Origin of the sequence: Streptomyces sp. NPDC093261 (assembly GCF_044753645.1) — a bacterium.
In the GTDB taxonomy this organism is placed as follows: Bacteria; Actinomycetota; Actinomycetes; order Streptomycetales; family Streptomycetaceae; genus Streptomyces.
Window position 1 is genome coordinate 1 of sequence record NZ_JBIVNO010000025.1, and the last position, 57,671, is coordinate 57,671.

At 72.5% G+C, this 57,671-nt stretch carries 14 protein-coding genes and 2 pseudogenes (1 of these 16 running past the window's edge); 5 read left to right on the forward strand and 11 right to left on the reverse strand.

Annotated elements, in window-relative coordinates:
* Positions 1–509 precede the first annotated feature (509 nt).
* The 9 genes and pseudogenes from ACIP94_RS33915 to ACIP94_RS33955 all read right to left on the reverse strand — a co-directional run bounded on the left by ACIP94_RS33915 (position 510) and on the right by ACIP94_RS33955 (position 46,744).
* Positions 510–713, reverse strand: coding sequence for an MbtH family NRPS accessory protein (locus ACIP94_RS33915; RefSeq protein ID WP_301971175.1), 204 nt, complete (start codon positions 711–713; stop codon positions 510–512).
* A gap of 110 nt (positions 714–823) precedes the next feature.
* Positions 824–20,809, reverse strand: a complete 19,986-nt coding sequence (locus ACIP94_RS33920; RefSeq protein WP_402434440.1) for a non-ribosomal peptide synthase/polyketide synthase — start codon at positions 20,807–20,809, stop codon at positions 824–826.
* 13 nt (positions 20,810–20,822) lie between these two features.
* Positions 20,823–39,470, reverse strand: coding sequence for a non-ribosomal peptide synthase/polyketide synthase (locus ACIP94_RS33925; RefSeq protein ID WP_402434442.1), 18,648 nt, complete (start codon positions 39,468–39,470; stop codon positions 20,823–20,825).
* 123 nt (positions 39,471–39,593) lie between these two features.
* Positions 39,594–40,943 (reverse strand): serine hydrolase domain-containing protein, encoded by a 1,350-nt coding sequence (locus ACIP94_RS33930; protein ID WP_402434445.1) that lies wholly within the window; start codon positions 40,941–40,943, stop codon positions 39,594–39,596.
* 235 nt (positions 40,944–41,178) lie between these two features.
* Positions 41,179–42,387 (reverse strand): cytochrome P450, encoded by a 1,209-nt coding sequence (locus ACIP94_RS33935; RefSeq protein ID WP_402434448.1) that lies wholly within the window; start codon positions 42,385–42,387, stop codon positions 41,179–41,181.
* Between the two features lie 999 nt (positions 42,388–43,386).
* Entirely contained in the window at positions 43,387–44,166 is a 780-nt protein-coding gene (locus tag ACIP94_RS33940; RefSeq protein WP_402434451.1) for a thioesterase II family protein, read from the reverse strand.
* A gap of 602 nt (positions 44,167–44,768) precedes the next feature.
* Positions 44,769–45,302: pseudogene (locus ACIP94_RS33945) on the reverse strand (transposase family protein); the annotation flags it as partial.
* 369 nt (positions 45,303–45,671) lie between these two features.
* Positions 45,672–46,067: a hypothetical protein gene (locus tag ACIP94_RS33950; RefSeq protein WP_402434454.1), complete on the reverse strand. Its 396-nt coding sequence runs from the start codon at positions 46,065–46,067 to the stop codon at positions 45,672–45,674.
* Complete coding sequence (locus tag ACIP94_RS33955) at positions 46,064–46,744, reverse strand: polymorphic toxin-type HINT domain-containing protein (protein WP_402434456.1); 681 nt, start codon at positions 46,742–46,744, stop codon at positions 46,064–46,066. The genes ACIP94_RS33950 and ACIP94_RS33955 overlap by 4 nt, the downstream gene beginning before the upstream one ends.
* Before the next feature lie 813 nt (positions 46,745–47,557).
* On the opposite strand from ACIP94_RS33955, the gene ACIP94_RS33960 reads away from it, so the two are divergent.
* The 5 genes and pseudogenes from ACIP94_RS33960 to ACIP94_RS33980 form a co-directional block, all read left to right on the forward strand.
* Positions 47,558–47,929, forward strand: coding sequence for a hypothetical protein (locus tag ACIP94_RS33960; protein ID WP_402434459.1), 372 nt, complete (start codon positions 47,558–47,560; stop codon positions 47,927–47,929).
* Between the two features lie 629 nt (positions 47,930–48,558).
* Positions 48,559–52,422, forward strand: coding sequence for a DUF6531 domain-containing protein (locus ACIP94_RS33965; protein WP_402434461.1), 3,864 nt, complete (start codon positions 48,559–48,561; stop codon positions 52,420–52,422).
* 33 nt (positions 52,423–52,455) lie between these two features.
* Positions 52,456–53,199, forward strand: coding sequence for a hypothetical protein (locus ACIP94_RS33970; RefSeq protein WP_402434464.1), 744 nt, complete (start codon positions 52,456–52,458; stop codon positions 53,197–53,199).
* Positions 53,200–53,283: 84 nt separating this feature from the next.
* The gene (locus ACIP94_RS33975) at positions 53,284–54,012 is read left to right on the forward strand and encodes a hypothetical protein (protein WP_402434467.1); all 729 of its coding nucleotides are present in this window, start codon (positions 53,284–53,286) and stop codon (positions 54,010–54,012) included.
* A 150-nt stretch (positions 54,013–54,162) separates the two neighbouring features.
* A pseudogene (locus ACIP94_RS33980) lies at positions 54,163–54,519 on the forward strand (transposase); the annotation flags it as partial.
* 757 nt (positions 54,520–55,276) lie between these two features.
* Here the strand turns inward: ACIP94_RS33980 and ACIP94_RS33985 are convergent.
* The gene (locus tag ACIP94_RS33985; RefSeq protein WP_402434470.1) at positions 55,277–56,044 is read right to left on the reverse strand and encodes an SDR family NAD(P)-dependent oxidoreductase; all 768 of its coding nucleotides are present in this window, start codon (positions 56,042–56,044) and stop codon (positions 55,277–55,279) included.
* Positions 56,045–56,681: 637 nt separating this feature from the next.
* Positions 56,682–57,671, reverse strand: partial view of a helix-turn-helix domain-containing protein gene (locus ACIP94_RS33990; protein ID WP_402434472.1) — the 3' end only. Its footprint extends 2,220 nt past the window's final position; only the last 990 of its 3,210 coding nucleotides appear in the window; the start codon falls outside the window, past its right edge — the gene reads right to left on this strand; its stop codon occupies positions 56,682–56,684.

Sequence of the window (57,671 nt, forward strand, 5' to 3'; positions counted from 1 at the left end):
CGCGGGGGGGTCCGCCCTCACCTGCAGCCGATGGGTGGGCAGGACGGGTGTCATGACGACCGCCGCGCGTCGACCGGGCCGGCCGGCCCGGGGGGGGGGGGGGGGGGGGCGGCGCGGGGGGGGCCGCCCGGGGCGTCGCCCCGCGGTCGGGGCCGCGGGCCGACGTCCCGGCGCGCCGGTAGGAGCCGGTGTCCGGCGGGCAGGGTGGCCCGTCAAGGAGCGCGTGCCGGCCGGAAGTCCTCGCACCGGATGTGTGTGCTTGAACTTCCGACCGGTGCGGCAAGCGGGCGTGCCTGTGTCGCCACGCGGGAAGGGTGCCTGATGGGGGCAGCAGATCCGTTGTCACTTCCCGTCGTCCGTCGGAGGACGGCCCCTGTGGCGTCAGGTGCGTGCTCTCGGCGTTGCGGGCGCAGACCGTCGTACGGCAGGTACTCGGATCTGCGCCCGGTGCGGTGAGCGTGCCTGAGGGGCGTGTCGTCGCGGGGCAGGCGGGAGGTCGACGACCGGACTCAGGCCCCGGCGTTCTCCATGCGCTCGCGCAGGCTGCGCGGGCGCATGTCGGTCCACACCTCGTCGACGTAGGCGGAGCACTCGGCCTCGGTGCCCTCCTTGCCGACGGGCTGCCAGCCGGCCGGCACCTCGACATCGACCGGCCACAGCGAGTACTGCTCCTCGTCGTTGCGCAGCACCTGGTAGCGGGTGTTCTCGTCCATGTCGTTCTCTCCTGTCTCGGCTGTTTTCTGGGTGCGTCGATACGGTGGTCCGGGCCGTCCCGTCGAGCGGCGCGCGGGGAGCGGCGGCCCGCGGGCGGTGCCGTTCGCCGTCACACGTTGTCCCGGGCGTGGCGGGCGATGTGCCGCAGTGCCGTGGCGAACTCCTCCGCGACGGCCCGTACGGCCGGCGTGTCGTGGACGGCGGCCCGGTGGTGCCAGGTGAAGGCCAGGCGCCCGTTCTGGACCGCCCCCACCACTTCCAGCGGGTGCGATCCGCTGTCCCTGGGGTCGTGGTCCTGGCCCAGAGAGCCCTGTTCGGCGCGCACCAGGCCGCCGCCGGAGTCAGCCGAGCGGGCGTCCCACTGGCCCAGGTAGTTGAACACCACCTGCCCGTGTACGGCCCGTCCGAGACGCTCGCGCACCTCGGGCGACCCGTAGGTGCGCAGGGCGCCGAAGCCGAGTCCGTTGCCGGGCACGGCCCGCAGCTGACGGCGCACCGACTTCACCAGGGCCCGCCAGTCTCGGGCCGGGCTCATATCGTCGCGTTCGCTCACCTCCAGGGCGACCGGGTGGATGGTGGTGAACCAGCCGACGGTCCGGGAGAGGTCGACCCCCGCCAGCAGGTCCTCGCGGCCGTGTCCTTCCAGGTCGAGACGGATGCGGTCGCGTCCGGTCCAGCGGGCCAGGGCCAGGGCCAGGGCGGCCAACAGGACGTCGTTGACCCGGGTGCGGTAGGCGGTGGGTGCGGCGCGCAGCAAGGCCGCCGTGTCCTCCTCGCCGAGCTCCACGGCGAGCGTGCGGGCGGGCTCCGCGTCGGGTCCGGGGGCCTCGTCGGCGGGCAGCGGCTCGGCGGCCACCGCCTTTTCCCAGTAGGGCAGTTCGTGGTCCAGGCCACCGGCGGCGACATGAGCGGCGAGCTTCCTGGACCAGTCGCGGAAAGAGGTGGTGCGCTCCCCCAGGCCGACGGGCTCACCGTGGGCGGCCTGCCGGTAGGCGGTCTCCAGGTCGTCGCACAGGATGCGCCAGGAGACCGCGTCAACGACCAGGTGATGGGCGACGAGGAGGAGGTGGCAGGGCCGTCCCGCGTTGCCGGTGAAGAGGGCCGCCCGCAGCAACGGACCCCGCCCGATGTCGAAACCGGTGTGGAGGTCGTCGGCGGCCTTCTCCATGGCCGCGTCCGCCTCCGTGTCCGACAGGCCCCTCAGGTCGTGGTGGACGAGGACGCCCTCGTCGCCGGCCGGCGGCGGGTTGAACTGGTGCCATCCGTCCTGCTGCCTGGTGAAGCGCATCCGCAGGGCGTCATGGTGTTCCAGCAGGGCGTCCAGGGCCGTGCGCAGGGCGGCCGGATGGGGCATGCCGTCGAGTTCCAGCAGCACCGACTGGTTGAAGTGGTGGTGGCTGGCGCGGGATGTGCCCAGGAACCACTCCTGGATCGGGGTGAGCGGCACCTCACCGGTCACCGGGCCGTCGGCGGAGCCCTGCGGGGCGGCGCGGACGGCGGTCGCCAGCTCGGCCACCGTCTGATGGGCGAACAGGTCGCGGGTGACCACGTGCAGGCCGTCGCGCCGCAGCCGGGAGACCACCTGCATGCTCAGGATGGAGTCACCGCCGAGCTGGAAGAAGTTGTCGTCCGCGCCGACCTCCGCCACCCCGAGGACATCGGCCCAGATCCTGGCGATCCGGCGTTCGGTATCGGTGCGCGGTGCCGTGCGCGGCGCGCCTCCTGTGGCCGTCGGCCCGGGGTCGGGCAGGGCACGCCGGTCGATCTTGCCGTTCGGGGTGATCGGCAGCCGCTCCAGCAGGACGAACACCGACGGGACCATGTGCGGGGGCAGCAGCCCGGCCAGGTGCTCGCGCAGCTCCGCCGGGACCGGTTCGCCGGGGATGCCCTCGGCGGGGACGACGTACGCCACCAGCCGTGCCGTGCCGCTCGTGCCGTCTGCCCGTACGACGACCACCGCGTCCTTGACCCGGCAGTCGCGGCGCAAGGCGCTCTCGATCTCCCCGGGTTCGATGCGGAAGCCGCGCAGCTTGACCTGGTCGTCGGCGCGTCCGGCGAAGACCAGCTCACCGTCGGTGCTCCAGCGCACGAGATCGCCGGTGCGGTACATACGCTCCCCCGGAGCGCCGAACGGGTCGGCCGGGAAGCGGGACGCGGTCAGGCCGGGGCGGTTCAGGTAGCCGCGGGCGAGTTGCGGCCCTGCGACATAGAGCTCCCCGGTGACGCCCGGCGGGACCGGCCGCAGGGCGGCGTCGAGGACGTGGACGCGGGTGGCGCCGGCCGGACGGCCGATCGGCGGTGCGCCCGTGCCCGGAGTCAGCGGGTCGGTCCAGGTGGCGACCACCGTGGCCTCGGTGGGACCGTATGAGTTGATCATCCGGCGTCCCGGGGCCCACCGCTCCACCAGGTCGGCCGGGCATGCCTCGGCGCCCACGATCAGGGTGCGCAGATGCGGCAGGGCGTCGGCCGTGCCCGGTGGCACGGTGGCCAGGGCCGCCGGTGGGATCAGCGCGTGGCTGATGCGCCGTTCGGTGAGGACCTCGGCCAGCCGCTCACCGATCAGCGGGCCCTCCTCGCCGGTGACCAGGGTGGCGCCGGTGAGCAGGGAGACGCACAGCTCCAGTACGGAGGCGTCGAAGCTGGGCGAGGCGAACTGCAGCACCCGATCCCCGGGGCCCGCCGCGTAGCGGTCCGCGGCGGCCGCGGCGAAGGGGGCCAGGCCGCGGTGCGTCACCACCACGCCCTTGGGCGTACCGGTGGACCCGGAGGTGTAGATGACGTAGGCCGGGTGGTCGGGGGTGAGCGGGGCGACGCGGTCGGCGTCCGTCGGGGCGGTGTCCGGCCCGTCACCCTTCAGGACGTCCGCGGCGTCGTCGAGGACCAAGCGGGCGCCGGCGTCGCGCACCATGAACTGCCGCCGCCGCGGCGGATAGGCGGGGTCCACGGGGAGGAAGGCGCCGCCGGCCTTGGTCACGGCGAGCTGCGCCACCACCGTCTCCGCGGCGCGCGGCAGGGCCAGGGCGACGACGGACTCGGGCCCGACGCCGCGGCGGATGAGCCGGTGGGCGAGCCGGTTGGCTGCGCGGTCCATCTCCGCGTACGTCATCTGCCGTGAGCCGTCCGCCAGCGCGACCGCCTCCGGTGTGCGGGCCGCCTGACGCTCGAACAGCTCCGCCAGCGTCGCCGTGGGTACCGGTGGGGCGGCGGTCCGGCCGCGCTCCAGAAAGGCCCTCAGCTCCTCGTCGGAGGTCAGCGGCAGCGCGCCCAGCGGCCGGTGCGGGTCATCGGCGACGGCGGTCAGCAGCGTGGCGAGCTGGTCGGCCATCCGCTCGGCCGTGGCCGCGTCGAACAGGTCGGTGTTGTACGTGAGCAGCCCGTCCAGAGCTCCGGAGTCGGTCTCGGCGAACTCCAGGGTCAGGTCGAACGCGGCGTGCCGCAGGTCCGTCTCGATGTCGGTGACGTCGAGCCCGGGCAGGTCGAGGTCGGCCCTCGGGGTGTTCTGCAGCACCACCATGACCTGGAAGAGCGGGGTGCGGCTGGTGTCGCGGACCGGCTGCACCTCGTCCACCACGCGCTCGAACGGCGCCTCCTGGTGGGCGAGGGCGTCGAGCACCGTCTCGCGCACCTCGGCGAGGAACTCGGGGAACGGCCGGTCCGCGTCGACCCGGGAGCGCAGGACCAGGGTGTTGACGAAGAACCCGACCAGGTTCTGGATCTCGGCACGGTCTCGGCCGGAGGTGACCGTGCCCACGGCGATGTCCCGCTGGCCGGACAGTCGTGCGAGGAATGTCTGCGCCACGGCGACGAGCGTCGTGAACAGGGTGGCTCCGCGCTCCCGGCCGACCCGGCCCAGCCGGCGGGCCGACCGCGGCGGCAGCTGGAACCGTGCGGTCGCCCCGGCGCGGGTGCGCACCACCGGACGCGGCCGGTCGGTGGGCAGCTCCAGCGGTTCGGCGTCGGCCAGTTGCTTCTTCCAGTAGGCGAGGTGTCCGTCGGTGCCGGCGGTGCCCGTGGTGCGCTGCCAGTGGGCGTAGTCGGCGTACTGCACCGGCAGCGGCGGCAACTGCGCGGACCCGACGACGAGTTCGGCCCGGTAGAGGTGGGCCAGGTCCCCGGTGAGTACGGCGGTCGACCAGCCGTCGGTGACGATGTGGTGCAGGGTCAGGGTCAGTACGTGGTGGTCGTCGGCCAGCCGGATGAGGCCGGCACGCATCAGCGGACCGGTGCGGAGGTCGAACGGACGGGCGCGCTCGTCCGCGAGGTGCTGCTCCAGGCGGGCCTGGCGGTCCTCCTCGGGCTGCCGGGACAGGTCGTACAGCGGCAGCGGTACGTCCTGCGGCGGATGGACGATCTGGACGCCCTGGCCGTCCACCGTGTCGAAGGTGGTGCGCAGCGACTCGTGCCGGGCCACCAGGGCGCGCAGGGCCGCGACGAGGGCGCCGGTGTCGAGCGCACCCCGCAGGCGCAGGGCGAGCGCGGTCACGTACTCGGCGCCGCCGGGCGCGAACTCTTCCAGGAACCAGAGGCGTTGCTGGGCCCAGGACATCGGCACCATCGCGTCGCGGGCGACCGGGACGATCGCGGGACGCCGCCTCTCGTCCTGTTCGCCCTGGTCGCGCTCGACGAGCAGCGCGGCGAGGGCCGCGGGGGTGGGATGGGTGAACACGGCGCGAGGAGACAGCCGCGTGCCGAACTCCTCGGCGAGCCGGGAGGCGAGGCGGATGCTGAGGATCGAGTCACCGCCCAGCCGGAAGAAGTCGTCCTCCATGCCGGGCCGCTCGATGCCCAGCACCTCGGCGAAGATCCGGGCCGTGCGGTGTTCGTGCGCGGTGCGCGGCTCGGACCGCGTGCGCGGTGCGTCCCCATCGGGGTCCGGGTCCGGGAGCGCCGCACGGTCGACCTTGCCGTTTTCGCTGAGCGGGAGAGCCGCCAGCGGGACGAACGCCGACGGGACGAGGTAGTCGGGCAGCGTCCGCTGGGCGAACTCCCGCAGGCCGTCCGGGCCCTGGTCGGCCGGGCCGACCACGTAGGCCACCAGCCGGCGGGCGCCCGGCCGGTCCTCCCGGGCCACCACCGCCACATCGGTCACGCCGGGATGCGCCGCGAGGGCCGCCTCCGCCTCGCCGGGCTCCACCCGGAAGCCGCGGATCTTCACCTGGTCGTCCGCGCGGCCGAGGAACTCGATCGTGCCGTCCGTGCGACGCCGCGCCAGGTCGCCGGTGCGGTACATCCGGGCGCCGGGCGGCCCGAACGGATCGGCGAGGAAGCGGGCGGCGGTGTCACCGGGACGGCCCAGGTAGCCACGCGCCACGCCTTCCCCGGCCGCGTACAGCTCTCCGGTGCAGCCGGGCGGTACGGGCTTCAGACGGGCGTCGAGAAGGTGCACCTGCATGTCGTCCATCGGGTGGCCGATGGGCACGGTGTCGGGAACCCGGGCCGCGTCGGTCAGCGCGTGGGACGTGGTGAAGGTGGTGGCCTCCGTGGGCCCGTAGCCGTCGACGACGGTCAGGCCGGGGCAGGCGGCCAGGACCCGGCGCACGGCCGCCGCGGGAACCACGTCGCCTCCGGTCCACACCTGGCGCAGCCCCGCCAGGCAGTCCGGCGCGTCCTGGGACAGCAGCCGGAACAGACCCGCGGTCAGCCACAGCGCCGTCAGCCCGCCCTCCGCGATCAGCCGCCGCAGCAGTGCCGCGTCCACCGGGCCTTCGGGGGCGACCACCACACAGCCGCCGTTGAGCAGCGGCGCCCACACCTCGAAGGTGGCGGCGTCGAACGCGACCGGCGAGTGCAGCAGCACCCGGGCGCTCATGCCGTCGGCGAAACGGCTGTCGGTGGCCAGCGACGCCACGTCACGGTGCCGTACCGCGACCGCCTTGGGCCGGCCGGTGGATCCGGAGGTGAACATGACGTAGGCCAGCCGGTCCGGGTCGCCGGCGGGAAGGGACAGCGGGCCGGCCGCGACGGTGCGGGCGGCGGCGACCTCCTCGGCGGTGAGCCGGGCCGTGGCGCCCGCCTGGGCCCGCAGGGCGCGGCGGCGTTCCTCCGGGGCCCGGGTGTCCACCGGGAGATAGGCACCGCCCGCCTTCAGGACCGCGAGCTGGGCGACGACGAGTTCGGCGGAGCGGTCCATGAGCAGGGCCACGCGTTCCTCCGGCGCCAGCCCGTCGGCCACCAGGCGCTCCGCCAAGCGGTCGGACCACTCGTCGAGTTCACGGTAGCCGACCCGCCGGGTCCCGTCGCTCACCGCGACCGCGTCCGGAGTGCGGCGTACCTGCTCGGCGAACAGGTCCACCGGGCTGCGGGGCGCCACACCGCGCGCGGTCGTGTTCCAGCCGTCCAGCACCTCGCGGTCGGCCGGGGTGAGAAGCTCCAGATCGTCCGCGTCACCCTCCATGTGCTCGGCGAGGGCGGTGAGCAGAACGGCCAGGCGGGCCGCGGCGCGTTCGACCGTCGCGCGGTCGAACAGCGCAGCGTCGTAGGCGAGGTCGAAACCGAGGCGGCCGGCCAGGTGGGCGCGCAGGCACAGCGGGAAGGTGGTGGCGTCGTCGGTGCGCACCTCCTCCACCCGCACGCCGGTGCGGGCCGCGGCCGACTCGTCGACGGGGTAGTTCTCGAACACCACCATGCTGTCGAACAGCGCCTCGCCCGCCGGGACGCCGCTGAGCGCCTGGATCCGGGGCAGCGCGAGGAAGTCGAAGCGCCGGGCGTCGCTCTGCTGCTCCTGCAGTTCCCGCAGCCAGGTGAGGACCCTTGTCGCGGGGACGCGGACCCGGGTCGGCACGGTGTTGATGAACATGCCGATGATGGAGTCCACGCCCGGGAGTTCGGCCGGACGGCCGGAGACGGTGGTGCCGAACACCACGTCACGGCGCCCGCTGTAGCGGGACAGGAGCAGCGCCCAGGCGCCCTGGACCACGGTGTTGACGGTCAGTCCACCCCGGGCGGCGGTTTCCCTCAGCCGCTCCGAGGTCCGCACGTCCAGCTCGTGGTGCACGGCGTCGGCGGAGCGGGTCCGGTGCGCCTCGGTGGGGGTGCGGTCGTACGGCAGTGGGGTGCGCGCGGTGAAGCCGGCGAGAGTGTCGGCCCAGTACCGTTCGGCCGCGTCCTCGTCCTGGTCCCGCAACCACCGCAGGAAGTCCGCGAACGGGCGCCGGGCGGGCGGGGCGGTGTCCGGGCCGCCGGTGAGCGCGGCGTAGCGCTCGCACACCTCGGTGAGCAGGTGCGCGGTGCTCCAGCCGTCCAGGATGAGATGGTGGGTGGACCACAGCAGCAGCACCTCGTCGCCGGGCAGGGCGGCAAGGGTGAGGCGGGTCAGTGGCGCGTCTGTCAGCTCCATGCTCGCCGCGCGGTCCTCGGCAAGCAAGGAGTCGACTGACGCAGCTAGTTGACGGCTCGTCAGTTCACGCCAGTCGACGTGCTTCACGGGCAGCTTCACTCGCTGGTGGACCACCTGGACCGGGTGGGTCAGCCCCTGCCAGTGGACGCTGGTGCGCAGGGCCGGTGTGCGGTCGGCGACCTGCTGCCATGCTTCGGCGAAGGCCCGCGGCTCGGCGACGCCCGACAGCCGTACCGCCGTCCGGTCGAAGTAGGCGCCCGCGGTGTCCACGAGCCCGTGGAAGAGCATGCCGGACTGCAGCGGTGTCAGCGGCAGGACGTCCGCCACGTGCCGCCCGTCGCCCACCAGCCGGTCCAGCTGGTCCTGGGTGAGTCCGGCCAGCGGGAAGTCGGACGGGGTCCGGCCGCCCGCCTCCGGAAGCGAGCAGTGCGCCACGATCTCACGCAGCGCCGTGGCCATCTCCTCGGCCAGCTCGCGCACCAGGGACTCGTCATATACGGCGGTGGGGTAGGTCCAGCCCAGTTCGAGCCGGCCGTCCTGCACCACGCCCGTGACGTCGAGCAGGTAGGGGCGGGGTTCCTCGGGGTCAGTGTCGCGGCCGGCCGGCGGCAGGGCGCCGCGGTACAGGCCGCCGGGCTCCGCGGCGGCGCCCGCGTCCCACTGGCCGTGGTAGTTGAACCCGACCTGGGGTGCCGCGTCGGCCAGCGGGCTGTCCGGCAGCAGTTGCCGGAGCGCGCCGTGGCTCAGACCGTGCAGGGGTACGGCGCGCAGTTGCTCCTTGACCAAGCGCAGGTTCTCGCGCCAGCCCGCGTCACGGGCCACGGTCAGAGCGAGCGGGAACTCCGCGGTGAACCAGCCCACGGTGCGTGACAGGTCCGCGTCCTCGAAGAGGTCCTCGCGACCGTGGCCCTCCACGCCGACCAGGACGGTGTCGCGTCCGCACCAGCGGGCCAGGGTACGGCCGAGCGCGCTCAGCAGCACGTCGTTCACCTGGGTGCGGTAGACGTCGGGGACCTGACGCAGCAGCGCGTTGGTCTGCTCGCGATCCAGCGTCACGGTGACGGTGGCGGCGGTGCCGTGGGTGTTGGGCCCGGGCCTGCCGGCCGGCAGGGCGGCCGGGGCGGCGCCGGTACGCCTCCAGTGCTCCAGGTCGGCGTCGAAGCCTCCGGAGCGGGTGTGCCGCTCCAGCCGGTGCGTCCAGTGGCCGTACGCGGTGCCCACCTGCGGCAGGGCGACGGGCCGACCGGAGACGGAGGCACCGTACGCCTTCTCCAGGTCGGCCAGCAGGATGCGCCAGGAGACACCGTCCACGACCAGGTGGTGGACGGTGAGGAGCAACTGCGCCGGGCGGCGCGGGCCGCGGTCGAAGTGCAGCACCCGAACGACCCGGCCCTCGGTGGGGTCGAGCGATGCCTGCGCCGCCTCCGCCGCGTGCTGTACCTCCGCTTCCAGCGCAGCGGCGTCCAGGGCCGCCACGTCGTGGTGGCTGAGAATGCCGCCCGGCGCCTCGGGCAGGACCTCCTGGTGCCAGTCGGTGCCGGTGAAGCGGAACCGGGTGCGCAGAGCCGCATGATGGTATGTCAGGGCCTCGACCGCCTGCCGCAGGGCCAAGGCGTCGACATCCGGGGCGAGTTCAAGACGCTGGGTCATGGTGAACCGGAGCGGGTCGCCCGGGCGGCGGCCGTGCAGGTACCACCGCTGGATCGGGGCGAGCGGTGCCTCGGCGGGTGGGGCCGCCTCGGCTGCGACCGAACGGGGGGCCCTCTCGGTGACGCGCAGGGCGAGTTCGGCGACGGTCTGGTGGCGGAAGACGTCCTTGGTCGTCAGGGCGAGTCCGGCCTGGCGGGCACGGGAGACGATCTGGATGCTGAGGATCGAATCACCGCCCAGCGTGAAGAAGTTGTCCTGTGCGCCCACCCGCTCGACGCCGAGGACATCCGCCCAGATGGCGGCCAGGCGCTCCTCGGTGCCGGGGCGGGGAGCGACGTAGCGCGTCGCGCTGTCCGGCTGCGCCGGCGGGGCGGGCAGGGCGCGTCGGTCGGTCTTTCCGCTGGTGGTGCGCGGAATCCGGTCCAGCGGGACGAACGCGGCGGGCACCATGTGGTCGGGCAGCGTCCGCCGCAGATGCACCCGCAGTTGATGGGCCGTCGGGACGCGGTCCCCGGCAGGCACCAGGTAGGCGGCGAGCAACAGCCGACCTGCGTGTTCGCGGGCGGTGACCACGGCCTGGGCGATGTCCTCGTGGCCGAGGAGCGCGGCTTCGACCTCACCGGGTTCGATGCGGAAGCCTCGGATCTTCACCTGCTCGTCGACGCGTCCGAGGAACTCCAGCAGCCCTTGCGCGTCCCAGCGGGCGCGGTCGCCCGTTCGGTACATGCGCTCTCCCGGCGCGCCGAACGGATCGGCGAGGAAGCGGGAGGCGGTCAGGCCGGGACGGTTCAGGTAGCCGCGGGCCACCTGGGCACCCGCCAGGTACAGTTCGCCCGGCGTGCCGGGCGGCACCGGGCGCAGGGCCCCGTCCAGGACGTAGGCGCGCAGGTTGCGGCCGGGGCGGCCGATGACCGGGCGGTCGGGCCGGTCGGCGCAGCGGCCGTAGACGGCGTCGACGGTGCACTCGGTGGGCCCGTACATGTTGTACACGGTGACGCCGAGGTCGTTCCCGGCCGCGCACAACTCCCGCCAGGCGGCGGCTCCGACCGCCTCGCCGCCCACCAGCAGCAGGCGCGGGTGGTGGCGGCCGGGCGCGAGGAGCCCGGCAGAGGTCAGTTCGCGCAGGAAGGACGGGGTGACGTTCACCAGGTCCAGCCGCCGCTCGGCCACCTGGGCGCAGAACGCCTCCGGGTCCAGGCGGACGTCCTCGTCGACCAGATGGACCTCCTGGCCGAGGGCGAGCAACAGAGCGCCCTCCCAGGAGGTGTCGAAGGAGAACGAGGCGCTGAGCGCGGCACGCAGGCGGCTTCCGTCCGTGGTGTGCGGGGCGACGAGTCCTTCCCGGTGGTCGTGGCAGAGGTTGGCCAGCTGGCGGTGTTCCACGACGACCCCCTTGGGGCGGCCGGTGGATCCGGAGGTGTAGACGATGTAGGCGGTGTTCTCGGGGCGCAGCGGCTCGAGCCGGTCGGCGTCGACGGGGTCGTGGGCCGGCAGCCGGTCCCAGGGCACTTCGCGCAGCGCGTCGGGCGTCAGGACGGTGTGCGGCGCGGCATCCCGGAGGAGGAACGCGGTCCGCTGCTCGGGCAGGTCGGGGTCCAGGCAGAGCAGGGTGCCGCCCGCCTTGAGCACGGCGAACAGCGTCACCAGCAGCTCGGAGGTGCGGGGCAGGCGGACGGCGACGACCCGTTCGGCTCCGACGCCCAGGCCGATGAGGTGGTGGGCCAGCCGGTTGGCGCGCTCGTTGAGGGCGGCGAAGTCCAAGGTGGCGTCCCGGGCGACCAGGGCGGTGGCGTCGGGGGTGCGGGCGGCCTGTGCCTCGAACAGGGCGGGGAGGACGGCGTCCGGCACCGGCAGCCGGTCTCCCTGCCACTCCCCCAGCACCCGATGCCGCTCGGCGGCGGTCATCAACGGCAGTGCGCCGACAAGCCGGTCCGGGTCCTCGGCGGCGGCCTCCAGGAGGAGCCGTAGCCGGGCCGCCAGGTGTTCGGCCGTGTCCGCGTCGAAGAGGTCGGTGTTGTACTCCAGGTAGCCGGTCACGCCGTCGTCGCCCTCGACGAAGTCGAAGGCGAGATCGAAGGTGGCGTGCCGCACCGGCGGGGAAACGGGCTCCACCTCGAGTCCCGGCAGGCGGGGTGCCTCGGCGCCCAGGTTGTGCAGGGCCACCATGACCTGGAAGAGGGGGGTGCGGCTGGTGTCCCGTTCGGGCTGGAGGGCGTCCACGAGCCGCTCGAAGGGCACTTCCTGGTGGGCGAACGCCTCCAGGACGGTGGTGCGGACCTCGGCCAGCAGTTCGCGGAAGGTGAGACCGGGACGTATCCGGCCGCGCAAGACCAGTGTGTTGACGAACATGCCGACCACGTCGTCGAGTTCGGCACGTTCGCGACCGGCGGTCACCGTGCCGACGGCCACGTCGTCCTGACCGGTCCAACGAGCCAGCAGGAGCTGACACCCTGTCAGCAACATCATGAAGAGAGTGGCGTCGGCGTCGCGGCCCCTCTCGCGGAGCCGGTTGGTCAGCGCGGCGGGCAGGGCGAAGGCGACCAGGGCCCCCTCACGGGTGCGGACGGCCGGGCGAGGGCGGTCGGTGGGCAACTCCAGGGGGATCAGCCCGTCCAGCGCCCGTCGCCAGTAGGCGAGGTCCTGCTCGGCACGGTCGGTGCGGCCCCGCTGCCAGGCGGCGAAGTCGGTGTACCTCACGGGCAGTTCGGGTAGCACGGCGGATCGGGCCTGCTGTGCCGCCGCGTACAGCTCGCCCAGGTCCCGGCCGAGGACACCGATGGACCAGCCGTCCACGACGATATGGTGGACGGCCAGGACGAGCACGTGCTCGTCCGTGCTGACGCGGGCGAGCCGGGCGCGCAGCAGGGGCCCGGCGGCAAGATCGAAGGGGCGGCCCGCCTCGCGTTCCAGGAGCGCGTCAAGGGCCGCCGACGCGTCCCTGGCTCCGGTGAGGTCGTCGAGGGGCACCTCGACCGGGTACGGCGGGTGCACAAGCTGCCGGGCATGGCCGTCCTGCTCGGCGAACGTGGTGCGCAGCGCCTCGTGCCGGGCGACCAGGCCGTCCAGGGCGGCGCGCAGGGCCCTGTCGTCGAGGGCACCGCGCAGCCGCAGCACGGACAGGGTCGTGTACTCGGTGCTTCCGGGGTCGAAGCGGTCGAGGAACCACAGGCGCTGCTGGGCGTACGACAGCGGCGGCGGGGTTGCGGGGTCCGCGGCCGGGATGGTGTCGGCCGGGAGGCTCGTCGCGGCGGGCGGCTCTCCGAGGGCGGCGGCCAGCGCGGCGACCGTCGGGTGGGTGAACAGCAGTCGGGGCGACACGTCAGCGCCGAAGGCCGCACGCAGGCGGGCGGTGACGCGGACCGCGAGGAGGGAGTCGCCGCCCAGGGCGAAGAAGTCGTCGCCCGCGGCCACCTCGTCGGTGTCCAGGACATCCGCCCAGGAGGCAGCGACCAGGCGTTCGGCAGGAGTGCGCGGCGCGATACGGTCGGCCCCGGTGGCGAAGCCGTCCGGTCCGGGGGCGGGCAGGGCACGCCGGTCGAGTTTGCCGTTGACGGTGAGCGGCAGCGCCGCCATCGGTACGTAGGCGGCGGGCACCATGTGTGCGGGCAGCAGGCGCTCCAGGTGGGCGCGCAACTCGGCGGCGGACGGTGGGCCGGTGTGCTCACCGCCGAGGGTGCCGACGACATGCGCGACCAGCCGTCGGGTTCCGGAGGCGTCCTCGTACACACCGACCGCGGCGGCACCGACGCCCGGGTGGGTGTGCAGGGCGGCCTCGATCTCGCCGGGCTCGATGCGGTAGCCGCGTATCTTCACCTGCTGGTCGGCGCGGCCCAGGTATTCCAGCGTGCCGTCGGACCGCCACCGGGCCCGGTCGCCCGTGCGGTACATACGGCTGCCGGGTGGGCCGAAGGGGTCGGCGACGAAGCGGGTCGCGGTCAGCCCAGGCCGGCCCAGATAGCCGCGCGCGAGGCCCTCCCCCGCCACGTACATCTCGCCCAGGGCTCCGGGCGGTACGAGAGCGAGGTCGCCGTCGAGGACGTGGATCCGCAGGTCGGGGATGCCCGATCCGATGGGGCTCGCGGTGCCCGCGAGGGCCGTCGCCCGGTCGAGCGGCGCATAGGTGACGTGCACCGTCGTCTCGGTGATGCCGTACATGTTGACGAGTCGCGGCGCGGTGTCGGGATGGCGGGCGTACCAGTCCGCCAGCCTCCCGACGTCCAGGGCCTCCCCTCCGAGGATCACCGTGCGCAGGGTCAAGCGTGCGCTGACGTCGCGGTGTTCGGCGTCGGCGCGCACCAGGGGATGGAAGGCCGACGGCGTCTGGTTGAGGACCGTGACGCGTTCGTCCGCCAGCAGACGCAGGAACTCCTCCGGGGAGCGTGCCACGTCGTCGGGGACGACGACGAGCCGGCCGCCGTGCAGCAGGGCGCCCCACAGCTCCCACACGGAGAAGTCGAAGGCGTAGGAGTGGAACAGCGTCCACACGTCGTGCTCGTCGAATCCGAACCAGGGTCGGGTGCGCGTGAACAGCCGGACGACATTGGCGTGGGGGATGACGACGCCCTTGGGGCGGCCGGTGGATCCCGAGGTGTAGATGGCGTAGGCGGGTGATTCCGGAGCGGGGCGCAGGGCCCGGTCCGGGCCGGTGGCTGGACGCGTCTCCACGTCGGCCCGCACCGACGGGTCGTCCAGGAACAGGGCGGGCACCGGCGTGCCCCCGGCCAGTTCGGCGGACTCCGTGGTGGTCACCAGGATCACCGGGGCGGCGTCCCGGAGCAGATGGGCGACGCGTTCGGCGGGTGAGCGGGGGTCGATCGGCAGGTAGGCCGCGCCCGTCTTGAGCGCGGCGAGGATCGCCACGACCAGGTCGGTGGAGCGGGGCAGGGCAAGGGCCACGTAGCGCTCGGGCCCGGCGCCCGACTCCGCGAGCCGGTGGGCGAGCCGGGCGGCGCGGGCCTCGAGGGTGGCGTAGTCGAGACGATCGTCCCCGCAGGTGACGGCGATCGCGTCGGGGACCCGGGCGGCCTGGGCCTCGAACAGGTCCACCAGGCTCTCCCCGGGGCGCCCTTGCTCCGCACCGTTCCACTCCACGAGCATCCGGTGCCGTTCCTCGGCCGTCGTCCAGGCGAGGGTGCGCAGCGGCCGCTCGGGACCGGCGGCGATCTCGGCGAGGAGCAGGCACAACCGGTCGGCGAGTGCCCGTACGGTCGGGGGGTCGAACAGGCCGGGGTCGTAGGCCAGGTCGAAGCCGAGCCGTTCGCCCTGGTAGGCGCGCAGGACGAGGGGGTAGTTGGTGGCGTCCCGCGAGGCGACGTCCACGAGGCGCACGCCCGAGCCGGCCGTGCGGGCCTCGTCGAAGGGGTAGTTCTCGAAGGCGACCATGCTGTGGAACAGAGGGGTGCCGGCCGGCACGTCGCTCAGCGAGGTCAGCTCCGCCAGGGAGACGGCGGCGAAGCGCCGCGACTCCGCCTGGGCGTCCTGGAGTTCGCGCAGCCAGGCGGCGGCCGGGCGGCGGCCGTCCACCTGGACGCGGGTGGGCAGGGTGTTGATGAACATGCCCACCATCGACTCGACGCCGTGGAGGTCGTCGGGGCGTCCGGAGACCGTGGTGCCGAAGACCACATCGGACTCCGCGCTGTAGCGGGCCAGGAGCAGCGCCCAGGCCCCCTGCACCACCGTGCTCAGGGTGAGCCCTGCCATCCGGGCGGTACGCGCCAGCTGTCGTGACACGGCGTCAGGCAGTTCGGCGGTGTGGACGTCCGCCGACCGCGCCTGGTGGGCCTCGTGCAAAGGGCGGTCGACGGGCAGCGGCGTCGGGGTGGCGAAGCCGCCGAGGACACCCCGCCAGTGGGCGCGCACGGCGTCGGCGTCCTGGTCGGCCAGCCAGCGCACGTAATCACCGAACGGGCGGCGCACGGGTGGCCGCGGCTCGCTTCCGGCGGTGAGCGCCGCGTACTCCTCGCACACCTCGGTGAGCACCTGGGCGAGGCTCCAGCCGTCAAGGATCAGATGGTGGGAGGTCCACAGCAGGTGCAGCCGCGTATCGGGCAGCCGGACCAGGGTGAGCCGCATCAACGGCGCCGCACCGAGCTCCAGACCGCTCGCGAGGTCGTCGGAGCGCAGCCGGGCGAACCGCTCGGCGCGCTCCTCCTCGCTCATGTCCCGCCAGTCCAGGTGGACCACCGGCACACTGACGGCCCGGTGGACGACCTGCAGCGGCACGGGCACGTCCTCCCACACCACGCAGGTCCGCAGCGCGGGCGTGCGGTCGGTCACCCGCTGCCAGGCCAGGGCGAAGACGTGCGGGTCCGCCACCCCCTCCAGGAGCAGGGCCGCCTGGTCGACGTAGATGTCGTCCGGGCCACCGACGAGGCGGTGGAACAGCATGCCCTCCTGCAGCGGCGTCAGCGGCAGCAGGTCTTCGACGTCGCGGCCGTCGCCGACGAGCCGGTCCACACCGGCCTGGTCGAGGCGGGCCAGGGGGAAGTCGGAGGGACTGCGGCCGCCGGCGTCCGGCCCGGCGCAGTGTTCGGTGATCGAGACCAGCGCCCGGACCATGCCGTCCGCCAGCCCCCACACGGTCTCGGCGTGGTGCACCTGGTCGCTGTAGTGCCAGGTGATCTCCAGCTCGCCGCCGGAGACCACGGCCGAGATGTCCAGCAGGTGGTCCAGGGGCGCATCGGCCGCCGTGTCGCGGCCGGGCACCTCGGCGGCGGGCGCGAAGTCCCCCCCATCGGACGCCTCCCACTGTCCGTGGTAGGTGAAGCAGACCTGCGGCAGCGGCAGTTCGCGCAGGGCGCGGGCAGCGGGGTCGGGTGAGCCTAGACGCGCCAGAGCCTCGTAGCTCAGACCGCGGCGGGGCACCGCCCGCAGCCGCTCCTTCACCGCCTTCAGCGTGGCACCCCAGTCCGGCGCGCGCGAGGGTCCGGCAGGGGCGAGGGTAACGGGGTACCGGGTGGTGAACCAGCCCACCGTCCGCGACACGTCGATCGCCTCGTCGGCCCCCCGACCGCCGAGGTCTTCGCGGCCGTGCCCCTCCAGGGCGACCGTGACCCGCTCGGTGCCCGCCCAGTCGGCGAGCACCCGGCCGAGCGCGCTGAGCAGCACGTCGTTGACCTGGGTGCGGTAGACGCCGGGCACCCGGCGCAGCAGCGCCTCGGTCGTGGCGCGGTCCACCCGGGTCCGCACGGTGCGCACCGATCCCGCGAGGGGAATTCCGGTGCGGTCGACGGGCAGAAGGGTGCGCGGGGTGGCGGCCTCTCGCCTCCAGTACGGCAGGTCGTCGTCCAGGTCTCCGGCGCGCACCCGCCCGGACAGATGGGCGGCCCAGTGGGTGAACGGTGTGGTGGCGGACTCCAGTCGGGCCTGGTCGCCCGCCGCTACCTGCCGGTAGGCCCGCTCCAGGTCCGCGAGCAGGATGCGCCAGGAGACGCTGTCCACGGCCAGGTGGTGGGCCGTCAGGAACAGCTGGGGGCGTTCGCCTGCCGGGGGCAGCAGCAGGGCCGCGCGCAGCAAGGAGCCGGTGGCGGGGTCCAGGGCCGCGCGGGCTGTGTCGGCGGCCTCGGCGCGGGCGGCGGCCAGGTCGGCCGCGGGCAGGACGCACAGGTCGTGGCGGGTCAGCAGCCCGCTGGTGGGGCCGACGCCCGGCTGCTGTTCCCAGGTGTCTCCGGAGCGGGTGAACCGGGTACGCAGGGCCGGGTGATGGGCGGCCACCGCCTCCAGGGAGCGTTCCAGGGCCTGCTCGTCGAGGTCGTACGGCAGGTCGAGAAGCATCGACATGCTGAAGTGCCGCAACGGGCCGTGGGCGGCGAAGAACCAGTCCTGGACGGGGGTCAGCGGTGCGGGCCCGTGGTCGTGGGGCCGCCGGGGCGCGGGTATCGCGGTGGTCCGGCGGGCCGCTGCGGCGACGAGGTCTGCGACGGTCTGGTGGCGGAAGACGTCGCGCGAGCTGAGGTGGAGGCCGGCGGCGCGGGCCCGGGAGACGGCCTGGATGCTGAGGATGGAATCGCCGCCCAGCTCGAAGAAGTTGTCGGTGACGCCGACTCTCGCGACTCCCAGCACCTCGGACCAGATGGCGGCGAGCGTCCCCTCCTCCGGGGTGCGCGGGGCGACGAACTCCCCTGCGCGCGGTGCGGCGTCGAGGTCGGGGGCGGGCAGCGCCCGGCGGTCGAGCTTGCCGCTGGTGGTCAGCGGCAGGGAGTCGAGCACGGTGAACGACGACGGCACCATGTGGTCGGGCAGGACGCGCCGGCAGGCGGCCCGCAGCCCGGCGGCCTCGGGCCGCGGGGCGCCCGCGGCGGGCACGAGGTAGGCGGCCAGTCGCAGATGGCCGTGCGGGTCGGGGACCGCGACGACCGCGGCGGCGGTGACGTCCGGCAGGGCCAGCAGGGCCGCCTCGATCTCCCCGGGCTCGATGCGGTGGCCGCGCACTTTGACCTGGTCGTCGGCGCGGCCCAGGTACTCCAGCCGGCCGTCGGCGGTCCAGCGGGCCAGGTCGCCGGTCCGGTACATCCGGCGGCCGGGCGGCCCGAACGGGTCGGCCACGAAACGGGCCGCGGTCAGGCCGGGGCGTCCCGTGTAGCCGCGGGCCACCTGCTCGCCCGCCAGGTACAACTCGCCGCCGACGCCGGGCGGCACGGGCTGGAGCCGGTCGTCGAGGACGTAGGCCCGCACATTGCGCAGCGGCCGGCCCACCAGCGGGCGGCCGTCGCCCTGGATGCGGCAGGCCAGCGCGTCGACCGTGCACTCGGTGGGGCCGTAGAAGTTGTACGCGGCCACGTCCCGGCGCCCGGCCAGCTCCCGCCACAGGCCGGGGCCGACCGCCTCGCCACCGAGCATCAGCACCCTCGGCTGGTGGCGCGGGTCGCCGAGCAGCCCGGCGGGCAGCAGCTGCCGCAGGTAGGAGGGGGTGAGGTCGAGGAAGTCGATGCGGTGCTCGACGACGTACTCCACCAGGGCGGCCGCGTCCAGCCGGGTGGTCTCGTCGACCAGGTGCAGCGGGTGGCCGTCGGCCATCAGCAGCACACCCTCCAGCGAGGTGTCGAAGGAGAACGACGCCGTCAGCGCCACGCGCAGCGGACCGCCGCCGGCCTCGGCGACGAATCCCTCACGGTGCCCGGCGAGCAGGTTCGCCAGGGACCGGTGCGAGACGGCGACGCCTTTGGGCCGGCCGGTGGAGCCGGAGGTGTAGACGACGTAGGCGGTGTTCTCCGGGTCCAGCCGGGCGAGCCGGTCGGTGCCGGCCGGGTCGGTGTCCGGGGCGGTGGCGGGCACCGCCCGCAGCGCGGCCTCGTCGAGGACCAGCTCCGGTCCTGCGTCGTCCAGCAGGAATCGGACGCGCTCCTCGGGGAGGGCCGGATCGAGCGGCAGATAGCCGGCGCCGGACTTCCAGACGGCGAGGATCGCCGTGATCATGTCGGCGGTGCGCGGCAGCCGCAGCGCCACCAGCCGCTCCGGGCCCGCGCCGAGGGAGACGAGGTGGTGGGCGAGCCGGTTGGCGCGGGCGTCGAGCGTCGCGTAGTCCAGCCGCTGGTCGCCGGCGACCAGCGCCGTGGCCTGCGGGGTGTGGGCGACCTGCTCGGTGAAGAGAGCCGGAACGGTCGTGTCGGGGACCGGACGCGCGGTGGCGTTCCACTCCTCGGTGACCTGCCGTACGTCACGCGCGGAGAGCAGGGGCAGCGCGCCGAGCGGCCGGTCCGGTTCGGCGGCGACGCCCCCCAGCATCCGCAGCAGCTGGTGCGCCATCCGGGTCGCGGTGGGCGGGTCGAACAGGTCGGTGCGGTACTCCAGCAAGCCGGTCAGCCCCTCCCCGTCGGGTACGAACTCCACGCTCAGGTCGAAGGTGGCCGCCTGCCGGGGCACGGTGACCGGGGAGGTGGCCAGGCCGTCCGGGGCGGGTGCGGCGGGTGGGGCCGGGTGCAGCAGGACCATCACGTCGAAGAGGGGGTTGCGGCCCGCCTCGCGGCGCGTGCCGACGGCCTCCACCAGCCGCTCGAACGGCGTGTCGCCGTGCGCGAAGGCGTCGTTGACGGTGTCGGCCGTGGCCGCCAGCAGGTCGCGGAAGGTGCCGGCCGTGTCGACCTGGGTGCGCAGGACGACGGTGTTGGCGTAGAAGCCGACAGCCCGCTCGAGGTCGGTGCGGGAGCGGCCGGGCGTGAGGGAGCCCACCGTGATGTCGTCCTGCCCCGACCAGCGGGCCAGCAGGGCCTGGCAGGCGGCGGTCAGCGAGGCGAACAGGGTGGTGTGCTGCTCGGCGGCGAGCTGCCGCAGCCGGTCGGTGGTGTCCGCGGGCACGGTGAAGGTGTGGACCGCACCCGCTCCCGACTCCTCACCGCGGCGCGGGCGGTCCAGGGGCAGCTCCGGCGGCACGGCACCGGACAACGTCCGACACCAGTGGGCGAGTTCACGCTCCAGCCGGGCGCCGGACAGGTGCTCGCGCTGCCAGACGGCGTAGTCCGGGTACTGTGTCGCCACCGGAGCGAGCTGCGGCTGCGCGCCGCGGGCCAGGGCGTCGTAGGCCGTGCACAGCTCCTCGAGGAGCACGCCCATGGACCAGCCGTCGGTGACGATGTGATGTGCCGTCAGGAGCAGGACGTGTGAGGCGTCCGTCTCGCGCAGCAGCAGGGCGCGCAGCAGTGGACCGGTACGCAGGTCGAACGGACGCGTGTACTCGTCGAGCAGCGCCGTCCGGACAGCGACGGCCGCCTGGTGCTCCGGCGCGTCGATGACCCGTAACGGCAGCGGGACCCGGCCGGCCGGGTGCACCGTCTGCACCGGCCGGCCGCCCCTCTCGTCGAAGGTGGTGCGCAGCGCCTCGTGGCGCTCCACCACCGTCTCGAGTGCGCGGCAGAGAGCCTCACGGTCCAGCGGGCCGGTCAGCCGCAGGGCGACGGCGCTGTTGTAGCGGGCGTCGCCGGGGCGCAGCCGGTCCAGGAACCACAGCCGCTGCTGGGCGAAGGACAGGGGCAGCGGCCGGGTGCGATCGGCGCGCGGGATACCCTGCCGAGCCGCCGTATCCGGTGTGCCGGCCCGCCCGGCCAGCCGGCGCCGCAGCGCCTCCCGCAGGTCGGCGGGCAGGGCCTCGGCGCGGTTTCGCTTCGAAGACGTCATGGTCGTCGGGTCCTCACCGTTCGTCGGGGTCGCGGTCGCCGCGTGCGGCCTGTTCGAGTTCGCTCAGTACCTGCTCCTCCACCACGTCCGCCAGGGCGGCGACGGTGCGGGAGACCAGGACGTCGCGCGGCGTGAGGGTCACGCCGAACGCGTCGTTGGCCCGGGAGGCGATGAGCAGGGCGCGCAAGGAGTCGCCACCCAGCGAGAAGAAGTCGTCCTCCACGCCCACGGCAGCATGCAGGGCCTCCTCCCACAGGGCGGCCAGGGCCTCCTCGGTGGGGGTGCGCGGGGCGACGCGGCCGGTCGTGTCGTCCTCGGCCGGTGCCGGCGCGGGCAGTGCGGCCCGGTCGGTCTTTCCGTTCTCGGTGAGAGGAAAGCGGTCCAACACCACGAATGCCGAGGGGACCATGTGACCGGGCAGGGTGGCGGCGGCCAGGGCCCTGAGTTCCGTGGCGGCGGGCCGCTCGGCGCCCGGCTCGGCGAGCAGGTACGCCACCAGGCGTGGCAGGCCCGGCTCGTCCTCCCGTACGCTCACCACCGCGTCCAGCACGGCCGGGTGGCGCGTCAGAGTGGCCTCGACCTCGCCCGCCTCGATGCGGTGGCCGCGCAGCTTGAGCTGGTGGTCGCTACGGCCCAGGTAGTGCAGTTCGCCGCGCGCGTCGCGCCGCACCAGGTCGCCGCTGCGGTACATGCGGGCGCCGGGCGGGCCGAATGGATCGGCGACGAAGCGGGTGGCGGTGAGGCCGGGGCGGTTGAGGTAGCCGCGCGCCAACGACGGTCCGCTCAGCCAGAGTTCGCCCGGTACTCCCTCCGGGACCGGCCTGAGGCGGGCGTCGAGGACATAGGCGCCCGTGGCGGGCAGCGGGCGGCCGATGGGCGGCGCCGCGCCGTCGGGTTGCAGCGGGCCGGACCAGGTGGCGACCACGGTCGCCTCGGTCGGTCCGTAGGAGTTGACCATACGGTGGTGGAGGGCCCAGCGGGCAACCAGCTCCGGTCCGCACGCATCGGCGCCGACCACCAGGGTCCTGAGGTCCGGCAGCGTGCCAGGGGCGTCCGGAGGCAGAGTGGCGAGCGCGGCCGGCGGCAGCAGCGTGTGGGTGATGCGCTCGACGCGCAGCACCTCGGCCAGCTCAGCGCCGAGAAGGGGCCCGGGCGGTGGTACGACCAGGCGTGCACCGTGCGGCAGGGACATGCACAGCTCCAGCACCGAGGCGTCGAAGCTGGGCGTGGCGAAGGCCAGGACGCGGTCGCCGGGCGCCACCTGGTAGTGCTCGGCCTCCGCGGCGGAGAACGGCGCCAGGCCACGGTGGGTGACCACCACGCCCTTGGGGGTTCCGGTGGAACCGGAGGTGTAGATGACGTAGGCCGGGTCGTCGACGTCGAGCGTCCGGACCCGGTCGGCGTCGGTGGGGCGGTGCTCGGGCCCACCGTCCGCGGGCGCCGCGAGCAGGTCCGCGACCTCCGCGGCGTCGAGGGTCACGGCGGGGGCCGCGTCGCGCAGCATCCGGGCGACCCGCTCGGCGGGGTAACCGGGGTCCACGGGCAGGAACGCGGCGCCCGCCTTCGCGACCGCGAGCTGGGCGATCAGCATGTCCGCGGAGCGCGGCAGGACCAGGGCGACGATGTCGCCGGGGCCCGCGCCACGGGCGATGAGCCGGTGTGCCAGACGGTTGGCGTGTGCCTCCACCTCCGCGAAGGACAGCGTGAGGCCCGGTGCGCTGAGCGCCGGGGCCCTGGGCGTCCGGTCCACCGCGGCCTCCACGAGGGAGGCCAGGCCGGCCGGGGCGGCCGGTGGGGCGACCGGGCGCACGGGACCGCGCAGCAGCCGTGCCCGCTCCTCGGGCGGCAGCACGTCCACCGCGTCCAGGCGGGCGGTGCCCTCCGAGGCGGCCAGCACGTGCAGGGTGTGCAGCAGCTGGGCGGCCAGGGAACGGGCCGTGGCCTCCTCGAAGTAGCGGGGGTCGTAGCCCAGTTCGACGGCGAGCCGGTCACCGGGCGAGATCACCACGGTGAGCGGGTAGTTGGTGGCCTCCCGCGCATCCAGATCCCGTACGCGTACACCCTGCGCGCCGGCCGTCGTCTCGCCCACCGGGTAGTTCTCGAAGACGAGCAGACTGTCGAACATGGCTGTTCCCGGGGGCAGTTCGGTAAAGCCGTGCAGGTCCGTCAGCGGCACGTGGTCGAAGCGACGGTCCTCCGCCCGCGCCGTCTGCACCTGACGCAGCCACGCGTCCTGCCGTGCGTCGCCGTCCACGGTGATCCGTGCGGGCAGGGTGGTGATGAACAGCCCGGTGATGGTGTCGGCGCCGGGCAGGTCGGCGGGCCGCCCGGAGACAGTAGTGCCGAAGCACACCTCTCGCTCGCCGCTCCAGCGGGACAGCAGCAGCGCCCAGGCGCCCTGCACCACGGTGTTGAGGGTGAGGCGGTGGCGGCGCGCGAAGTCGGTGAGCCGGGCCGTCTCGTCCTCCCCGAGCCGCTTGGACAGCCAGGTGCCGGAGCGGGCCGCGGCGCCATGGGCGGGCCTGCGGTCATAGGGCAGCGACGTGGGGGCGGCGAGACCGGCGAGGACCTGCTTCCAGTGTTCCTCGGCCCGGCCGGCGTCGCGGCCCGCGAGCCAGGCGGCGTAGTCCGCGAACGGCCGGCGCTCCGGCAGGCGCGGCTCCTGTCCCCGGGCGAGTGCGGTGTGGGAGGCCGCGACGTCCGAGAGCACGTGGAAGACGCTCCACCCGTCGAGCAGCACGTGGTGGAAGGTCCACACGACCCGTACCTCCTCGGGGCCCAGCCGGACGAGGGCCAGCCGCAGCAGGGGCGCCCGGTCGAGAGCCAGGCCACGGGCCCGGTCCTCGGCGAGCAGCCGCTCCAGCTCCGTGGCGCGCTCAGGCGGCGTCAGGGCGCTCCAGTCGTGCTCGGCGACGGGCACGGTGGCGGTGCGCCGCACGATCTGGAGGGGGACGGGCACTGCGTCCAGCACCACGGCCGTGCGCAGGACGGGCGTGCGGTCGACCACATGCTGCCAGGCGGCCGCCAGCAGTCGGCTGTCGCGCACCCCGTCCATCACGAAGGTGATCTGCTCGACGTACAGGCCCTGTCCGGGCTCGTCCAGGCCGTGGACGACCATGCCCGTCTGGGTGGGGGTGAGCGGATAGACGTCCACCACCTCGCGTCCCGTGCCCACCAGCCGGTCGACGGCTGCCTGGTCCAGCGGGGCCAGCGGGAAGTCGGACGGGGTACGGCCGCCCGCGCCCGGCTCGGCGCAATGGCGCACGATCCGGCGCAGTTCGTCGGCCAGTTCGGCCGCGAGCCGGGCGATGGTGTCGCGCCGGTGCACCCGGCGGGAGTACGACCAGGCGAACTCCAGCCGTTCGTCGGCGACCCGGCCGACCACGTCGACGAGGTGGGGCCTTGTCCCCGCCCGGTCCATGCCGCCCGCGAGGGAGCCGTACCGCGTGTGCAGCAGACCGCCGGGCGCCGCCTGCCGGTCCTGCCGGCCGAGGTAGTTGAAGGCGATCTGCGGCAGGTCCGGCAGCCGCGGACCGGCCGTGGGGTGCAGGTGGCGCAGCGCCCCGTAGCCGATTCCGCCCCGTGGCACGGCACGCAGGCCCTCCTTGACGGACTTCAGGGCCGTGCCCGTGTCCGCGCCGCCGGGAACGTGGAGGGCGACGGGGTACATGGTGGTGAACCAGCCGACCGTACGGGACAGATCGACGTCGCCGAAGACGTCCTGCCGGCCGTGTCCTTCCAGGGCCACCGTCACCCGGTCCCGTCCCGTCCAGCGGGTCAGGACCCGGCCCAGGGCGCACAGCAGGACGTCGTTGATCCGGGTGCGGTAGACGTCCGGCACGTCCTGGAGCAGCCGGCGGGTCTCATCGTCGTCCAGGGTCACCGTGAGGGTGTCCTCATCCGCCGCGGTGTTGCCGCCGTCGGCGATATCGGCCGGAAGTCCGGGGTCCCCTTCCAGGCCCTGCCAGTGGGCCAGTTCGTCGTCGAAGGCGCCGGCCACGGTGTGCGCGGCGAGCCGGGTGGCCCATGCGCGGAAGGACGTCGTCTTCGGACCGAGGTCCACCGCGTTCCCGGCCCTCAGAGCCCGGTAGGCGCCGTCCAGGTCCTCCAGGATCACCCGCCAGGACACCGCGTCCACCACCAGGTGGTGAGCGGCCAGCAGCAGCACCGGGCGCCGGCCGCCGCCCGGGCGGCACAGGGCCGCCTTGAGCAGCGGGCCTCGGGCCAGGTCGAAGCCGGCGGCCAGCCGGTGCAGTTCCCTGTCGACGTCCTCGAAGGTGGCGCCCGGCAGTTCGCGCACCTCCAGGTGCGGTGCGTCACCGGGCGCGGTGCCGCGCTGGAGCCATCGCCCGTCGCCGGACCGCTCGAACCGCAGACGCAGCGCGTCGTGCTGCTCCAGCACCGCCGCCAGGGCGGCCTTCAGCAGCGCCCTGTCGGTGTCGTCGGCCAGGTGGAAGGAGATCGCCTGGGTGAAGGCCGCCGGGTCGCCGGTGAGCGTGTCGAACAGCCAGTGCTGTACGGGGGTGAGCGGCACCTCCCCCACGACCGCGCCCTGTTCGGCCTCGGTGGCCGGGACCGGCAGGTCATCGGCCGCCGCGGCCAGTTCGGCGAGGGTCTGGTGCCGGAAGAGGTGCCGGGGGCTCAGCGCGAGACCGGCGCGGCGGGCGGCGGAAACGATCTGGATACCGAGGATCGAGTCGCCGCCGAGCGCGAAGTAGTTGTCGTCCGTGCCGACTTCGGGCACGCCCAGGACATCGGACCAGATGGCGGCGAGCGTCCTCTCGGCGTCCGTGCGCGGAGACCGGTCACCACCGGCGGTCGGGGCGGACGCCCACACTGGTTCGGGCAGGGCACGCCGGTCCAGCTTGCCGGTGGCTCCGAGCGGCAGCCGCTCCAGGGGCATCACCAGCGAGGGGACCAGGTGGTCGGGGAGCGTGCGGGCCAGGAAGGCGCGCAGCGCGGCGGGGTCCGGGGCCTCGGGAGCCCGGGGCACCGCGTAGGCCACCAGCCGCCGGTGGCCGTCGTGCTCGACCACGCGGACCGCCGCCGCCGACACCTGCGGATGCCGGGCCAGCGCGGCCTCCACCTCGCCCGGTTCGATGCGGAAGCCGCGCACCTTGACCTGGTCGTCGGTGCGGCCGAGGTAGACGAGGTCCCCGTCCGCGGTCCAGCGCACCAGGTCTCCGGTGCGGTACATGCGAGTGCCGGGCGGGCCGAAGGGGTCGGCGAGGAACCGGGACGCGGTCAGGCCGGGCCTGCCGAGGTAGCCACGGGCCACGCCGGTCCCGGCGAGAAACAGCTCGCCCGGCGCTCCAGGGGGCACGGGACGCAGCCGGGGGTCGAGGACGTAGGCGCGGGCGCCGCCGACGGGGCGGCCGATGGGCGGGACACGGTCGGGTTCCGCCGGGTCGCAGGTGAAGGCGGTGGCGTAGACGGTGGCCTCGGTGGGGCCGTAGATGTTCATCACCCGGCAGCCGGGGACCGCCGCGCGCACGTGGTGGACGGTCCGCGCGGGCAGGCCCTCGCCGGCCAGGACGACAGTGTCCGCGGTGACCCGGACAGTGCCCTCCGCGAGCAGCCGGCCGAGGGCGGACGGCACGGCACTGAGCAGTCCCGCGCTCCATGGCCCGGGGCGCTCGGCCAGGGCCAGCAGGTCCCGGACCAACTCGACCCTGCCGCCGGACAGCAGCGGGGAGAGGATCTCGAAGACCGACACGTCGAAGTTGAGCGAGGTGGACGCAACCACATGGCCGAGCCCCCGGTCCGCGAACCGGGCTGCGGCCCAGTCGGTGAGCGCCACCACCGACTCGTGGGCGACCACGACTCCCTTGGGGCGGCCTGTCGAGCCGGAGGTGTGGATGACATAGGCGGGGTGGCCGGGCAGGAGGGTTCCGTGCCGCTCGTCGTCGCGTATGCCGACGGGGGACGCGGCGGCCAGGCGCTCGGCCCACACGGGGTCGTCCAGCACGATCCGCTGGAACGGTCCCTCCGGCAGCCGGCCTGCCGTCTCGGTGGTCGTCAGGACCGCGCCGGGCCGGACGTCGTCAAAGAGGAACGCGATGCGCTCGGCCGGATAACCGGGGTCCACCGGCAGGTAGGCGGCGCCGCTCTTCAGGATCGCCAGCATCGCCACGATCAGCTCGGTGGTGCGGGGCAGTGCCAGGGCGACGAACCGCTCGGGCCCGGCCCCGGCGTCGGTCAGCAGCCGCGCCAGCCGGTTGGAGCGCTCATCGAGCTCCCGGTAGGTCAGTCGCTCGGCACCCGCGCTCAGGGCCGGGGCGTCGGGCGTGCGTGCGGCCTGCTCCTCGAACACTTCGGGCAGGGTCCGCCGCGGTGCCCGCGCGACCGGCCCGCCGAAACGGTCGACGAGGCGTCGGCCCTCGGCCGCGTCGAGCAGCGCCAGGTCGGCCAGCCGACGAGCCGGATCGGTGGCCATCTCCGCCAGCAGCGTCCTCAGGCTCGCGCCGAGCCCCTCGACGGTGGCCGCGTCGAAGGCGGCCGGGTCGTAGTCCAGCGCGACGGCCAGGGTGTCGCCTGGCGCCACGACCACGCCGAGCGGGTAGTTGGTGGGCTCGAGGTCACGTTCCTCCTCCAGGGCCAGCCCGTGCCGGGCCGGGGTCTCGCGGTCGAACGGGTAGTTCTCGAAGACCACGATGCTGTCGAAGAGGTTCGTCCCGCCCGGCACCTCGCTCCAGGTCTGGAGCTGGGCGAGGGAGACGAAGTCGTGGCGGCGCGACTCCGACTGGGCGGCCTGCAGGTCGCGCAGCCACTCCAGCAGCTCGCGCCGCTCGTCGATCCGCACCCGCGTGGGCAGGGTGTTGATGAACACCCCGACCATCGATGTCACTCCGGAGAGCTCGGCCGGGCGCCCGGAGACGGTCGTGCCGAAGACCACGTCGTCTCCGCCGCCGTAGCGGGACAGCAGCAGCGCCCAGGCGCCCTGGATCACGGTGTTCAGGGTCAGTCCCGCCCGCGCCGCCGTCTCCCGCAGCAACGCCGACACACCGGCGTCGAGCGTCACGCGCACCGAACCCGACGACGAGCTGCGGTGTGCCTCGGCGGGCCGCCGGTCGCGGGGCAGCGCGGTGGGGGCGGAGAATCCCGCGAGCGTGCCGCGCCAGTACTGTTCGGCCTTCGCGGCGTCCTGCCGGGCCAGCCACCGCAGATACTCCGCGAAGGGCGCCCGGCCAAAAATCTCCGCGCGGCGGCCGGACGTCAGGGCCGCGTACCGTTCGCACACCTCGTCGAACACCTGGGCGGCGCTCCATCCGTCGAGCAGGATGTGGTGGAACGTCCACACCATCCGCACCCGATCCGGTGACAGGCGGATCAGGGCGAGTCGCGTCAGCGGCGCCGCGGTCAGGTCGACGCCGGCCTGCCGGTCCTCGGCCAGCAGCGCGGCAAGTTCGCGCTCACACCGCTCGGCCGGCCACGTTGACCAGTCGTGGTGGGTGACGGGCAGGAGGGCCCGGTGCTGCACGACCTGCAGCGGTTCGGCGGTCTCCTGCCACACCAGCCGCGTGCGCAGGATCGCGTTGGCGTCCGCCGTCCGCTGCCACGCCTCGGCGAGCGCGTGCGGGTCGGTGACGCCGGACAGCACCAGCTGCACCTGGTTGACGTAGGTGCGGCCGTCCGGGTCCATCAGGCTGTGGAAGAGCATGCCCGCCTGCATCGGTGTCAGCGGGTACAGGTCGGCGACCGCGCGGCCGTCCCCGACGACCCGGTCCAGGGCCGCCTGGTCCAGCCGGGCCAGCGGGAAGTCGGACGGGGTGCGGCCCCCCGCCTCGGGGAGCGTGCAGTGGGCGACGATCTCCTCCAGCGCCCGCAGCATGCCGTCCGCGAGGGCGGCGACCGTCTCCCTGCGGTGCCGACCGATGCTGTAGTGCCAGGTGATCTCCAACTGCTCGCCCTCGACGCGGGCCACCACGTCCAGCAGGTGCGGGCGCTGCGACTGAGGTGCCTCCTCACCGCCCAGGCCGCCGGGCACCCCGGCGACCAGGGCGCCGCGCTCGGGGGACCAGTCGAAACGGCCGAGGTAGTTGAAGCTGATCCCGGGCGCCGGCGCTCCGATGAGCCGTTCGTCACCGGCCAGGTGGCGCAGGGCGCCGTAGCCGAGTCCGCGGTCCGGTACGGCCCGCAGCTGTTCCTTGACGGACTTCAGAGCGGTGCCCCACTCCCCTTCGGGAACCTCCAGGGCGACCGGGAAGAGGGTGGTGAACCAGCCGACGGTACGGGACAGGTCGATGTCGTCGAAGAGCTGGTCCTCGCGGCCGTGCCCCTCCAGGCCGACGGCGACGGTGCGCCGTCCGGTCCACGCGGCAAGGACCCGGCCGAGCGCGGTCAGCAGGACGTCGTCGATGCGGGTCTGGTAGGCACCCGGCACCTTCCGCAGCAGGTCGTCGGTACGCCGCCGGTCCAGACGGACGGTCACCGCCCTTACGTCCGCCACGGTGTTGCCGCCGTCCAGGTCCACCGGAAGCGGTGCCGCGCTGTGCCGGGCCACCGCCTCCCAGTGCTCACGCCGCGCCGCGAAGCCGCCGTCAGCGGTGTACGCGCGCAGCCGTCGCGCCCACTCCTGGACGGAGGTGGTGCGCTTCGGCAGCCGGATCGGCTCCCCCTCCTGTGCCTGCCGGTAGGCGGTCTCCAGGTCCTCCAGCAGGATCCGCCAGGAGACGCCGTCGACCACCAGGTGGTGGACGGCGAGCAGCAGCCGGGCGTGCCGGGTACCACCGCCCGTGAACAGCCGTGCGGTCAGCAGCGGGCCGGTGTCCAGCCGGAACCCGGCGTGCGCCTCCCGGGTGAGGCGGGCCTCGGTCGCCTCGGCCGCCGCCGCGTCGAGCCCGGTGAGGTCACACACCACCAGCAGCTCCGGCGGTGCGGCGTCGGCGGCGAGGCAGTACTGGCGCCAGGACCCGTCCTGCTGCGCTGAGAAACGGGAGCGCAAGGCGTCGTGGTGGGCCCACAGGGCGGTCAGGGCGAGGCGCAGGGTGTCCGGATCCGGGACCCCGGCCGTCTCCACGACCACGCACTGGTCGAAGAACTCCGGGCGTGGCGGCGCCGCGTCGAGGAACCAGTGCTGGATGGGGAGGAGAGCCACCTCCCCGGTCACCCGCGCGGTGCCCGCGACGGGGGCGGCGGTGCCGGTCGCGGCGGCCAGGGCGGCGACCGTCGGGTGCCGGAACAGGTCCCGGGGGGTGAGCGCGAGACCGGCGGTGCGGGCGCGGGAGACGACCTGGATGCTGAGGATCGAGTCGCCGCCCAGCATGAAGAAGTTGTCGTCGGCGCCGACTCGTTCGATGCCGAGAAGGTCCGCCCAGATACCGGCGAGGACCCGCTCGGCCTCGGTGCGCGGGGCACGGTAGGGCGTGTCGCCGGCCGAGGACCAGTCGGGTGCCGGCAGCCGGCGCCTGTCGACCTTGCCGTTTGCGGTCAGGGGCAGTTCCGCCACCATCACGAACGCGGCCGGCAGCATATAGTCGGGCAGGTCGGCCGACAGATGGGCACGCAGGTCGGCCGGGCCCGGCAGGGCGGCGCCCCGGGCCGGGACGAGGTGGGCCGCCAGGCGCTTGCGTCCGGAGTGCTCGTACACCGACACGACCGCCTCGGCGACGGCCGGCTGTGCGGTGAGCCGGGCCTCGATCTCGGCCGGCTCGACACGGAACCCGCGGATCTTGATCTGGTCGTCGGCCCGGCCGACGAAGTGCAGTTCGCCCTCCGCGCTCCACCGCACGATGTCGCCGGTGCGGTACATCCTCCCGCCGGGCGGCCCGAACGGGTCGGCCACATAGCGCGCGGCCGTCGCACCGGGCCGCCCGGCGTAGCCGCGGGCCACTCCGGCTCCGGCAATGTACAACTCGCCGGGTATACCGGGCGGTTGGGGCTGCAGCGCTTCGTCCAACACGTACACCCGGGTGTCGTCCAGCGGACGGCCGATGGGCAGCGCCGCGGGAAGCGGGTCGCCCGCGCGGAAGGCGCGGCGGGTGGCGAAGGTGGTGGTCTCGGTGGGGCCGTAGCCGTCGACGACGGTCAGGCCCGGGCAGGCGTCCAGGACCCGGCGCACCACGGCACCGGGCACGGCCTCGCCGCCGGTCCACACCTCCCGCGCACCGCGCAGGCAGGCGGGGTCCTCCTGGGCCAGAAGGCGGAACAGGCCGGCGGTCAGCCACAGGCAGCGCACGCCCTGCGCGGTGATCGCGTGCCGCACGGCTGCCGCGTCCAGGTCCGACGGCGTCGCCAGGACGGCCGTGCCGCCGCGCAGCAGCGGCACCCACATCTCGTAGGTGGCGGCGTCGAAGGCGTGCGGCGAGTGCACGAGGACGCGATCGTGGCCGGCGAAGGCACGGTCGAGGGCGAGGGCGGCGACGTCCCGCTGGCGCACCGCGACGGCCTTCGGCGTGCCGGTGGAGCCGGAGGTGAACATCAGGTACTGGACGTTGTCCGGGTCCACCGGAGGAAGGGCCGGGCACACCGGCACGGGGGCGGTGTCGTCGCGGTCCGGCCGCAGGATCGGTCCGCCGGGGAGCACGGCGTGTGCCGTCTCCTCCCACGAGGCGTCGGTGAGCAGCAGGTGCGCGCCCGCCTCGGTCACCATCCGCCGCAGCCGCTCGCGCGGCGCCCTGCCGTCCAGGGGGACGTACACCCCGCCCGTGCGGGCGAGCGCGAGCTGGGCGACGACCAGCGTGACCGAACGGTCCATCAGCACGCCCACCGGGCGTTCCGCCGCCACGCCGAGCGCGGCGAGGCGGGCGGCCAGCGTTTCGGCCCGCCCCTGAAGTTCCCGGTAGGTGAGGCGTTCGTCCCCGGACTCCAGGGCGATGGCGCCGGGTGTGGCGGCCACCTGCGCGGCGAAGAGGTCCGCCACCGTCGTCCCGGGCGTGCCGGTGGCCGTGTCGTTCCACTCGTGGACGACCTGTGCGCGACGCTCGGCCGTCAGCAGCGGCAGCCGGGCGGGCGGGCGTGCCGCGCCGGTGGCCATGCCCTCCAGCAGTACGGTCAGGTACTCGGCCATGCGGGCGACGGTGGCCGCGTCGAACAGCCGGGGATCGTAGCCGAGGCGCAGGGCCAGTTCCGTGCCGGGGTAGGCCACCAGACTGAGCGGGTAGTTGGTGGTCTCGATGCCCTCGAGGTCGCTCAGGCGCAGTCCGTGCGCGGCGGCGAGCGCGTCGTCGACGGGGTAGTTCTCGAAGACGACGATGCTGTCGAACAGGGGTACCCGTTCGGGCAGTTCGGTGAGCGCCTTCATCCGCGTGAGCGGCACGTGGTCGAAGCGCCGGTCCTCGCTCTGGTCCTGCTGCAGCCGCTCCAGCCAGGAGAGCAGGGTCCCGGTGCGCGGCACGATGACCCGGGTGGGCAGGGTGGCGATGAACAGACCGGTCATGGCCTCGGCCCCCAGCAGCTCGGGAGGGCGTCCGGAGACGGTGGTGCCGAAGATCACCTCGTCGCGGCCCGCGTACCGGCCCAGGAGCAGCGCCCACGCGCCCTGCACCAGCGTGTTCAGGGTCAGGCCCGCCGTCCTGGCCAGCCCCTCCAGGGCGCGGGTGGTGCCTGGGGGCACCGTCACGCGGACCGCGCGTGTGGACTCCGCGCGGTGGGTCTCGCGTGGCTCGCGGTCGTAGGGCAGCGGAGTGGGATCGGTCAGGCCGGTCAGGCGGTCCTGCCAGTGCCGTTCGGCCTCCGCGTGGTCACGGTCACCCAGCCACGCGACGTAGTCGCCAAACGGTCGCCGGGCGGGCAGGATGTCGTCCGCCGAGGTGCCGCCGTCCCCCGTGGTGGCGGACAGCGCACTGTGGCACGCGAAGACGTCGGACAGCACGTGGAACAGGCTCCAGCCGTCGAGGACCAGATGGTGGAAGGACCACACCACCCGCAGGCGCCCGTCGGGGAGTTGGGCGAGCACCAGCCGCTGGAGCGGGGCCTTCGCCAGGTCGATGCCGAGCTCGCGGTCCCGGTCGAGCAGTTCCCTCAGCCGGCTCTCCCGCTCGGGCCCGGACAGGCCGCGCCAGTCCAGGTGAGTGACCGGCACGGGTGCGTGGCGCTGCACCACCAGCACCGGCTCGGGCACGTCCCGCCAAACCACCCGCCCGCGCAGGACCGGCGTGCGGTCCGTGACCCGCTGCCAGGCCGCCGCGAGGGTGTCCGGTTCGGCCACGCCGTCCAGGACGAAGGTCAGCTGCTGAAAGTAGACGCCGAGGTCGTCCTGGGACAGTCCGTGGAAGAGCATGCCGGCCTGGGTGGGCGTGAGCGCGTGGACGTCCTCCACCGCGCCGGGGTCCCCGTCCGCGATCCGGTCCACTGCGGCCTGGTCGAGCCGGGCGAGGGGGAAGTCCGACGGGGTGTGCCCGCCGGCGCCGGGTCGCGTGGCGTGCCCGGCGAGGGACGACAGCGCCTCGGCGAACCGGTGGGCGAGCGAGGCGACGGTGGTCTCCTTGTGCAGCTGCGCCGAGTAGAACCAGGTGAACTCCAGCGCGTCGCCGTCCAGCCGTCCCACGACCTCCAGGGCGTGCGGGCGTACGGCCAGCGGGTCGGCGTCCAGCTCCAGCGGGCAAAACGGGCGCTGGTACAGGCTGTCCGGCGCGGTGGGCAGGGAGAACCGTCCCAGATAGTTGAAGCTGATCTGCGCGGCCCGGGTGGGGGCCGGTGCGGAGGGGCGGGCCAGGTAACGCAGGGCGTCGTGGCCGATGCCGTGCCGGGGCACCGCACGCAACTGCTCCTTGACCTGCTTGATGACGGCGTCCCAGTCGGCGTCCGGCGCGGCGCCGAGCGCGACGGGGTGGCGGGTGGTGAACCAGCCGACGGTGCGGCTCGTGTCGATGTCGGTGAAGAGCTCCTCGCGGCCGTGTCCCTCGACGTCCACCACCACCCGGTCGTGTCCGGTCCAGGCGCACAGCACCCGCCCGAGCGCACTCAGGAGCACGTCGTTGGCCTGGGTCCGGTAGGTCTCCGCCAGCGTGCGCAGAAGAGCGGAGGTGTCCTGCGGGGTGAGGCGCACGGTGACTTCGCGGGCCGAGTCGTAGGTGTTGGGGCCGGCCATGTCCGTGGGAAGCGCCGTCTCGGCACCGGCGAGGGCCTCGGACCAGTACGCCCGTTCGTCGTCGAACCCGCCCTTGGCCGCGTGCGCGGCCAGACTCCGGGCCCAGTGCCGTAGCGCCGAGGTCTTCCTTGGCAGCGCCGCCGCCCCGTCGCGGCCACTACGGCGGGCGCGGTAGGCCCGGTCCAGGTCCTCCAACAGGACGCGCCAGGAGACACCGTCGACCACGAGGTGGTGGACGGCCAGGTGCAGGACCGGGGCCCTGCCGTCTCCCCGGTCGTGCAGGACGGCTCGCAGGAGCGGGCCATGGCACAGGTCGAACGGGCCCAGGTGCGGGGCGTCGGTGTCCGGGCCGGTGTGGTGCCGCAGGTGGAGGCGGGAGGTGTGGGGGTCGATGTGCCACCGGACGTCCGCCTCACCCTCACCGGTGAGGAAGCGCGAGCGCAGGGCGTCATGGTGGTCGGCCACGTCGTTCAGGGCGTTCTCCAGCGCCACCCTCTCGACACCGTGGGTGAGTTCCACCGACAGCGTCTGGGCGAAGTGGCCGGCTCGTTCGGCGGCGCTCGCGAACAGCCAGCGCTGGATGGGCGTGAGCGGTGCCGCTCCGGTGGGCCGGACTTCGGCCGGGGCGGAAGGCGGGTGGTTGCTCGCGGCGTCCGCGCACCGGGCCAGGGCGGCGACCGTCTGGTGGCGGTAGACGTCACGGGAGGTCACCGCGAGACCCGCCTGCCGCGCCTGGGCCACCATCTGGATGCTGAGGATGGAGTCGCCGCCGAGGGCGAAGAAGTTGTCGTCCGCACCGACCCGCTCCACTCGCAGCACGGCCGCCCAGATCGCGGCGAGCGTCCGCTCGGTGGCGGTGCGCGCGGCGACGTGGCGTGTGGCGTGCGCGGCGGGCCCGGGCTCGGGAAGCCGTCCGCGGTCCAGCTTGCCGTTGGGGTTGAGCGGCAGGTCCGAGAGGACGACAACGGCGGTGGGCACCATGTAGTCGGGCAGAGTGCGGCCGAGGGCACGGCGCACCGCCTCCGGCTCCACCCGCGCTCCCGGCGCCGGTACGACATAGCCGACCAGGCGGCGGTGGCCGTCGCTCTCACGGGCGGTGGCCGCCGCCTCGGCCACGCCCTCGCAGCGGCGCAACGCCTGCTCCACCTCGCCGAGTTCGATACGGAAACCGCGCACCTTGACCTGCTGGTCGATCCGGCCGAGGTACTCCAGCTCGCCGTCGGCCGTCCACCGCACCAGGTCCCCGGTGCGGTACATGCGGCCCCCCGGCGCGCCGAAGGGGTCGGCCACGAACCGGGCGGCGGTCAGGCCCGGACGTCGCAGGTAGCCGCGTGCCAGGCCTCCGCCTCCCAGGTACAACTCCCCTGTCACGCCCGGGGGTTGTGGGCGCAGCATCCGGTCAAGCACGTAGGTGCGGGTGCGGGCCACGGGCCTGCCGATCGGCGGAGCCTGCTCCGGCAGCGTGTCTCCGGCGAACCAGGCGGTGGCATAGACGGTGGCCTCGGTCGGCCCGTAGATGTTGGCCACCTCGCTGGCGGGCGTGGCCTCGCGCAGGTCGCGCAGGGTCTGCGCGGGCAGCGCCTCCCCGGCCAGGACGACGGTGTCCGGCTCGACGGCGGCGCCCGCGGTGAGCAACCGGGAGATGACCGACGGCACGCCGCTGAGCAGTCCGGCACGCCGGGGGGCCGGCGCGTCGGCGAGCGCCGGAAGGTCGGTGACCACCTCGACGGTGCCACCGGCCAGCAACGGGCAGAGCATCTCGAAGACCGACACGTCGAAGTTCAGCGAGGTGGAGGCCACCACGTGGGCCAGCCGGTCGGCGCCGAACCGGCGCGCCGCCCAGTCGGCGAGGGCCGCCACCGTACGGTGGGTGACCACGACACCCTTGGGGCGGCCCGTCGAGCCCGAGGTGTAGATGACGTACGCGGGATGGTCGGGGTCCAGTGGCCGGGGCCGGTCCGCGTCCGTCGGGACGTCGTGGGCGCCGGCGGTGTCGGCCGCCGGGTCCGCGCCGGCGCCGTCCAAGGCGTCGTCGCCGCAGTCCTCCAGGAGGAGCGCCTCGCAGCCATCGGGCAGCGCGCCCGCGGTGTCGCGGGCTGCGACGACGAGGGTGGGAGCGGCGTCGGCCAGCATGAAACGGATGCGGTCGGCGGGGTAGCCGGGGTCCACCGGAAGGTATCCCGCGCCGGACTTCAGCACGGCCCACAGGACGGGCAGCAGGTCGGCGGAACGGGGGAGGCAGAGCGCCACGAGTGTCTCGGGGCCCGCGCCGCGGGCGGTCAGCAGCCGCGCGAGCCGGTTGGCACGCCGGTTCACCTCGGCGTAGTCCAGCCGGGCCGTGCCGCAGACCACGGCGGTCCGGTCGGGGGTTCGGGCCACCTGCGCCTCGAACAGCGCCGGCAAGGTGCGGCCCCCCGTGCCGTGTTCGGCGTGGACGGGAGGGTTCCACGACTCCAGCAGGGTCCGCCGCTCGTCCTCCGACAGCAGCGGCAGCTCTCCCAGCGTCCGGTGCGGGCCGTCCGCCATGCCCTCGAGGAGGCGGTGCAGATGCCGGCCCATCCGGGCCACCGTGCGAGCCTCGTACAGGTCCGTGTTGTACTCGACCGTCAGTTCGCATCCGCCGTCAGGGCGGGGTGTGAATTCGAATACGAGGTCGAACCGCGCGGCCGGGCGGGGCAGCGGATGGTCCTCGATGCACACTCCCCCGGCCTGCGGCGGATGGGCCGGAGCGGTCTGCTGGACCACGAGCACCTGCACCAGTGGGGTACGGCTGGCCTCGCGGGGTGGGGCCAGTTCCTCGACCACGCGGTCGAAGGGGACGCCGTCGTGCGTGGAGGCGTCCAGCACGGTGGACCGCATGGTGTCCAGGAACCGGTCGACCGTGGCGGTGTCGTCCACGTCGCCGCGCAGCACCACGGTGTTGGCGAAGAAGCCGGTCACCTCCTCCAGATCCCGGCGGTTCCGCCCGTTGGTGACGGTGCCGAACGCCACGTCCCGCTGCCCCGAGTACCGGGAGAACAGCAGGGCCGCGGCTCCGGCGAACAGGGTGAAGACGGTGGTGCCCCGTCCTTGGGCCAGGTGCCGCAGCCGCGCGACAAGGTCCGCCGGGAGGCGATGGCGGTGCGCCGCCCCGGCGGTGGTTCGCACCGCGGGGCGGGGCCGGTCGGTGGGAAGCTGCAGTTGCTGCATGCCGGACAGGTGGCGCTTCCAGTACGCGAGGTCGGCAGCGTCGCCGCCCGCGGAGCGCCGTGCCTGCTCCCATACGGCGAAGTCCGGGTACTGCACGGCCGGTGTCGGCAGGGTGTCGGGCTCGCCGGACACCTCCGCCTCGTAGAGCGCGGCCAGCTCGCGGGTGAGGACGCCCACCGACCAGCCGTCGGTGACGATGTGGTGCTGGGCGAGCAGCAGCAGATGGTCGTCCAGCGCGCGGCGGACGAGCAGGGCTCTGGTCAGCGGTCCCGTCGACAGGTCGTGGGGGTGGCTCAGCTCCTCGGTCAACAGACGTTCGGCGGCCTCGGCGCGCCGGCCGGCGGGCAGCGCGCAAAGGTCCGTCGTACGCAGCGGGAGGACGGCGCTGGGGCTGACTCGCTGCACGCCCTGGCCGTCGACGGTGGCGAACGTGGTGCGCAGGGAGTCGTGGCGGACGGCGAGCCGTCGCAGAGCACGGCGCAGCGCTTCGGTGTCCAGCGGTCCGTGCAGCCGCAGCACCACACCGGTGTTGTACTCGGTGCCGCCCGGGGTGAGGTCGTCGAGGAACCACAGCCGTCGCTGGGCGCTCGACAGCGGCAGCGGCCGGTCGCGCGGGACGGCCGGGATCGGGTCCGCGGGCGCGGCGTCGGCCGGATCGTCCAGCAGCGGTGCCAGGGCGGCGACCGTCCGCGCGGTGAACACGTCCCTGACCGACAGCCGGACGCCCAGCTCCTCGCGGACGCGGGACAGCACCCGGGCGGCCAGGATCGAGTCGCCGCCCAGGTCGAAGAAGTCGTCCTCGGGGCCGACGGCGTCGGCCCCGAGCACGTCCGACCAGATCGCGGCCAGGGCCCGCTCGCCCGCGGTGCGCGGCGGGAGGTGACCCGAGGCGGGTGTGGGCCCGGGTGCGGGCAGCGCCCGGCGGTCGACCTTGTGCTGCGGGGTGAGCGGCAGTTCGTCCAGGACGACGACGGCGGAGGGCACCATGTGGGCCGGCAGGGCGCCGGCGACCGCGGTGCGCACCTGTGCCGGTTGCGGTGGGGCCCCGGCATCGGTGGGCGTGACGTAGCCGACGAGCCGCCGGTGTCCCGGTTCGTCCTCGCGCAGCACGACCACGGCCTCGCGCACACCGGGGTGGCGGAGCAGGGCGGCCTCGATCTCCCCCGGTTCGATGCGGAAGCCTCGGATCTTGACCTGGCGGTCGAGCCGGCCGAGGAACTCCAGTTCGCCGTCGGCGGTCCGGCGTACGCGGTCACCGGTGCGGTACAGCCGGGCGCCGGGCGGTCCGAAGGGGCTCGCGACGAAGCGCGTGGCCGTCAGGCCCGGGCGGCCCAGGTAACCGCGGGCCACACCGTCTCCACCCACGAACAGCTCGCCGTCCGTTCCAGGCGGTGCGGGCCGCATCGCCTCGTCGAGCACGTGGGCCTCGGTGCCGGGCAGCGGGGTGCCGATCGTCGGGGCGCCGCCGGCGGCGGCGAGCGGTCCCGTCCAGGTGGCCACGACGGTGGCCTCGGTCGGCCCATAGGAGTTGATCATGCGGCGGCCGGGGGCCCAGCGGTCGACGAGCGGTGCCGGGCATGCCTCGGCCCCGACGATCAGCGTGCGCAGATGGGGCGCGCCGCCGTCGTGTGCCGGGTCGGGCAGGGTGGCGAGGGCGGCCGGGGGTATGAGGGCGTGCGTGATGCGGTGCTCGTCGAGGACGGTGGCGAGTTCGTCGCCCAGCCAGGGCCCGTCCGGCGGGACGACCAGGGTCGCGCCGGACAGCACGGATATGCACAGCTCCAGGACGGAGGCGTCGAAGCTGGGGGACGCGAACTGCAGCACACGGTCGCCGGGGCTCACGGCATAGTGCCCGGCGGCGGCCGCGGCGAAGCCGCCGATGCCCCGGTGAGTGACCGTGACGCCCTTGGGGGTTCCGGTGGAGCCGGAGGTGTAGATGACATAGGCCGCGTGGTCGGCGTCCACCGCCGGGCTTCCCTGCTCCGACGGGGGTGCGGTGCCGTCTCCCATCACGTCACGGACGTGGTCCAGGTCGTCGAGGACCACGACGGGCGTGGCGTCGGCCAGCATCAGGGCGCGGCGCTCGGCGGGGTAGTCGGGGTCTATGGGCAGGAAGGCAGCGCCCGCCCGGGCCACGGCCAGTTCCGCCGCGACCAGTTCCATCGAGCGTGGCAGGACGAGCGCCACGGCCCGGTCCGGTGCGGCTCCGCGCCGTAACAGATCGTCGGCCAGACGCTCGGCTCGCGCCGCCAACTCCTGGTAGGACCAGGTCCGCCGGCCGTCGGTCAGCGCGGGGGCGTGCGGCGTCCGGGCCGCCCAGGCGGCGAACAGGTCGCGAAGCGGCGGATACGGCGCCGGACGGGCCGCACGGTCTTCCGGGGACGGGGTGGCCCGACCGGCCCGTGGCAGCGGGAAGGCAGGCTTGTCGTGCAGGTCCGTCATGGGTGAGGTCCTTCGGGCCGGGGACGAGGGAGCGCGGACACGGGCGACCGGGCAAAGCGGGGCCCGGCGCAGCGGTTGCGGTGCCGTCCGCGCGTACGGACGGGAGGGGCGGCGGCTCGTGGGTCAGACGGCGCCGACGCGCCGGGCCGTGCGTCCGGAGATCTGTACGCGGTCGATGGCGCCGGTGGCCGGGTCACGGTGGAACCGGCCGCCGGGCTCCCGCCGCCCCGTGGCCGGGTCGACCAGATCACAGGTCAGATCCGGGTAGCAGACGAGCGGGAGCGGGCAGTCGCCGTCCACGGACAGCGTGGGCGAGCCGTGCTCATCGAGGGCGACCCGGTACTCGGTACCGCCGTTGCGGTAGGTGCCGGCACACCCCGGAAGCGTGACGGCCTCGCTCCGGTCCGCGGGTGCCGGAGCGGTCGGCACGCGCACACCGGTGATCTCGGTGAGGTCGTCGGCGAGGTCGTGCCACAGCGCGGTGGCGCCGGCGGAGTTGCCGGTGAAGGCGACGACCACGCCGCTGTCCGGCTCCGCCCGCAGATGGCACGACGTGCCCTGGGCGTTTCCGTCGTGACCGCACCACCATCGGCCGTCCTGCCGGTACAGCGCGAGACCCGGCCCCCAGGCGTCGGCGAGCGCCCCCGGTGCCGCTGCGGGAACGGGGCGGCGCATGGCCGCGGCGACGGCGGCCGGCAACGCGGCGGACCGTCCGGTCAAAGCCCTTCCGAGGGCCGCCAGGTCCAGGGCGCCGGCCAGCAGGCCGCCGGCCGGCGCCTCCACCGGGGCCAGGTTCTGGTGGGCCCTGCGCAGCTGACCGGACGCGGTGTTGCGGGCATGGCCCGCGGCGGTACGGCGGTCGGGTGCGGTGTCGCCGAGGAACGCCGGCACGGTCCCCAGAGGCTCAAGGACAAGGGCGCGGACGGCTTCCTGCCAGGACATGCCCGTCACCACCGTCACCAGCCGTCCGGCGGCGACATAGCCGGCGTTGGAGTAGGAGAAGGCCGCCCCGGGCGGAAACAGTGCGTCCCGGGCGGTGCACACCTGCCTGAGGTAGCCGGAGGCCGAGGTCCCCGCGGCGGTGTCCGAGTCGGGTCCGGTGGGCAGGCCGCCGGTATGACTGAGCAGCTGGCGCACCGTCACCTCGGGCAGTTCGCGCAGCTCGGGCAGGAACGCGGCGGCGGGCTCGTCCGGGTCGAGGTCGCCGTCGTCGGCCAGGAGCATCACGACGGCGGCCGTGTAGACCTTGGTGACCGACCCGAGCGGAACGGCCGTGTCCGCTGTGAACGGGGTGCCGGTGGCGGCGTCGGCTGTTCCGGTCCACGCGCTCAGTGTGCGGTTGGCGGTGTGCACGGCGAGTTGGGCGCCGGGCACCTGGTGGGCGCGGGCAAGGGTCTCCAGGCGGCTCTGTAACGCCCTCTGCGAGAGGGACGGTCGCCGATCGGCGACCGGAGCGGTAGGGGTGTACGGCATGAGAAGGGGACTCTCTCGGTAGCAGGGCCGGGCGGCGGCAGGCGGGCCCAGGGGTGAGCGGTGCGGGTCCGAGGCATGCGGATGCCAGAGGGCCGCGCTGCGCGCCGGATCAGCGTGCGATGTGCAGTGCGTGTCTCGCGTGGCAGGGGCGTCTCGCGGGGTACGAGGCGCACCTGGGCGGGCCGGAAGCGCCGCGAACCGCCATGCCGGGCGCGGCGGGTCGGCCGGACGCCGCCTACGGCCTCGTCACCTCGACGGGCAGATGGCGTACGCCGACGATCACGGCCGGATTCTGGTGGACGACGTCCTCGTAGGACGGAACGTCCAGGGTGCGGAAACGTTCAAGCAGGAGGTTCAACGCGATCCGCGCCTCCAGCCGGGCCAGCGGCGCGCCGAAGCAGAAATGGATACCGTGACCGAAGGTCAGATGCGGGTTGGGGCTGCGGGTCGCGTCGAAGACATTGGGCTCGGCGAATCGGGCGGGATCGCGGTTGGCGGTGCCCAGATGGGCCATCACCAGGCTGTCCACGGGGATTTCCTGTCCACCGAGCACCAGGGGCCGCGTGGTGCGGCGCCCCAGTTCGGGGAAGGGTGGCAGCCAGCGCAACACCTCCTCGATGGCCTCCGGCACCCTTTCGGGTGCTTCGCGCAGCGCGGTGAGCGTGCCGGGATGCCGGTCGAAAGTGACCAGGGCGTTGCCCAGCAGTGCCGTGGTGGTGATGTGGCCGGCGACCAGCAGCAGGGCCACGAAGCCGACGATCTCCTGATCCGCCAGTCGGACGCCGTCCACCTGCGCGGTCAGCAGCCTGCTGGTGAGGTCGTCCCCCGGGTGCGCGCGACGGTGGCGGATGTGGTCCAGGACATAGCCGTTCATCTCGCGCACGGTCGGGGCGATGGCCTCCAGCGCTCTCTCCAGGTCGGCCATATCGGGCGCCTCGCCGAGCTGGTCGCCCCCGAACAGGATGCCGGCCCATTCCTGGAACAGCCGGTGGTCGGTGGCGGGAATGCCGAGCAGTTCGGCGATCACGATGATGGGGAGCGGATACGCGAGCGCGTCGACGAGGTCGAACCGGTCGCGGTCCGCGACGTCGTCGAGCAAATGGGCGCATACGGCCTCGATGCGCGGTTCCAGCCCGTGGACGACCCGCGGGGTGAAGGCCTGACTCACCAGGGTACGGAGCTTGCGGTGCTCCGGTGGGTCCATCCCGACGAAGTTGCCCTGCCTGAAGGCCTCGAAGTCCTGCTGGGTGGGAGTGAGGGAGGAGAGGTCCGAGGAATACGTCGCGGGGTCGGACAGCACGGAGCTGACGCCCTGGTAGTCCAGAACCTGCCACACGCCCTGCCCGTCGTCGTACCGCACGGGGCCGGAGTCGTATAAGGAGCGCCATGCGTCGGTCAGTGTGTCGAAGCCCGACGAATCCTGCGTCAGTTGGTCGCTAGTCACCGTGTCTCCCTTTGGGGGTGGGGGGATGTGCGGGCTCGGAGCCGCCACAGGTGGGGCGGCCGCCGGGCGCATGGGGAACCGATCCGGCCTCGCGCCGACGAACAACCGTTGCGCGGTCGCGCACGCTCGACTCGTCGAGTCTCCAGCCGGTTGAACGCACGGTGCCGGCCGCGCGCCGGGCGCTGTGGACCGGCAGCGTTCCCGGGACCTCACGGCAGTCATCTGCCGCCGGCCGGATCACCCGGACCGGCTCAACACAACCGGCGATTCACGCCCCGGCGTGTCGTCAGTCCCGTAACGGACGACGCGATCTTTCCTGCGATCCAAGCCCGCATCACTCATCCCCCGAAGAAGCCCCCTGTGCGGCAGCCGCCGCGCGGGGCATTGCCAGTACGCACGAACGGGCAGCAGGCCAGGCCGGGCCGCACGCCCGGGGACGAACTGCGAGGGTACACACATGCGGCAAGCACGTTCCGGTACTCAACACAATGCGTACTCCAACCACATTCGTCCCGGTTGATGCCGTTCACAGTTTTCACGGCGAGTCACGCGACCGCAACCCCCTGAAGTGGAAACGGAGGTGCTGATGTGGTTCACGGTGCGTGCCGCCGGGTGAATCGGCCAGGCTCTCTGCCCATGACGGTCCTGGCTGGATCGCCGCCTTCGCGTGTGCCCCGGGATTCGAAGCCCAAACGGCTGCCCCTGGGAAAGGCTCGGCCGAGATCCGCGACGACCGCCCCTACCGGCCCGACGGCGCGCCCACGGAGGCCGCGTCGACCGCACGGCAGTTGGCCGGCCCCGGCGGCCGGCCCACATGGCCCGGTCGGATGCGCCGTCGTCCGGACATGCGTCGCCGAGGGAGCTCGCGGGGGAGCCGGGACGGCGGGACGTCAGGACGCGCGGGGGGCGCACGGGCTGGCGCACCGCCACACAGCGTGCGCCGGCGCATGCACCCATCGCCGCACCGAGCGGACGGGGAAACGCGGAGCCGCCTGTGCGTCAGGCGCCGCCGTCCGGACCCCGGTCGCCGTGCGTGCGGCCGATGTGATCCGCCACGAGGCGCGCCACCGCCTCCCGGTGCTCGTTCAGGAAGAAGTGGCCGCCGGGGAGGGTTCCCATCCGAAAGTCGCCGGAGGTATGCGCCCGCCAGGCCGCGGCCTGCTCCTGGGTGACATACGGGTCCTGATCGCCGGTGAGGCACAGCAGGGGCGCGTCCACCACGGAGTGCACCGCCGGACGGTACAGAGCGGCCGCGCGGTAGTCGCTCCGCAGAGCCGGCATGAGCAGGTCCATGAGGTCCGGACTGTCGATGATCTCGCCCTCGGTCCCACCCAACTCCGCGAGATCCTCGAGGATCTCTTGGTCGGAGCAGCCGCGGACGCGACTCTTCCGGCGGGCCGACGGCGCCGGGCTCCCTGAGACGACCAACCGGCGCGGAGCTGCGGCGCCTTCGGCGGCGAGACGTACGGCGGCCTCGAACGCCACGCTCGCTCCCATGCTGTGACCGAACAGCACGAGAGGTATCTCATCGGCGGCATACTTCCGAAGAGAGGGCACCAGCTCCTCGGCAAGCCCCTCTACGGTGGGGACGAGGGGCTCGGTCAGCCGCTCCTGCCGCCCGGGGTACTGGACGGCCGAGAGATCCAACTCCCCCGGGAAGTGGTGCGCCAACGGCGCGAAATAGGTGGCGGCACCGCCGGCGTGCGGCAGGAACACCACGTGCGCCGCCGGCCGTTCGGTTCTGCGGAGTTCCCGTACCCATGGATCCCTGCCGCCCATCAAGCGCCTCCACCCTGCTCCGGGCACCGGCTCCCGCACACGACCGTCACGCGCCACGGCAGCCGATCCGTCCGACACGTCCCGCGCGACCGTACGATCTCCTCCTCCGGCGCGTCGAGTGGGACATTCCGCCAACAGATCTGGAACACCGGCGTCAACGGCTGGCTGGTGCCCCAGCAGGCAACGTTTTGCGCGTCAAGGAAGGCGGCATCGGGTCCCCCCTGCTCGAGCGAAGCCGAGAGTTTGGGGGGAGCGTGCTCTCGGCGTGCCGGCCGGAAGTCCTCGTACCGGACGTACTCGGGCTTGCGGCCGGTGCGGCGAGAGGGCGTGCCGGGCGTCGCGACGGGGCGAGCCTTGCCTGTTGGGCACTGGACGCAATACCGGTGATTTTCCGGCTTTCGGGTCGTTGGGCGTGGTGTGCCAAGGCCCCCGGACGGATGAAGTCGTCGTGGGATGAGCGGTTGCCGGATCGGATCGCGATTCGGGTACAGCCCCGCGCGTTCCCGCAGGAGTTGGTGGATAAGGCGGTCGCGGGGTGTGGCCGCGTCGAGCGGCGCCAACGGCTGCTGCCCGCCTCCGATGCACTCGGGGTTCCGGCGCTCACCCTTGTCTGCCCACGTCCGGATGCCGGCTTGGGTGAGCGCTACGATGATGCCGTGGGTGCGTGCGGCCTTGATGTCGTGGACAGCACCCGGCAGGGCAGGTGAGGCCCACAGCAGGCGCCCGAACGCGTCGGCGATGACCTGGACGTTCATGCCGTGGCACTTGTGCTTGCCAGAGTAGTAGCGGCGATCGGCGGCAATGCGGTCTATGTGAAGCAGGGTGCCGTCCAGGATCACGAATGCCTCGTTGACGGCGACGGTCATAGCCTGCTGGAGGGTGGGGCCGAGGGCGGCCAAGACCTCCACCGCCTCGGAGATGTACCGGTAGACGGTAGCCAGCCCGATCCCGAAGCCAGCCGCGAGCTGGGTGTATGTGTGCCCGCAGCGCAGATGGGCCAGCGCGAGCAGAGCCTGTCGGTCCGCGCTCAGGCGGCGCCAGCGCGTGCCGCGCTCACGACGCCGGGCCCTCAGCAGGTCGGACAGCTGGCGCAGGGTCGAGTTGGACAGATCGATCCCCGATGGGTAGACAAGCACGTGAAGCTCCGGGCAGACGGATTGATCTTGGTCGACAACCCATCTACCAGGAGCTTCACCATTCCCCCCACGCCACCCGCAGCCAACCGACGTGCTGCACAAGCAGGTTGGAAAAGCCTCAGTGTGTTCACCACATGCTGCTGACCATCGCCGGCCGGGGACTTGTTCTCCTGAACCTTTACCCAGGTGATCTCACGCTGGTTGGCGTGCAGATGCGGGCCGCTCTCACACGAAGAGGCTGGGCGGACGCGGAAAGGGCCTTTGCCGAATCCTCGGCAAAGGCCCTCCCCGGTCGTCGCCGAGGTGGATGGGACAGCGTCTAGATACTGAACCGTCCGCTACGGCGAATTCTCCCCCTCAGTGCTTTGTTCAGGGGCAGGGGACGACTTCACCCCATTGCCTTTCGATGGTGATCCTTTTCCGGTCGGCCAGCAGGCCGGCGAACACGGTGGAAGACTCTTCCTTTGTCCAGCCCGTACGCATCTGGTATTCCGTGTCGGAGAAGAAGTCGAGTGTCTCCGCGAAGCACGACCTGATGAGTTCCAGATCAGGGACCGAAAGATTCCGGGAGCCGAGGAATTCCCCCCAGTTTTCGAGGAAGTCATACACCTCGGTCTTGGTGCGCCCTAGCCGTGCGACACAGTCAACATCGGGGAGTTCACCCACGACGTAGACCGCCTCCACGATCGCGTCACGTACCAGATGGTGTTCACGTGGCGACGCGAGGAGCATTTCGTACTCTTCGCCGGTCCAATTGAGGTTCATTTTTCGATCTGCACTCCGGTCTTTGTGGTGAAGTACTCCGGCGGAGCACGGAATACGGATCCGCTGGGGGGATCCGGATTGCCACCCCGGAAAATGTATACCCCTCTTTCCGCATCGTACCAGGCCTCACCTGCACCATTGAGGAGCGGGGTTCCAGGTGTGCTGAAAATGTGATCCACATAGCGGGCGAGTGCGTCCGCACCTTCCGGCGTCCTGGGATCCATTCCAGGAATGATGTGGCTAGCCTTACCGTCGAGGATTTCCTGCTCGTTATGAAGCACTGTCTGGAAAGCCGCGTCGGAGCACTCCTCCATCGAGTTGTGCACAAGTACCGGCGTGCGGCCCGCCGGCACGTAGTACGTGTGGAAGCTGTCGATGGTCAGGTTGTACGCGGAGTGGAGCCGATGGTAGCGATGGACGTGGACGATGGTGACGGTCTTGCCGCCGCTGGTGCGCAGCGTCTGGCCGGGCGCGAGGGTGCCCGCGTCGATCCACCGGTGGGCGCTCGGTGACCAGAAGGGGTGGTGCTGGGTCGCGGTGATCCGTGCCGCGCCGGCGTCGATCGTGATGTCGGCGAAGTCGGTGTCGTCCGGCGTGTAGATCGTGTGGGTGACGGTGTGGGCTTCCGTGCGGCCGCTTTCGGGATCGGTGGCCAGGACCACGTCCCCGATGCGCACGTCCTCGATTTCTTGGTCGCGCCGTCGGCCATCAACACCCGGGTGGTACCTGGGAAGCTGTTCGGCCTGGTGCAGACCTTGTACAGGTTCTCCACGGCGTCCCGGGGGAGCCAGCCACCGCTGGTCCTGGTGACCCGGTTGGCCTCGGCGATGCCTTCGACGCCCTCTTCGACCTTCTTGGCCGCCTTGAGTTCGCCGACGCCGGGGATGACCACCATGGCGGCGAAGGCACACTTGCCGAGGGTGGGGTTCTCGATGCAGTCCTGGATGTCCTTGCCGCCCGAGAGCGTCCACAGTCCGCCGTAGATCATGGCGGCCTCTTGCGGATCCACGTTGATCGGCGGATCCATGACACCGCCGTCCTTGAGGCAGTCGGGGTAGTAGCCGAGGCGGGGGATGTAATGGCAGTGCTTGGTATTCCTCTTGGCCTCGGCCTGTGCCTTGCGTGCTGCTTCGGCCTGGCGGCGGGCTTCGGCTTCCTCAGCCCGGCGCCTGTCCATCGTGATCTGCCGGGCCTGGGAAGCCTGTTCCTGGGCTTCCTTGGCGCTCTTGCCGGCGGCGATCGCGGAGTCGTGGGCCGACCGGTCGGCCTGGACAGCGGAGGTGCGTGCGTAGTCGGCGTTGAACTCGGCCTGGGCGGCCGATTCGGTGGCGTCGGCGGCGTCGCGGTCGGCGGTCGCAACGTCATCATGACGGGCGTCTGCGGGGGGGCTGGCGCTCTGCGCCGGAGTCGCGACGCTGGCCACCGCGCATGCCGCTCCGGGTGACCCCTCCCCCACCACCTCGCCCAGCCCGGCGCCGGGTGACGACAAAATGCCCTACGCCGTCGAGGACTTCGCCTACCCGGGAGCGGCGAAGATCTTCCAGGAGAAGCAGATCCTGCTCAAGCGGGGCGACGGTCACATCATGCCGACCGACTGCAAGTCCATGTACGCGATCATGGTGGAGTCGCGGACCGCTCAGAAGCAGTTCTGCTTCTCGGTCAGCGGAAAGCAGGGCGACCTGACCCTCGAGCTGCCCGATGCCTATGGCATCTGGACCCAGGACCACCCGGTCGAGGCCAAGGTGAGCAACGGTGACAAGGAAACCGTCGTCGAGGCCGCGAAGAACGACTACAAGCCCATCGGTGAGGCGGGCGCCAGCGGCAAGCCCTCGGTCCTCCTCGAGCTGCGGGTCACCGGCTGACCCTGGGGCCTGGTCACGGCTGGCGCGTTCACTGCCAACAAGGTTCACGGCGACGTCCTGATCCGCTGGAACACCAGCCGCCTCGCCCTCTGGCCGGGCATCGAGGCCTCCAGTGCCCACAGACCTCGTCCCGACGCGCTGACTGCCCCGGGACGGGCCGTCCTGGCGTCCCTCCCGTGTTACGCCGTAGCGGTGGAGAAGCCCGCAGCGCTGCCTGGGCCTGGCCGGGGTCGACCGCGCTGGGAGCGCCACCCGGGAGCGTGGTGCGCTGGGTGCTGAGGTAGCGAATGACAGCGTCGCTGCCCCACAGGGAACGGGGGTGCCCGGCCGGGTCCAGGACTGCGACCAGACGCATGACCGGAACGGCCAGGCCGACGGGTTCGCCCGCCTGCGCGACATCCAACGAGAGCAGGAGGGCCGCGGCCGCCTTCCGCCCGTACAGGCGGCCGCTGCGAGTGCACGGCTCACCAGCTGACTGAAGGTGCCGGAGGCTGGCCGCCGCTGCGGCGGCCGTGATGGAAAGCGCACGCCAGAGCGAAACTGGAGGATCTGAACGACTGTTCGTTTTTTGCTAGCCTGAACGTGACGCAGTGTCAGCGTGACTGTCCTGGGGGGAGAGAGCCGCAGCCATGAGCGGGCAGATCAGCCACGCGCTGGAGGACGTTGCGAAAAAGACCGAGCAGGCTCTTGCCCGGGACTTCTCCAAGGCATACCACGACATCCTGAAGGAGACCCAGAGCGGTGCCATGAAGGTCGCCGATCGGGTAGCGAAGCAGGAAGCGGAGGCGGCCAAGGATCTCGAGAACATCGCGAAGGGCCGCGCGGGCGATCTGCCTGTCGCTGACCCGCACTTGCCCAACGGCGGCGGACGTGAACCGGATCTCGGGGCCGGCAGGCGTGGCGGCGGCCAGGGCGTCGAGGGCAACAGCGGCTGCCAGACTGGCGGCGACCCGGTCGACGTGGTCTCGGGCCAGATGATCACTTCCGCGACTGATCTCGACCTGCCCGGCTTGCTGCGGCTCGTACTCCGCCGCGCCTACGCCTCCGGCTACCAGGGTGGCACGCTGTTCGGTCCGGGCTGGTCCGCCACCCTCACCCAGAGGTTGCAGATCGACCACCAGCAGATCCACTATGCGGGTGAAGACGGCCAAGTCCTGCACTACCCCGTTCCCGGGCCAGGCCAGCACGTGTTGCCCGAGGACGGCGCTCGCTGGCCGCTCAGCTGGGACCGGGGCGAGGACGTGATCCGGATCGATGACCCGGTCAACGGCTCGATACGCCACTTCCCCGCCTTGCCACAGTCCTCAGGGATCATCCGCCCGCTCGCCGCGCTGACCGACCGCAACGGCCACCGCATCGAGTTCGTGCATGACGACGACGGTCTGCCGGTCGAGGTCCGGCAGTCGGGCGGTCGTCGCGTCGCGGTGGATGCCGTGCAGACCGCCGTCGGTCCGCGGATCGAGGAGCTGCGGCTGCTCGATGGCAGTAACCGTGGCGCGGGCACCACCGTGGTGGGCTTCCGCTACGACATCCGCGGACGGCTCACCGACATCATCAACTCCTCCGGCCGGCCGCTGATCTACGAATACGACGAGCGGAACCGGATCACCTCCTGGACCGACCGCAACGGCCACAGCTACACCTACGTGTACGGGGCGGACGACCGCGTCGCCCACGGCCGAGGCCCCAATGGTGCCTTGGACGCCGATTTCAGCTACGACACCGTCAACCGCCGTACCACCGTTACCAACAGCCAGGGTGCCCGCACCGAGTACTACTACGACGAGCACCGGCACCTCACCCGGATCACCGGCTCGCTCGGCCACACCGTTCGTCTCGAACACGACCGCTACGGGCGGCTGCTGTCGTACACCGACCCGCTTGGCCACACCACCCGCAACACCTTCGATGCGCGCGGCGATGTAGTGCGCGTTGACCGGCCCGACGGCACCAGCCTGCAGATCGCTTACAACGAGCTGCGCCTGCCGGTCGAGATCACCACACCGGAGGGCCGGACCTGGCGCCAGGCGTACGACGAGCGCGGCAACCGCACCGAGATCACCGACCGCGCTGGCGTCACGACCCGCTTCACCTACGACGAACTCGGCTGCCTCACCGGTGTGACCAACGCGTTCGGAAGCACCACGCAGGTGCGCTGCGACCCGCACGGCCTGCTCGCCGAGGCGCTGGACCCGCTCGGCGGACGGACCGAGTACCAGCGCGACGCCTTCGGCCGACCCATCGCCATCACCGACCCGCTCGGCAACACCTCCCGCTACCACTGGACGGTCGAGGGACGCCTGCTGGCCCGCACCCAGCCCGGCGGGACCAGCGACGCCTGGGCATACGACCCCGAGGGCAACCTCCTGCGGCACACCGACCCGGCCGGTGCCACAACGGAACTCGAGTACACCCACTTCCACCTGATCGCCGCCCGCACCGAGCCGGACGGCACCCGCTACACCTTCACCCACGACACGGAGTTACGGCTCACCGAGGTCACCCAGCCCCAGGGCCTGACCTGGAACTACACATACGACGCCACAGGCCGCCTGGTCTCCGAAACCGATTTCGACGGCCGCACCATCGGCTACGCCTACGACGCAGCGGGCCAGTTGACGGAGTGCCGCAACGGACTCGGCCAGGCCATCCGCTACACCCTCGATCCACTGGGCCGGATCGTGGCCAAGGACGCGGACGGCGAGCTCACCCAGTACCGCTACGACCAGACCGGCCAGCTGCTGTCCGCCCGCAACACCGTCTGCGAGCTCACCCGCCGCTACGACCCGGTCGGGCGCATACTCGCCGAGACCGTCGACGGCCGGACCATCGAGTTCACCTACGACGAGCTCGGCAATCTGGCCACCCGGCGTACCCCCTCCGGCAGCCTCAGCACCTGGAGCTACGACCCCGCGGGCAAGCCGCTGTCGCTCACCGCGGCCGGGCAGCAGCTAGCCTTCGAGCACGACGCGGTGGGCCGGGAGACCGCCCGCCACCTCGGCCCCGACCTCACCCTCGCCTTCGCCTGGGACGCCACCAACCGGCTGACCGCCCAAACCCTCACCGGCACGGATGCCCAGGCGCTGCTGCGCCGCTCCTACCACTACCGGGCCGACAGCGCCCTGACCGCCCTCACCGACCACGCACTCGGGAAGATTGCGGACACCACCCACTACGAGCTGGACCGAGCCGGCCGCGTGACCGCCGTGCACGCCACCGACTGGACCGAGCACTATGCCTACGACCAGGGCGGCCACCCTCTTGAGGCCATCTGGCCCAGCCAGCGCCAACGCGACGCGGCCGCACAGGGCCAACGCGAATACCAGGGCTCGCTGCTGCGCCGTGCCGGGCACATCGCCTACGACTACGACGGCCAGGGCCGGATCACCGGCCGCCGCCAGACCACGCTCTCCGGCCGCACCCGCACCTGGCACTACACCTGGGACGCCGAGGACCGCCTCACCGAGGTCACCACCCCGGACGGCAGCCGCTGGACGTACCGCTACGATCCGCTCGGCCGCCGGATCAGCAAGCAGCACCTGGTCGACGAGGGCGCAGCATGGACGGTCCGCGAGCGGACCGAGTTCACCTGGGCCGGTGCGGTACTGGTCGAGCAGACCGCCTACGCTTCGAGCCTGCCCGCCCCGTACACACTCAGCTGGGACTACCGCGGCCTGCACCCGATCACCCAAGCCGAGCGAATAGGCACCGGGCACGATCAGGAGGACATCGACCGCCGGTTCTTCGCGATCATCACCGACCTCGTCGGCACCCCCACCCACCTCATCGCCCCCGACGGCTCAACCGCATGGCAGCAGCGCAGCAACCTCTGGGGCCTGCAGATCGCCGCCAGCCGGCACGCGACCGACACGCCGTTGCGCTTCCCCGGCCAGTACTACGACCCGGAATCGCGGCTGCACTACAACGTCTTCCGCTACTACGACCCCGTCGCGGCCCGCTACCTCAGCTCCGACCCGCTGGGTCTGTCGCCCGCCCCCGACGCCTACGGCTACGTCGGCAACCCGCTCCTGGCGTGCGACCCGTTCGGCCTGACGATGCGCGACGCCCGCGGCCGGTACATGCATGATCCGAACGCCGCCCCCGTCACGCACAACCGCGACAGCGAATACCCCAGTGGCTACCGGCAGTCCACACACGACGCGATGGTCCAGAACTGGACCGACGAGGGACTCGCGCAGGGCACCGCGCACCCGGTCGACGCGGCCGGCAACCCGATCCTGCGCGAACAGCTGACCTGGCGCGACAGCACCGGCCAGGTCGTCCCCTACGACCAGCTCACGTACGAGCACCTGGACCCGGTAGTCAACCACTGGAACACCACCGGCTACAACACCGACCGCCCAACCCGCAACGACTTCTACAACGACCCCGCCAACCTCGAACCCATGACCCGTAGCCAGAACTCCAGCGGCGGCGCCAGACTAGGGCAAACGTACCGCCAGGACGTCGGGCCCAACTATCGTTGCACGTAGTGACACCCCGCCCCCGGCCTCTGGAGCTTTGCTATGGACCAGACCGCGATCCTCTCCGGCATGCCCGGCGCCGAACCCTTCCCCGGGCTGCCCGACGCCTGGCACTGGTCACCGAACCCCCGCTTCCACTTCGTCGCCGCGCTCGCCACCGATCGCGAGCACGTGCTCCAGATCAACACCATGGACTCCTACGACGAGACCCTGGTACGCGAGGTACTCGCCTTCGCCCGCGACCACGCCGCCCAACTGGCCAACGACAACCGCCCCCTCATCGCGCTGCCCGGATTCACCGCCACCGGACGCGACTTCGACACCGTCGCTGTGGCGGCCCCACGCGCGCACACCTACCACGCCCGAGACGACAAGGACCTCCACCAGGCCACCTACGCCGTCTTCCCCGGCTGGCACTACGAGTTCTCCGGCACCGAGACCGACGAGGAGGCATACTCCCAGGTCTCGCACCCTCACGGCCTGCGGGTCACCAACCTCGACCGCGAGCCGCTACCGTTCCTGAAGATGAGCTACCACAACACCGTCACCGGCTCACGGAGCACCGCAGCCCACCGCGCGCTCGCCAAACCGCCCGTCCTCATGCGCGAACTTGAACTGCTGGAGGGTGCAGCGGCAGGTTTCGTCGAGTTCGAGAACTTCCGCCACCAGGTCTGGCGTGCCGAATGGGCAGGCACATACGTACTGGAAGGCGAGGGAATCCGGCGCGAACCCGACCGGGCCGAGTTGCTCGCGTTCGCACAAGCCGCGCTGACCGGCGAGGTCTGAGTCACGCCCCGATACAGACCGAGCTGGCCTTTGGCCGGGCCAGTGAGACGTGCGGCACCACACGACAAGACCAAGGAGGGGCCGGTGGCGATCGAGCTGCCCGACGAGGTGGTGCAGTTCCTGCAGTTCATCGGGGTCAACTGGCCGCAGGTCAACGAGGACTCCGTGAGTGAGTTCGCCTCGCACGTACGCGAGTTCGCAACCAATATCGAGGACACCCACCAGAGGGCCACCAGCCGAATACAGGCCATGGGAGCCGCCTACCAGGCCAACTCCTACGAACTGCTGGTCTCCAAGTGGGCCCACCTGTCACGGGGCCACATGAACGACCTGCTGGAAGGCTGCCAAGTGCTCGCCACGGCACTGGACGCCGCAGCGGACTACATCGTCGCGATGAAACTGGAGTGCATCGGGGAACTGGCCGTGCTGGCAGCCAGCTTCATCGCAGACCAGGCCGCAGCCGTGGCCACCCTCGGAATCGCCGAGGCAGCCGAAGCCCTGGTCATCGACGCCGCGGAGAAAGCCGTCGACTACCTGGAACAACAGCTCATCCAGTACATCATCGGCCAGGTCATCGAAGCCGCACTCAACCCCCTGCTCGGCGTGATCGAGAAGGCCGTCGCCGGCATGACCTACTCGGCCCTGGAGGACGTCCTCGGCGTTAGCGGCTCCGGACCGGACGCGGACAGCGGATTCATGATCCACCCCGAGGAGCTCCGGTCTCACGCGCAGATCTTCACCCACCACGCCGAGACAGTCCAAGAGCACGCCCAGGCGCTCTCCGGCAAGATCTCCCAACTCAGCTTCAGCTGATCTCGCTCCACTCCCAGGTTCTCAGCTTGACGTTTGACCTCGTCTGTCACCCGACCTGCTGATCTGCGGTTTTTCTCGGGACAGCGGAGGCGGCCGTTCTCCACGCTTCGAGATGTCGAGTCACGAAGCACGAGAGAACGGCCGCTGCGTATGAGTCTCCCGGTCCACGCGCCCGCGGGCGAGGCGTTCGAATTCTTGTCCCGCTTTCGGGTCGGGTTCTACGAGTGCCTTTACGCCCGCGCGGATGCGCTCTTTGAGCTCACCGACGCGGTGCTGTGTGCGGACGGGCCGGTGAAGACGCTGGTCGAGCTGTCGCCGGCGGTCGAGCACCGGCGCGGGCACGGGGCGATGTACGCGGCGTTGGACCAGGGCTGGGCGGAGCCGGCCCGGTTGCGGCGCCCGCTGGCGGGCCTGCCGCTGCCCAGGGCGGCCGACGGGCGGATCGTGCTGGCTGTGGAGGTGAGCAACTGGCTCCGCCCCGACGCCCCGACCAGTGAGGACCGGCTGTTGAGGTAGGCCTCGACGTCCCCCTCCAACGGACCCGACCTGAGCCGCGCAAAGAACGCCATCATCACCTTCGACATAACGTCATCTGTCTGCGTCCCTTGGCGTTTGTGTAGGCCCAGACCAGGTTGCGCAGCGCGGACGTCTTGTTCAGCCCAACCTCCCACTGCCGCTGGGCCTCAGGGCACAAGACCCCTTCAGGGCATAGGTCACCCGGGGCAAGGCCACGCTGGCGCGGCACCTTCCGCTTCGTCTCGCCGCCGATCATGCCTGGCCCTCTCTGTTCGTCGGTATGGGAAGGCGCAGTCCGTGCTCGGCCCCTGCGGGCCGAACGTGAGACTGCACAGACTTCTCAGCCGCGGGCGAGGAGACGTGTGAGAAAGGGATTCAAAAAAATCTTCCTGAGAGCTGCGTCGGCGTAGGGCAGGACACATCCGGCAAACGCAAGAAGGCCCTCGCTCCGGGCGGGGACTCCGGCGGAGCGAGGGCCTTGGAAGGGCGCTGTGCAGGCCGGCTATCCGGCCCGGACGATGTCGAGCACGTACAGGTACTCGTGCGATCGGTTGATCCAGTAGACGACGGTGAGCGGGCAGACTCCGGCGGTCCGCAGGTCCTCACCGTCCCGGTCGGTGGGGTCTCACCCGACGAGGTCGTCGATGGCGGCATAGTTCTGGGGAGACTGCCATACCTGCTCCCAGAAGGTGTGAACCGCTTCGACGCCCGAGCGCTTCGCCGTGTTCGCTCCTCGGTTGTGGCTGCCTCACGAGCCCGGCAACAGGGGTCCGCCCGCCATGAGACCGCCGTCGACGGTGAGGATATGGCCGGTGATGTAGCTCGCCTTGTCCGAGCCCAGGTACTGGACGGCCTCGGCAATCTCCTCGGGGGTGCCCGCCCGGTGCAGGGGCAGCACCGAGTCGACCGCGTCCCGCGCCGTGTCGTCGCCGGTGAACCGCTCGTACATCGCCGTGCGGGTGTAGCCGGGAGCGACGGCGTTGACCCGGATTCCGTGCGCGGCGCCTTCGAGTGCGGCCGCCTTCGTGATGCCGGTGACCGCGTGCTTGCTGCCGACGTACAGGGTCGCGCCGGGGTAACCCATCAAACCGAAAGTGGAGCTGACATTGACGATGCTGCCGCCGCCCTGCTCCCTCATGAGACGGAACTCGTGCTTCAGACACAGCAGCGTGCCCTTGACGTTCGTATCGAAGGTGGCCTGGTAGCTCTCGTCGGTCACCTCGGTGACCGGCCCGGGCGTTCCCTCGGTGCCGGCGTTGTTGAAGGCGACATCGAGTCGCCCGAACCGCTCGACCGCACGATCGGCGAGGTTCTCCACATCGGCGTCGGAGCGGACGTCGGCACGCACGAACTCGGCTTGGGCGCCGAGGTCGCCGAGCTCCGTGGCGAGCTGCTCGCCGACGTCCCGGTGGCGGCCTGAGACGACAAGGTTCGCGCTCTGACGGGCATAGGCCAACGCGGTTGCCCGTCCGATACCGGTGAGTGCGCCCGTGATGAGGACGACGGGAACAGGCACGTCGAGGGTCCTTCCTGCGAGCAGACAAATGAACGGCAGGCAAGCGGCCGGCAGCCCGCAGGGCACCGGGGCTCTCTTCCGGCCAGGGCGTACCCCTGTGAGGACGCTGTCCCGGCCGGACGGCAGTCATAGGGGAAGCGGCCACGGCACCCCTCGAATGGCCGCGCATGATGCCCCGTATGCCCCATGGGGAGACCCTTCGTTCACGGCGCAACCAAGTGGGGAGCGAGAGCGCCTGTGGCCGGTTCCAAGGCTCGGCGCACTTCCGTGAACCGTGACGCCTGGTGCGACAGCAACCCGATGTTCCGATCACTCGGGCCCGGCCGTGGAGCATGCTGTTGCGGTGAGTGATCCTCCAGCGTGGCAGGCGTGGCTGAACAGCCTGGATGCACCGCGAAAGGCCACTGCGGAGTCTCTGCGCCAAGTACGGAGTCCTCGGCCTGGCCGATCATGTCGACCTGATCAAGTCGGAAATCAACGAAGACATTCTGCAGCTCGCGCGATTTGTGCTGCTACGAAGCCTGTGGCACGGTGCGATCGACGGCTGGTCCGCCTCCCACTCGCTCCGAAGAGGAAACGGATTCGAGGTCCCTCTTCAAAGGACCGCGCCATGTGTACGCGCCGCGTGGCATGACGGTCAACAGGTCTGCCGGTAGGAGGCATCCGGGATGAATGCCTTCCAGGTCGCGGGGCTCAGGCCGGAGCCGGCGCGGGCGCATACAGACGCAACGACCAGCTGCGGTGCTATCGGGTAGGCATGGGGCGGCGTATGGGCGCCGTGAACGATGACGCTCGTCCCGGCATGGTCGAAGCCCAGGGAGTACACGTCGTCCCCCGCCGTGAGCAGGCCGGCTCCCAGGGGACGGGAGGTCGCGGCGTCCCACAACCGGACACTTCTGCCGCCGGCGGCAACCAGGATGCGGCCGTCTGGTGAGTAGGCGAGAGCGGAGACCGGCTGGGGTTTGCCGTCCTCCGGGTCTGCGGGCACGGCATCGAACATGCCGAACCGGTGCTTGACCGCCCGGTCCCACAGGGTCACCCATCCGGCGTCGTCGCCGGTCGCCACCCGGCCGCCGGCACCGGGGGCCTCTTCTATTGCCGTGATCTGGCCTTTGACGGGATGGCCGGGATCGGTGGCGGGAGGCGGCTGCCGGATTCCGTCGGTCCCCCAAGAGGAGTCCAGGGCGTCCCCGACGTAGAGGGACCGGATGACGGGCGGCGCGGTCCAGGAACCCCCTTCGATGTACCGGATCAGCTTTCGGTGCGGGTCGAGGCTCACTCCCCCGACGGGGCGGCCCTGCAGGGGATACCGGAAGACCGGTGCCGCGGGGCTGTCGAGCCGCCACAGTGCAAGGGCTTTGTTGTCCGCGACAGCAAGAAGCCGGCCGTCGGGGGTGACGGACACGCACGTGGGTGCCGTGGCAGGGATGGACTGGCCTTGCTTTCCCGTACGCAGATTCCAGATGTGTATCCCGTTGTCGGCGACGATGAGGAGGTGGTGCTCATCCATGTGCAGCGGGTACGGCCTCACTGCGTTGCCGTGTGGGCCACAGGCCAGTCGCACAGCGGAGCCCCACGGTCCCGTGCTGCCCAGTCGGCGTTCGTTGCTGCCGTCCCACACGAGCAG

Coding starts and splice junctions, on each gene's coding strand:
- ACIP94_RS33950 (WP_402434454.1), bottom strand. CDS start 46,067: ATGAACCTCAATTGGACCGGCGAAGAGTACGAAATGCTCCTCGCGTCG.
- ACIP94_RS33965 (WP_402434461.1), top strand. CDS start 48,559: ATGAGCGGGCAGATCAGCCACGCGCTGGAGGACGTTGCGAAAAAGACC.
- ACIP94_RS33925 (WP_402434442.1), bottom strand. CDS start 39,470: ATGACGGACCTGCACGACAAGCCTGCCTTCCCGCTGCCACGGGCCGGT.
- ACIP94_RS33970 (WP_402434464.1), top strand. CDS start 52,456: ATGGACCAGACCGCGATCCTCTCCGGCATGCCCGGCGCCGAACCCTTC.
- ACIP94_RS33960 (WP_402434459.1), top strand. CDS start 47,558: ATGCCCTACGCCGTCGAGGACTTCGCCTACCCGGGAGCGGCGAAGATC.
- ACIP94_RS33930 (WP_402434445.1), bottom strand. CDS start 40,943: ATGCCGTACACCCCTACCGCTCCGGTCGCCGATCGGCGACCGTCCCTC.
- ACIP94_RS33920 (WP_402434440.1), bottom strand. CDS start 20,809: ATGACGTCTTCGAAGCGAAACCGCGCCGAGGCCCTGCCCGCCGACCTG.
- ACIP94_RS33915 (WP_301971175.1), bottom strand. CDS start 713: ATGGACGAGAACACCCGCTACCAGGTGCTGCGCAACGACGAGGAGCAG.
- ACIP94_RS33940 (WP_402434451.1), bottom strand. CDS start 44,166: ATGGGCGGCAGGGATCCATGGGTACGGGAACTCCGCAGAACCGAACGG.